The 57,671-nt window shown below is 36.5% G+C and carries 56 protein-coding genes and 1 tRNA gene (1 of these 57 running past the window's edge); 21 read left to right on the top strand and 36 right to left on the bottom strand.

Translation table 11 applies throughout. The features are described 5' to 3' along the window. The 17 genes from K5G00_RS22645 to K5G00_RS22565 form a co-directional block, all read right to left on the bottom strand. Window positions 1–867 carry the 5' portion of a glycosyltransferase family 4 protein gene (locus K5G00_RS22645; RefSeq protein WP_238768750.1) on the bottom strand. It extends 393 nt beyond the left edge of the window, so the window shows 867 of its 1,260 coding nt (coding positions 1–867); it begins with the start codon at window positions 865–867; its stop codon lies beyond the left edge, outside the window. Between the two features lie 125 nt (window positions 868–992). After that, window positions 993–1,958, bottom strand: a complete 966-nt coding sequence (locus tag K5G00_RS22640; protein ID WP_238768749.1) for a hypothetical protein — start codon at window positions 1,956–1,958, stop codon at window positions 993–995. A gap of 64 nt (window positions 1,959–2,022) precedes the next feature. Continuing rightward, window positions 2,023–3,120, bottom strand: a complete 1,098-nt coding sequence (locus K5G00_RS22635; protein WP_238768748.1) for a polysaccharide pyruvyl transferase family protein — start codon at window positions 3,118–3,120, stop codon at window positions 2,023–2,025. A 6-nt stretch (window positions 3,121–3,126) separates the two neighbouring features. After that, window positions 3,127–4,686 (bottom strand): MATE family efflux transporter, encoded by a 1,560-nt coding sequence (locus K5G00_RS22630; protein WP_238768747.1) that lies wholly within the window; start codon window positions 4,684–4,686, stop codon window positions 3,127–3,129. Window positions 4,687–4,708: 22 nt separating this feature from the next. Further along, on the bottom strand, window positions 4,709–5,650 hold the full coding sequence (locus K5G00_RS22625; RefSeq protein ID WP_238768746.1) for a glycosyltransferase family A protein: 942 nt from the start codon (window positions 5,648–5,650) through the stop codon (window positions 4,709–4,711). Window positions 5,651–5,829: 179 nt separating this feature from the next. After that, entirely contained in the window at window positions 5,830–7,326 is a 1,497-nt protein-coding gene (locus K5G00_RS22620; protein WP_238768745.1) for a T9SS type A sorting domain-containing protein, read from the bottom strand. A 195-nt stretch (window positions 7,327–7,521) separates the two neighbouring features. Then, window positions 7,522–8,688 (bottom strand): class I SAM-dependent methyltransferase, encoded by a 1,167-nt coding sequence (locus K5G00_RS22615; RefSeq protein WP_238768744.1) that lies wholly within the window; start codon window positions 8,686–8,688, stop codon window positions 7,522–7,524. 65 nt (window positions 8,689–8,753) lie between these two features. Continuing rightward, complete coding sequence (locus tag K5G00_RS22610; protein ID WP_238768743.1) at window positions 8,754–9,395, bottom strand: PIG-L deacetylase family protein; 642 nt, start codon at window positions 9,393–9,395, stop codon at window positions 8,754–8,756. Beyond that, window positions 9,382–10,221 (bottom strand): sugar phosphate nucleotidyltransferase, encoded by an 840-nt coding sequence (locus tag K5G00_RS22605; RefSeq protein ID WP_238768742.1) that lies wholly within the window; start codon window positions 10,219–10,221, stop codon window positions 9,382–9,384. Before K5G00_RS22605 ends, K5G00_RS22610 begins: the two co-directional genes overlap by 14 nt. A gap of 68 nt (window positions 10,222–10,289) precedes the next feature. After that, the gene (locus tag K5G00_RS22600) at window positions 10,290–11,591 is read right to left on the bottom strand and encodes a class I SAM-dependent methyltransferase (protein ID WP_238768741.1); all 1,302 of its coding nucleotides are present in this window, start codon (window positions 11,589–11,591) and stop codon (window positions 10,290–10,292) included. A 102-nt stretch (window positions 11,592–11,693) separates the two neighbouring features. Continuing rightward, entirely contained in the window at window positions 11,694–12,938 is a 1,245-nt protein-coding gene (gene lhgO, locus K5G00_RS22595; RefSeq protein WP_238768740.1) for an L-2-hydroxyglutarate oxidase, read from the bottom strand. Window positions 12,939–12,993: 55 nt separating this feature from the next. Beyond that, a complete protein-coding gene (locus K5G00_RS22590; RefSeq protein WP_238768739.1) occupies window positions 12,994–14,070 on the bottom strand; it encodes an NAD-dependent epimerase/dehydratase family protein in 1,077 nt (358 codons plus the stop codon). Window positions 14,071–14,174: 104 nt separating this feature from the next. Further along, window positions 14,175–14,957, bottom strand: coding sequence for a glucose-1-phosphate cytidylyltransferase (gene rfbF / locus K5G00_RS22585; RefSeq protein WP_238768737.1), 783 nt, complete (start codon window positions 14,955–14,957; stop codon window positions 14,175–14,177). A 132-nt stretch (window positions 14,958–15,089) separates the two neighbouring features. Next, window positions 15,090–15,695, bottom strand: coding sequence for a UpxY family transcription antiterminator (locus tag K5G00_RS22580; RefSeq protein WP_238768735.1), 606 nt, complete (start codon window positions 15,693–15,695; stop codon window positions 15,090–15,092). An 80-nt stretch (window positions 15,696–15,775) separates the two neighbouring features. Then, entirely contained in the window at window positions 15,776–16,042 is a 267-nt protein-coding gene (locus K5G00_RS22575; protein ID WP_158865557.1) for a transposase, read from the bottom strand. A gap of 970 nt (window positions 16,043–17,012) precedes the next feature. Then, entirely contained in the window at window positions 17,013–18,674 is a 1,662-nt protein-coding gene (hcp, locus tag K5G00_RS22570; protein WP_238768734.1) for a hydroxylamine reductase, read from the bottom strand. A gap of 60 nt (window positions 18,675–18,734) precedes the next feature. After that, window positions 18,735–19,616, bottom strand: a complete 882-nt coding sequence (locus K5G00_RS22565) for an ATP-binding protein (protein WP_238768732.1) — start codon at window positions 19,614–19,616, stop codon at window positions 18,735–18,737. A gap of 66 nt (window positions 19,617–19,682) precedes the next feature. Here K5G00_RS22565 and K5G00_RS22560 point away from each other — a divergent pair, with 66 nt between their 5' ends. The 11 genes from K5G00_RS22560 to efp all read left to right on the top strand — a co-directional run bounded on the left by K5G00_RS22560 (window position 19,683) and on the right by efp (window position 31,870). Beyond that, window positions 19,683–20,369: a Crp/Fnr family transcriptional regulator gene (locus K5G00_RS22560; RefSeq protein WP_158865563.1), complete on the top strand. Its 687-nt coding sequence runs from the start codon at window positions 19,683–19,685 to the stop codon at window positions 20,367–20,369. Beyond that, window positions 20,362–21,108, top strand: coding sequence for a peptidoglycan editing factor PgeF (gene pgeF, locus K5G00_RS22555; protein WP_238768730.1), 747 nt, complete (start codon window positions 20,362–20,364; stop codon window positions 21,106–21,108). Before K5G00_RS22560 ends, pgeF begins: the two co-directional genes overlap by 8 nt. Window positions 21,109–21,158: 50 nt before the next feature. Then, window positions 21,159–22,139: a type IX secretion system membrane protein PorP/SprF gene (locus K5G00_RS22550; protein ID WP_238768729.1), complete on the top strand. Its 981-nt coding sequence runs from the start codon at window positions 21,159–21,161 to the stop codon at window positions 22,137–22,139. 103 nt (window positions 22,140–22,242) lie between these two features. Beyond that, on the top strand, window positions 22,243–25,329 hold the full coding sequence (locus K5G00_RS22545; protein WP_238768727.1) for a DUF2723 domain-containing protein: 3,087 nt from the start codon (window positions 22,243–22,245) through the stop codon (window positions 25,327–25,329). Window positions 25,330–25,430: 101 nt separating this feature from the next. After that, window positions 25,431–25,640, top strand: coding sequence for a PLDc N-terminal domain-containing protein (locus tag K5G00_RS22540; protein ID WP_158865573.1), 210 nt, complete (start codon window positions 25,431–25,433; stop codon window positions 25,638–25,640). A 137-nt stretch (window positions 25,641–25,777) separates the two neighbouring features. After that, window positions 25,778–27,046, top strand: a complete 1,269-nt coding sequence (purD, locus tag K5G00_RS22535; RefSeq protein WP_238768725.1) for a phosphoribosylamine--glycine ligase — start codon at window positions 25,778–25,780, stop codon at window positions 27,044–27,046. A gap of 3 nt (window positions 27,047–27,049) precedes the next feature. Continuing rightward, entirely contained in the window at window positions 27,050–28,039 is a 990-nt protein-coding gene (locus K5G00_RS22530) for a DUF6427 family protein (RefSeq protein ID WP_238768724.1), read from the top strand. A gap of 1 nt (window position 28,040) precedes the next feature. Continuing rightward, entirely contained in the window at window positions 28,041–29,690 is a 1,650-nt protein-coding gene (locus K5G00_RS22525; RefSeq protein WP_238768723.1) for a carbamoyltransferase C-terminal domain-containing protein, read from the top strand. Window positions 29,691–29,764: 74 nt separating this feature from the next. Next, window positions 29,765–30,478: a tRNA (adenosine(37)-N6)-threonylcarbamoyltransferase complex dimerization subunit type 1 TsaB gene (gene tsaB, locus K5G00_RS22520; protein WP_238768721.1), complete on the top strand. Its 714-nt coding sequence runs from the start codon at window positions 29,765–29,767 to the stop codon at window positions 30,476–30,478. Next, on the top strand, window positions 30,475–31,209 hold the full coding sequence (locus tag K5G00_RS22515) for a DUF3108 domain-containing protein (RefSeq protein WP_238768719.1): 735 nt from the start codon (window positions 30,475–30,477) through the stop codon (window positions 31,207–31,209). The genes tsaB and K5G00_RS22515 overlap by 4 nt, the downstream gene beginning before the upstream one ends. Before the next feature lie 91 nt (window positions 31,210–31,300). Next, window positions 31,301–31,870, top strand: coding sequence for an elongation factor P (efp, locus tag K5G00_RS22510; protein WP_158865585.1), 570 nt, complete (start codon window positions 31,301–31,303; stop codon window positions 31,868–31,870). Window positions 31,871–31,902: 32 nt separating this feature from the next. Here the strand turns inward: efp and K5G00_RS22505 are convergent, their stop codons facing one another. From K5G00_RS22505 to K5G00_RS22485, 5 genes are all read right to left on the bottom strand, one after another. After that, window positions 31,903–33,360: an O-antigen ligase family protein gene (locus tag K5G00_RS22505; protein WP_238768717.1), complete on the bottom strand. Its 1,458-nt coding sequence runs from the start codon at window positions 33,358–33,360 to the stop codon at window positions 31,903–31,905. 2 nt (window positions 33,361–33,362) lie between these two features. Continuing rightward, window positions 33,363–34,313: a Wzz/FepE/Etk N-terminal domain-containing protein gene (locus tag K5G00_RS22500; RefSeq protein WP_238768716.1), complete on the bottom strand. Its 951-nt coding sequence runs from the start codon at window positions 34,311–34,313 to the stop codon at window positions 33,363–33,365. Window positions 34,314–34,391: 78 nt separating this feature from the next. Next, a complete protein-coding gene (tyrS, locus tag K5G00_RS22495) occupies window positions 34,392–35,684 on the bottom strand; it encodes a tyrosine--tRNA ligase (RefSeq protein WP_238768714.1) in 1,293 nt (430 codons plus the stop codon). A 91-nt stretch (window positions 35,685–35,775) separates the two neighbouring features. After that, complete coding sequence (locus tag K5G00_RS22490) at window positions 35,776–36,819, bottom strand: DUF3667 domain-containing protein (protein ID WP_238768712.1); 1,044 nt, start codon at window positions 36,817–36,819, stop codon at window positions 35,776–35,778. Further along, window positions 36,797–37,330: a CvpA family protein gene (locus tag K5G00_RS22485; protein ID WP_238768711.1), complete on the bottom strand. Its 534-nt coding sequence runs from the start codon at window positions 37,328–37,330 to the stop codon at window positions 36,797–36,799. The genes K5G00_RS22490 and K5G00_RS22485 overlap by 23 nt, the downstream gene beginning before the upstream one ends. Before the next feature lie 222 nt (window positions 37,331–37,552). Here K5G00_RS22485 and K5G00_RS22480 point away from each other — a divergent pair, with 222 nt between their 5' ends. Beyond that, window positions 37,553–39,067 carry a GH3 auxin-responsive promoter family protein gene (locus K5G00_RS22480; protein WP_238768709.1) on the top strand — a complete coding sequence of 505 codons (1,515 nt, stop codon included), beginning with the start codon at window positions 37,553–37,555 and terminating at the stop codon, window positions 39,065–39,067. Window positions 39,068–39,108: 41 nt separating this feature from the next. Next, on the top strand, window positions 39,109–39,723 hold the full coding sequence (locus tag K5G00_RS22475) for a deoxynucleoside kinase (protein ID WP_238768707.1): 615 nt from the start codon (window positions 39,109–39,111) through the stop codon (window positions 39,721–39,723). On the opposite strand, the gene K5G00_RS22470 is transcribed toward K5G00_RS22475, so the two are convergent. Further along, window positions 39,720–40,715 (bottom strand): adenosine kinase, encoded by a 996-nt coding sequence (locus K5G00_RS22470; protein ID WP_238768705.1) that lies wholly within the window; start codon window positions 40,713–40,715, stop codon window positions 39,720–39,722. The two genes, K5G00_RS22475 and K5G00_RS22470, sit on opposite strands and share 4 nt — an antisense overlap. Window positions 40,716–40,826: 111 nt before the next feature. Here K5G00_RS22470 and K5G00_RS22465 point away from each other — a divergent pair. Both K5G00_RS22465 and K5G00_RS22460 read left to right on the top strand, forming a co-directional pair. Then, window positions 40,827–40,903 (top strand) — tRNA-Asn (locus K5G00_RS22465). Window positions 40,904–41,165: 262 nt separating this feature from the next. Then, entirely contained in the window at window positions 41,166–42,392 is a 1,227-nt protein-coding gene (locus K5G00_RS22460) for a site-specific integrase (RefSeq protein ID WP_238768703.1), read from the top strand. A gap of 291 nt (window positions 42,393–42,683) precedes the next feature. Here the strand turns inward: K5G00_RS22460 and K5G00_RS22455 are convergent, their stop codons facing one another. The 7 genes from K5G00_RS22455 to K5G00_RS22425 are packed head-to-tail and all read right to left on the bottom strand — an operon-like array spanning window position 42,684 to window position 48,307. Next, a complete protein-coding gene (locus tag K5G00_RS22455) occupies window positions 42,684–43,247 on the bottom strand; it encodes an AAA family ATPase (RefSeq protein ID WP_238768701.1) in 564 nt (187 codons plus the stop codon). Next, window positions 43,237–43,710: an ASCH domain-containing protein gene (locus K5G00_RS22450; protein WP_238768699.1), complete on the bottom strand. Its 474-nt coding sequence runs from the start codon at window positions 43,708–43,710 to the stop codon at window positions 43,237–43,239. Before K5G00_RS22450 ends, K5G00_RS22455 begins: the two co-directional genes overlap by 11 nt. Then, the gene (locus tag K5G00_RS22445) at window positions 43,685–44,950 is read right to left on the bottom strand and encodes a hypothetical protein (RefSeq protein WP_238768698.1); all 1,266 of its coding nucleotides are present in this window, start codon (window positions 44,948–44,950) and stop codon (window positions 43,685–43,687) included. The genes K5G00_RS22450 and K5G00_RS22445 overlap by 26 nt, the downstream gene beginning before the upstream one ends. Next, window positions 44,950–45,939: a hypothetical protein gene (locus K5G00_RS22440; RefSeq protein WP_238768696.1), complete on the bottom strand. Its 990-nt coding sequence runs from the start codon at window positions 45,937–45,939 to the stop codon at window positions 44,950–44,952. Before K5G00_RS22440 ends, K5G00_RS22445 begins: the two co-directional genes overlap by 1 nt. Before the next feature lie 10 nt (window positions 45,940–45,949). After that, window positions 45,950–46,534 (bottom strand): DUF4186 family protein, encoded by a 585-nt coding sequence (locus K5G00_RS22435; RefSeq protein ID WP_238768694.1) that lies wholly within the window; start codon window positions 46,532–46,534, stop codon window positions 45,950–45,952. Window positions 46,535–46,538: 4 nt separating this feature from the next. Continuing rightward, entirely contained in the window at window positions 46,539–48,053 is a 1,515-nt protein-coding gene (locus K5G00_RS22430) for an XRE family transcriptional regulator (protein WP_238768693.1), read from the bottom strand. A gap of 5 nt (window positions 48,054–48,058) precedes the next feature. Continuing rightward, on the bottom strand, window positions 48,059–48,307 hold the full coding sequence (locus tag K5G00_RS22425) for a DUF4160 domain-containing protein (protein ID WP_238768691.1): 249 nt from the start codon (window positions 48,305–48,307) through the stop codon (window positions 48,059–48,061). A 285-nt stretch (window positions 48,308–48,592) separates the two neighbouring features. On the opposite strand from K5G00_RS22425, the gene K5G00_RS22420 reads away from it, so the two are divergent. Beyond that, the gene (locus tag K5G00_RS22420; protein WP_238768690.1) at window positions 48,593–49,522 is read left to right on the top strand and encodes a tyrosine-type recombinase/integrase; all 930 of its coding nucleotides are present in this window, start codon (window positions 48,593–48,595) and stop codon (window positions 49,520–49,522) included. 41 nt (window positions 49,523–49,563) lie between these two features. Further along, on the top strand, window positions 49,564–50,958 hold the full coding sequence (locus K5G00_RS22415; protein WP_238768688.1) for an SIR2 family protein: 1,395 nt from the start codon (window positions 49,564–49,566) through the stop codon (window positions 50,956–50,958). Here the strand turns inward: K5G00_RS22415 and K5G00_RS22410 are convergent. Continuing rightward, window positions 50,949–51,710 carry a toll/interleukin-1 receptor domain-containing protein gene (locus K5G00_RS22410; protein WP_238768686.1) on the bottom strand — a complete coding sequence of 254 codons (762 nt, stop codon included), beginning with the start codon at window positions 51,708–51,710 and terminating at the stop codon, window positions 50,949–50,951. The genes K5G00_RS22415 and K5G00_RS22410 overlap by 10 nt on opposite strands. A 646-nt stretch (window positions 51,711–52,356) precedes the next feature. On the opposite strand from K5G00_RS22410, the gene K5G00_RS22405 reads away from it, so the two are divergent. Genes K5G00_RS22405 through K5G00_RS22390 form a run of 4 tightly spaced genes read left to right on the top strand, consistent with a single transcriptional unit; the run spans window position 52,357 to window position 53,546 of the window. Next, a complete protein-coding gene (locus K5G00_RS22405; RefSeq protein WP_238768684.1) occupies window positions 52,357–52,569 on the top strand; it encodes a hypothetical protein in 213 nt (70 codons plus the stop codon). A 7-nt stretch (window positions 52,570–52,576) separates the two neighbouring features. Then, on the top strand, window positions 52,577–52,921 hold the full coding sequence (locus tag K5G00_RS22400; protein ID WP_238768682.1) for a hypothetical protein: 345 nt from the start codon (window positions 52,577–52,579) through the stop codon (window positions 52,919–52,921). A gap of 15 nt (window positions 52,922–52,936) precedes the next feature. Beyond that, window positions 52,937–53,311: a hypothetical protein gene (locus K5G00_RS22395; protein WP_238768681.1), complete on the top strand. Its 375-nt coding sequence runs from the start codon at window positions 52,937–52,939 to the stop codon at window positions 53,309–53,311. Between the two features lie 10 nt (window positions 53,312–53,321). After that, entirely contained in the window at window positions 53,322–53,546 is a 225-nt protein-coding gene (locus tag K5G00_RS22390; RefSeq protein ID WP_238768680.1) for a hypothetical protein, read from the top strand. Between the two features lie 127 nt (window positions 53,547–53,673). Here the strand turns inward: K5G00_RS22390 and traN are convergent, their stop codons facing one another. From traN to traJ, 5 genes are all read right to left on the bottom strand, one after another. Beyond that, window positions 53,674–54,555: a conjugative transposon protein TraN gene (gene traN / locus K5G00_RS22385; protein WP_238768679.1), complete on the bottom strand. Its 882-nt coding sequence runs from the start codon at window positions 54,553–54,555 to the stop codon at window positions 53,674–53,676. A gap of 33 nt (window positions 54,556–54,588) precedes the next feature. Then, window positions 54,589–55,884 (bottom strand): conjugative transposon protein TraM, encoded by a 1,296-nt coding sequence (gene traM / locus K5G00_RS22380; RefSeq protein ID WP_238768678.1) that lies wholly within the window; start codon window positions 55,882–55,884, stop codon window positions 54,589–54,591. Then, window positions 55,868–56,134, bottom strand: a complete 267-nt coding sequence (locus tag K5G00_RS22375; protein ID WP_238768677.1) for a TraL conjugative transposon family protein — start codon at window positions 56,132–56,134, stop codon at window positions 55,868–55,870. The genes traM and K5G00_RS22375 overlap by 17 nt, the downstream gene beginning before the upstream one ends. A 2-nt stretch (window positions 56,135–56,136) precedes the next feature. Next, the gene (gene traK, locus K5G00_RS22370) at window positions 56,137–56,760 is read right to left on the bottom strand and encodes a conjugative transposon protein TraK (RefSeq protein WP_238768676.1); all 624 of its coding nucleotides are present in this window, start codon (window positions 56,758–56,760) and stop codon (window positions 56,137–56,139) included. A gap of 62 nt (window positions 56,761–56,822) precedes the next feature. Further along, a partial coding sequence (gene traJ, locus K5G00_RS22365; RefSeq protein WP_238768675.1) for a conjugative transposon protein TraJ occupies window positions 56,823–57,671 on the bottom strand: 849 nt, incomplete at its 5' end.

The raw sequence follows: 57,671 nt of genomic DNA, 5'->3' as shown, positions 1-57,671 counted from the left end.
GATAAGAGACAGGATATATTTCCCGTAACCACTTATTTTCCATTTTTTTACACCTGAGAAAAAGTTATTCCCTGCAACATAAACTTTCAAATCTGGATATTTCCTCAAAATCAAAGGAATAGCTTTAATCATCTGGTGAAGTCCTTTAATTGGGTAATGCCCCTGACTTAAAAAAATACTATGCTTCTCAATTTTATCAACAGACCACTCATAATTGTAGAATACCGCCCGAAGCGTATCGTTATTATGATGGTATTTTGCTTTTGGATTGATAGCCCAAATGTGCGACCTGTCCCAACCAGTGCGACCGATAATATGATTTACCTTTTTTAACAATTCCTTTTCGTACTCTGCGCGTATTTGCATATTTTTTTGTTGCTGAAAAAGGGAATCTTTTCTAATCCTGTCTCGCAATGAAACATTTTCGCGTAGAATTTTTTCGGGAATAGAACCAAAGTAATATCTTTCATAAACACTCACCATCCCCTGCACAAATACCACAACATTATCTCCGCCGCAAGCATTTACATATGATAATCCATGCGGATATTCTGTTCCGTAAATGTGTACAACATCGGGTGCAAACTCACTTGTTACTTGTTTCCAGTAAATCTCCATTTCAGTATCATACAAATGAGCTTTCTGAGGTCCGGGAATCAAAAAATAGCTAATTCCGCTCGCTTTAAAAGTTTTATATTCATCTCCTGCATATGGAGTTGCAATCCCAAGCTGCAGTTCGTTTTTGTAATACTTTTGAATGGCATTAGCAGCAGAATGCATCCAGCCACCAACCACCGGAGCAGGAATATCTAATTCTTCACATGCAGCAGGAAAAAGAGTATTTGTTATCCAAAGAACTTTCATCATAAAATATTAAATTTTAAAAAGTTAGTTGTCATTCTTTTAATTTTTTAACAGAGATAATAGATGTTTTCGTTCAAAGGATAAAGTATATTAGTTACAAAGGCTTAACAAAATCAAACAACAGTATATTACCAATAACAAGCATTTTCTACAAGTTCGGCATTAGCAGGTTTCTCATCTTCTCCGGGTCTCACCCAATATTCATTAACCAAGCTTTCATATTTATAAACATGATGATAATTTTCTTCCCAGCGTTTCCCCCTTATTCCGAACAATAATTGCAAACTTCCTCCAATATGAAAACCTTTTTTCCCCGACCGTTTAACATGCGCTGCCAAAGGGAAACCATAAGCTCCGGCTCCAATCAGGCAAATATCGCAGTCAATCCGGTCTATTTGATCTTTCATAAAATCCAGTGCTTCAAACCAGTCACGAAAAGGTGTCTCATTACCAGCAATACTTTGAACTGCTTTTATCGTTTTCAGCTCAAAATCAGGCAGTAAATTGTTGTCAAATAAATTTTTTCTTTTTGAATATTGATTTTCAATCGTTTTTGCAAAGGGGTGAACAACGAGAACTTTTTTCCCTTCCAAAGCTCGTGTCCATGGTTTTGCAGCCCAATACGGATCGAGTGTTAAGAGATTTAGTTTCAGAACATGTTTCAATTCTTCGTCAAACTTTTTTTCACTTGGAAGCCAAGAACCTAGCGCATCGATGTATGAAATGTCGTCCATCATAAGTTTACAAAACTTTTCAATTTTATCCACTTCCGGAGGAAAAAATCCGGCTCCGGTATGCATCAACTGAATAATATTCTCATTCCACCACCACTCGATTGATTTTCCACGAATATACCTGAGCATATTTCTGTCGTTTTCAACAACTCCTCTGTAGTTTACCAAACAAGAAAGTTCATTCGCTCCAAACCGGGCAATCATCCGGGGTTTATCATCAGTCAAAAAATCATAAATAATATTGGCTGCCTTATCGTGGTCATTAAGCATATATTTGTCTACATCAATAATAGGCGTACCAAATACTTTTGCATGAACCCCTCGTAAAGTTTTTAAAATTGCCTGCACCGATTTACTCATAACTAATTTAAAATATCTGAATCAACGAATCAGCAAAAATCAATTAACTTTTAAACAGCAAACATTAATTAATGTTTGTTGAGAGAAACTGATAAGCTTCTTCTCTTCTTTTGTTTAAGGTTTTATTTATGGTGTCCCAATTGATTGGTTTTTCTATGATTTCCAGATAATTTTTGTCTCCAGCTAAAATCATTCTGTCAAGCAAAGAAAAATCGCTTAACAATGAATTAAATCTGGCAAGTCCGCGTTTTTCATTACCAATTATTAAAAACGGTTTATTAAAAATTATCGAAAATAAACAGCCGTGAAAAGAGTCGGTGACAACAAATCTGGCGTCGCGAAAACCTTTCAACCAGCTTTTTACTGAAGGCTTAAATCGGAAACCCAATTTTACAATATCTTTGTTTACTGCATAAGTTTTATAGTTCAACTTACTTGAAATTTCATTAACAATTGCCTGTTTTTGCTCAGTAAAATCAAGTAAGTAAACCAAACAATCGCCATTTGCATCTTTCTCCTCATCATATAAAAGATCGAAATATTTTTCTTTCGGGAGCAACATTACCGGATCAATGACATGAGTTGCTTTTATTCCAAGGTGATTTTCACACAATTGAACACCTGATTTTTCACGAACCGAAACAGCTTTAAAAGCTAGTATTTGTTTTTTTATTTGTTCGGTTTCTTCTTTATCGAATTGCCAGGAATCAAGTCCAAAGGAGGCTGCATAAGAAACTTTATTCGTACTTTTCCCCGCAAAATCAAGAAAAAAATTCATTTTCAATGCGCCATAAGCAATCTCTTTTCTCCAAACCTGATCGCTCCCTACAATAATGGTCGAAAAATTATATCTTTTCAAATCCTTAAAGTCAGAAATAGTGCGTATTCTCCTGGTCTTTGGATTTACATATTTATCGAAGAACTGGAAAGGATAATGAGCTTTTGCCTTCCTTACTAATGTTTTTCCAGTTAAAAACTTTGCCAGGTCCTTAACTATCTGGACCAGTTTATTTTTTTCGGGAAAATCTCGGTAAATATGAATCGCATTATAATCCTTTTCTTTTAAGTAGGTCTGTAAAGCATAGGTTTGAAGTATACCTCCATAGTTACTGTTAAATGGCAAAGTCAGAATCCCAACGTTAATTTTCTTTTTCTTATCCATCTGATCTTACGACTTAATTTGACTTAACTTTAATTTTTTAAAATACTTGTCAGATATTTTCCGAATAATCGACTTAATTAAATCTTTTTCAATGGAATTAAGCGAAATAAACCAAAGTGAAAATAGAAAAGCACTACTTGAAAGAACGAGTACAAGCATAAGTCTTAAAAATCCGCTTTCCATAAAAAATAAAGGTAAAGCACCTAATGCAGATGTTATTACAAATAAATACCCTGAGGGCAGAACCACCTGCTTGTTGTAATCTCTTATGGACAATCCGAAATTTCGTTTTGCATAAAATAGTACAATAAAAACTCCTCCCACGCTCCAACACGCAATCCACAAAATATACATGGTAGGAGGGGAAAAACCTAAAGAAAAAAACAGAATGGCCAGGGGAAGCGGTAAAACGTAGGAAATGCTTCGAACAATAGAAAAATTCTTAATTCTTCCTTCAGCTCCTATTCCTGTCTGAACCACAACAATGAGCTGCAATATCAGATTTCGAATCAACTCCAAACGACAAAAAATAATTGCCCATTCCGGCACGTCCTTTAACCAAACCTCCAAGATATAGGGAGTTTCCAGTAAAAAAGGAACCGCAAAGAAAGAAAGCAGAATAAATGAAAACTTTGATCCTGTCATTGTAATATTAATCATCTGTTTTCGATTTTTACTCCCTTCGCTTTTCACCAAAGCCGGATTCAAAGCCTTCAACATTGTTGTTGAAAAAGCCATTAACTGTCCCGATATCTGATTTGCAATACCCTGAGCAGCATTTGCAATGGTTCCAAAAAAAGAATTTAAGGCAATTGACATTCCCTGCATTGTAACTAAGCTTGTTGCACTATTGAGAAAGCTCCATCCGGCAAACGATGTCATTTCTTTAAAAAGACTTTTATTATAATACTTTCTAATTTTGATGCTGACTTCGCTATATTTCCTATGGCAATAGACTCTCGTAATCAGTAGTAAAAAGATGGCCAATGAGGCCATAAGAAAGCCATATGAAGCAAGTTTGTCATTATCTGCATAAGTCACATAAAAAGCTATTCCCAATTTTGAGAGGGATTCTATGATTCCTAAAATTGCAACGAATAACATATTTTCATGGGCATTCACTACTGCGTTATACGGAACCGTTATAACATTAACAAAAGTACTTACAATCAAAAACTGATAAATAAGCTTTGCGACATCCATCCGGGCAGAGTCAATATTAAGGACTCCGTTAAACAATATCTTCCCAGCAATTTCAAGTATTATTACGATTAAAAAGCCAATAATTATATGTAATACAACACTTACATTAAAAATGCTTCTTTGCTTATCTTCATCTCCTTCTCCCTGTGCGTATGACATAAAACGCTGGGTGGCGGAAGTCATCGCAGAGTTAAAAAAAGTGAGCATTGAAATAGCTCCTCCAATGACATTAAAAATCCCATAGTCATCAGCACCCAGTGCTGCCAAAATGAGTCGTGTTGAATAAAGCGAAATAAATACAGTTATCATCATTTTTCCGTAAAGGATTCCTGTATTTAATGCCACTCTATTTGCTGCCTGCATAACTATCTTTCTTAATGGAGATTTAAGCTATCAACCCTAATTTCAACAACGACTTAAAAGCCAGATTGAAAGGCTTTTGAGGAGCGGCAAAAATTGTCTTTACCAAATGGTCATCGTCTAACTTTTCTTTGAGATAGATATGATATTTTGTCCCTCCTTTTATCAATTCTTCTATTTCTTTCTTTGACGCAAGTGATTTTAAGTGCATTAGTTCCCAGAAGGCATTCTTTTGTGCTCGTTTCTGTAATTTCTTATTAGCGGCTTTTCCAAGCAAAATCTTGTCGTAAATATAGGGCAATGTAAACCTGTAAATCATCGAATTTACTTTGGTATCCTGCATATCATGATCACGAAAATAGTAAAGCCGCCGTGAATCTCCATAAAAAGAATATTTATCGGCCACAGAATAGATCCACTCCCAGTCATAACTTCCAATATTTCCTGCAATTTCTTCGTATTTAAAAGCTTTCGTATTTCGTATTGAACTTGCGACATAAGGAAATCCCAACTTATATTTTATACCGTATTCAATAACTTTTTCACCGCTCTTCATGTATCCGAAAGGAAGCGTATGTTTGTGCGGTAATTCGCCTTTGGGTGTATCCCTGACAAAATCAGAATAAAAAATATCAATATCAGGGTGTTTGGTAACTGCGTCAACAAAAGCTTCAACATAATTTGGCGCCAGCCTGTCATCATCCTGAAGATTGAGTGTATATTCTGTTTGAGAAAGTTGGTAGCCTTTCGAAAAATTACCAGCCATTCCTATATTCTTTTCATTTCGATAGTATGTTACACCTTTTTGCTTACATACTTTTTCAAAGAAATCGTGAGATGAACAGTTGTCCATCACAATTACCTTACACCTAACTGTTTGATTTAATGCACTATCCAACGCCTTTTCAAAAAACTCCTTTCTTTCGTATACGGGCATTGCTATGGTTAACAAATCGGTAAAACTCATAATTTAATTTTTGCATTTTTGTTATAAGGCGATTCATATTTCCGAATAAACCTTAACTAATTTGGAGGAAAACAGGAAGTAAGAACGTCAACTTTTATATTGACATTCCTACTTATCCTGTCAGTTAACTTAATCTAATAAGTAAAAGTGATAGCATGCAATTATGCATCAAATCTTACTTATTTAATCTGTACCTTCATACTTTCTCTGCTCATTCCGTTTTGCAATGTTATTACATAAAGACCTTCTTTTAATTGGCCGCTGCTAAATGTGAAACTCACAGGTACACCTTTTACAACACTTTGATTAAATAATGTAAGTGTTTTTTGTCCCAATGAATTAAACACATCAACTGTTGCATTTCCGTCAAAAACAGGGTTAAAAGACAATGTTGCGTGTCCTCTTATAGGATTTGGATATACCGATAATTCATTAATTTCCAATGAATTATCCAAAACAGCTGATTTTTCTGACTCAGAATCATCACCGCAGTGTACTGGCCCAAGCTCTCCATTGTTGTAATCATCAAGCAATTCTCCTAAGGTTATAAACTGATCTCTTAGCGCGTCTCCTCCCTCAAGTGCAACAATATCCGCAGGGGAATATGTGTTAAACAAACTCGAGGCATCAACAATTGCAGTTACAATCTGAGAAGAAGCATACGAACCGTTTAAAACGTTCAACTCGGCAGCCATATACTGATGAGCAAGGATATAATACGCATTCCCTCTAGGCTGTGTATCAAATACTTCAAGCCATGTTTGCCCCGACAAGAAAAATACAGTAGCAGGACCGGAAGGTAGTAGCTCCCATGTGCTATCATATTTCTTTTTTGAAGGATCGGCATGTGTTTTCCAATACCCTTGTGTTAGGTTACATCCTTGGTCATACGAAGTTGCCAAAACGACAGCACTGGTAAGAAAAGAATCTCCTTCTTTTGAGTCGCCGAGGTTCCTATTAGGAGAATAAATAGAAACAGAAACTTCAGTAACATCACCTGGCACATCAGCAACTGTTACGGTTTCAATGTGCAGTCTTTCACCCATATTATTATCATCAAATTCAGCGTGTGCTGACACCGCCCCGGCAGTAACGTCGATTATCGAATAACGCCCGTCGGCATTTACATCAGAAAATGGTACTGACACAACAACATTACGGGAGCTGTACGAATATGGAATGGTAAAATTGTAAACCACTGGATCTCCAGAACCATTTTGATACAAAAATGCGCGATCGCCTTTTGCTTCACTGTAGGTACCAGCACCGCCAGTACGATAAACATAGGCGGTAAAAGATACAATGTATGCTTCCTGCCCAACATTGTTTAAAGTTATACCTCCAGCGTCAACTGTGTTAAAAGTAGCGGTATAATGCCCCCATTTTTGTTCAGGAATAGGAACTGTTTTTTGCACAACAGCTTCAATGAATACTGATGGTGCGGGAGTTTCATCGCTATCATAAAATTGTACATCAGTTGGCTCAGGTTCTCCCCTATATGTCCTGAAAACACCTGCAGCTTCAACCACAACATGATCGACTGACCCGGGATCGGGTATGTACAAAATGGGGGAACTTACATCTTTAACTCCAATACCAATAAGCTCAACAACCTGTGCGTGAGAAAATTGAACCAAGCCAAAGGACAAAAATAATAGAGATAAAAATTTCTTCATTGTAGTAATTTTTAATTTAACAGAAATTAGTCTTAGCAAGATAGATCTAGTAACGAACCAACTCATTACTATTGAGAACTTTAAGTCAAAGCTGTCCACTTTGCTTTTTACATTTTGAAATCACGATGATTTCGTTTTTTTATTAATAGATGTGTGGATTTCATTAAATTCCAACAATTTGGTTGTGCTGAAAAACTACAAACAAATTAATTGCGGTGATAACCCCATTTCTGAAAGAGACTTTGAAATTTCATTTTCATAAATTCCGTTCATTATGATTACCGTGTCGGGAACATACTCTTTCAGAAACTCAGGATTTTTATATTGTATACCTATTCCCGGAATAAAATTGTCTTGTATATGGGGGTTTATATCAACTACATGCTCAATTACATTAAGTTTATTAAAATGTGTCAGGAAACCAACTGCTTTGGATCCTCCACCCCATATGACGACTTTCTTTCCCTCATTCTTTTGCATAAGAAGTCTTTTTTCCCACTCTTCAAGTTGATTATTGATGTTGACAACAAACTGATCAACATATTGTTTCAATTCGTGCACAGCCTCTTCTTTCGAATGCATATTACCGACAATCTTTTCATTTGACGGTTTTGCTTCAATAAAAAGATACTGGTCATCGTATTCGACATAAATATCAATTATTTCGAATCCGTTGAGTCTAAAAAGTCTGCCCAGTGATCCAGCACTGAAATATGAGCAGTGTTCGTAAAAAATATCCCAAAAGGCATTTATTTTTAATATTCGAACAATACTTGGCACTTCAAAAAGGACAGTAACTTCTTTATTATTCTTAATAGAACTTCTTATTGTACTTAGAAAATTACCCGTATCATGAATGTGCTCAAGAGTATGCCTGCAAACAATAACATCGGCGGGCAGGTCTCCGTGCTTTTCAGAATAGAACTCTTTAATAAATCTGATATTCGGATTAGGCTCCGACCTACCGGGGACATATGCAGGATCAATTCCTATCCCTCTGTTGTTCCCGAGTTTACAAATTAAGTTTAAAAAGTCTCCTTTCCCGCAGCCTACTTCTATAACATCTTTATCATAGATATCATATTTATCTATAAACCTTTGTGTAAAATCATTGATAAACTTCGTAAAGGTTGGTGAAAACCCCTGCTGATCCTCATATCCTTTTGTATAATGATCGATGGTAGTGTCGAATGTACTGTTAAATACAAAACCACAATTTTTACAAAACGCAAGAGTAATATCCTTTTTAGGAATTGCTACAGCTTCTTCTAAAGATTTTATTGTAACAATACTCTGAACGGGGGCATCTTTAATCAAATAAAAATTTTCTGCCTCATTGCTATGGCAGTTTAAACATTTCATAGGCATTTAAGAATAATGATTAAAATTTCTACTATAAGTAAATCTTAATGTTTTTGTTTTGATCCTTAAAAAACAATTTTCCGAGCATAGAAAGCCTCAGCGAATTGAGTTGCTGATTCCATTCCCCGAAGACGAGGTAATGCAGAAAAAACATCTTCATTAAACCAATGTTTTGAGTGCTGAGAAACAAAGCTCTTCATTAAAATCCCATTCCTTTTGTCTAATAAGTCCTTATCAACTTCAACAAAAAAGTTAGGATTTCCGACATCGCCGTCATATTTTGGTATTTCATATTCAAGAACCATATTGTTTCTCCATGTATTCCATGTCAAATCACTAATTAATCGATGATCCTGATGTCTGTCATTTCGATAATGAGTAAAAATAATATCGGGATTAATCTCTTTTCTTAATCTTTCAAAATATTCTTTTATCTCCGCTGCATAAAAAGGTAAAAAACCATCGCGATAAGATTCTATCGAAATTTTCTTTTCTGAGATATGTTTTAAAAACTGATTGGCACTATTTGTTGCCTCCTTCTTTCTGATTTCATTGGATGTAAAAACAACCCAATTTACATTCTCAATTTTATAGTCTCTAAAAATTTTTAACAGCGAACAACCAGCGCCAATCTCAATATCGTCACAATGTGCTCCCAAACTAAGAATACTTAGAGAAGTGTCTTTTTTAAAACTAATTGGGACCATGTTCCAAAGGTGTTACTTCATTTATCTGGCGGCCAAATCTCTCTTCTGTTTTTCGCCAAACCTCCCAGGGAGCTGGCCCGCTGGCATAAATATCATCAAGTAGTTTTTTATCTTTGAATGTATCCATACTTGCCCAAAAACCTTTATGCTCCCAGGAAACCAGTTGCTTCTTTTGGATCATTCTTTTAAATGGCTCTTCCACGAGATCTTCTCCGTAATTTATATTGTCAAAAATTTCTTTTCTGAATATAAAATAACCGGTATTCAAATGAAGACCTGAGTTCCCAATCGGACTTATTTCATCCACTGTTCCGTCCTTGCGTCTTTTAACCACATGAAAACTTTGGCTTGGCTGATAAACCATAAAAGCAGCTGTTTTCCCCTTTTTCTTTGAAAACCAGTTAATCATATCGAGAAGATTAAGATCGGTCAGACCATCGCTGTAGTTTGCAAGAAACATTTCCTCATCCTTCAAATATTCACGAACCTTCATCAGCCGCATACCGATATTTGCGCTTTGGCCTGTATCTACAAATGTTATTTTCCAATTACTTATATCTGAATTTATCAACTCTATACTCTTTCCTCCGTTGGCATAAACAAAGTCATTCGATACAGTTTCGTCATAATTGATAAAATAATTTTTAATAACATCTGCTTTATATCCCAGACACAATATAAACTCGTTGTGTCCGAAAGATGAGTAATATTTCATTACTTCCCACAAAATTGGACGATATCCAATGTTGACCATTGGCTTAGGAATTGTTTCGGAATATTCCCTCAACCGAATTCCCTGGCCTCCACAGAATAATACGACTTTCATAACATACTGTATTTTAAGGAATTAAACATCTAAATGTGATTTATGAATTTTAAAACCAGCAAATGCAATTAGTCCAATACTTTCAACTCCGGAATTGGTACTACGAACTTGCCTCCCCAACTCTTTACATAGCTGTGTTGCGCCATTATTTCTTCCTTCAAATTCCAGGGAAGAATAAGAATATAGTCGGGTTGGGTCTCTTTAATTTTTTCAGGATGTAAAATCGGGATATGAGTTCCGGGTAAAAAGTTATCCTGTTTGTGGGGGCTCATATCCACAGTGAAATCAATAAAGTCTGTTCGAACACCACAATAATTTAATAACGTATTTCCCTTCCCGGGCGCACCGTAGCCGGCTACCGTTTTACCTTCACGTTTTACCTCAATTAAAAAATCGAGTAATTTCCGTTTGGTTTCTTTCACTCTTTCTTCAAATAGCGAATAATATTCAAGAGTTTCAAAACCAAGGTCTTTTTCGCGTTGCAACAATTCTGTTACCCTGGTAGTAACTTCTTTACTGTCATCATCGGAGTGTTTGCCAAAGATACGGATTGAACCGCCATGAGTAGATAATTCCTCAACATCAAACAGGGTTATTCCATGATGTGCAAAAATTCTGTTTACTGCAACAAATGAGAGATAGGAAAAATGTTCGTGATAAATGGTATCGAACTGATTCCCTTCTATAAGTCGCTGTAAATGTGGAAATTCCATTGTAATTACACCTTTGGCAGCGAGCATTACTTTCATTCCTTTTACAAAATCATTAATATCGGGAACATGCGCAAGTACATTATTCCCAAGCAGTAAATCTGCCTTTGCATATTTTCCCGATAACTTTGTCGCTGTTTCAGTGCCAAAGAATTCCACTTCTGTGCGAACACCTTTTTCTCTGGCGGCTTCAGCGACATTACCAGCAGGATCAATACCCAAAACAGGGATGCCGGCTTTATTAAACCACTGTAACAAATAACCATCGTTGCTTGCTATCTCTACCACCAGGCTGTTGGAACTAAATCCAAAGCGCTCGATCATCATTTCGGAATACTTCCTGGCGTGTCCAAGCCAACTGCTTGAGTAAGAGGAAAAATACGCGTACTCATCAGCAAAAATTTCAGTGGGAGTAGCAAATTCTTCAAGTTGCATCAACCAACAATTATGACAGATATATGCATGCAACGGATAAAACTTCTCCATATCATTGGCATTTTCCGGCTTAACATGTTTTTGGCAAAGTGGCGACATTCCCAAATCAACCACACTGTATTCCAACTCGTTGTTGCAGAACCTGCATTTACTTCCCGATTTTTGTCTTTTCAGAGGAGCAACCATTACCCCCTCTGTTTTTATAAATGAACTGTTATTTCCCATTTGTGTATTTTTTAGACTTTTTAGTAATCATTTTTTGCTTTCAACTTTTTACGGCTAAAGCATTTTTATAATTTTTGTTTTTAAATCATGATTCGACCAACTTTAAACGCGAAGTTTTTCCTGGAAGTAACCCAAAGAAGTCTTGTTTTGAATTTTCGTTGATACCCTCTTTGCAATCGTTTCACCAATTGCCAACGATGCTGTTGCAGCAGGCGAGGGAGCGTTTAATACATTTAATACATATTGATCCTCATCAATCAAAAAGTCGTCAACCAAGCCACCGTTACGATTACATGCCTGTGCCCTGACTCCAGCTCCTCCGGTTTTTAAATCATCAGATTGAACTTCCGGGACCAGACGTTGCAAAGCTCTAACCAGTGCGGCTTTGCTATAAGAGCGATAAAATTCACCCATTCCCATTTTCCAGTATTGTTTCATTACTTTTCTGAAACCTGGCCAAACCAATGATTCCATAAATTCATCGTACTTAAAAGAACTTTTATGGTACCCCTCACGTTTAAAGGCCCAAACAGCGTTAGGACCGGCTTCAATTCCTCCATGAATCATTCGGGTGAAATGCACACCCAAAAATGGAAATTTTGGATCCGGAACCGGATAAATTAGATTCTTTACCAGATAACTCTTTTCTTCTGTTAACTCGGTATATTCGCCCCTAAACGGAATAATCCTTATATCAAGGTTCTTTTGAGTCATCGCGGCAACTTTATCACTATACAAACCGGCTGTGTTCACCAAAAGTTTTGAAGAGAAATGCTTTTCCGGTGTAAATACGTTTACCTCACCTTTATCGATTTTAATATTGGTTACCTTGCTGTTTAACGCAATCTCCCCACCAAATCGTTGGGTGAAAATCTCGGCATACTTACTGCTCACTTCTTTATAATCGATTATTCCGGTATAAGGAACGTGAATTGCCGCAATTCCTGTCGCATGAGGCTCATACTCTCTGATTTGCTCTCCGCTTATCTTTTTGATTTTGTCCAGGCCATTTTCCTTGCCCCTTTGAAAAAGATTCTCCAGACGAAGAAGCTCCTCTTTTCCTGTTGCAACGATCAGCTTTCCACATAAATCATACTTTACATTCTCTCTGTCACAAAAATCAAGAAGCTGTTGATAGCCATTTCTGCAGTTCAATGCTTTTAAACTTCCGGGTTTATAATAAACACCGGCGTGTATAACACCACTGTTATTTCCTGTCTGATGGCGCGCAATTTTATCTTCCTTTTCCAGGATAATAATTTTTAGGTCAGGATATTCTTCCTTCAATTTTAACCCGGTAGCAAGTCCAACAATACCTCCACCAATAATTGTTATATCGTATTTCATAGGATTAATAAGAATGGATTTGGAAATCTCTTTGTGGAACTTTAAATACTAAATTCTAATATTGTTCTGATAGCGTTGGTATATTTTGCCATTTCCAGCTTAAATTGTCGTCAAGAAAGCTTTCAGTTTGAAGTTTGTTCAAAACTTTTAAACGAATAAATGAAGACTCTCTAAAATCAGGATCGTTAAAGCCCATCGTATTTAAATTCTCGTATAAACTACGTATACTTGTTTCCAGATCAAAAATGGGCTGGTGATTTGGTGCAAGTTTTTTAAACAGATCAAAATTTACTTTGTATGAGCGTTTATCCGGCGGAGCATCCTGGTTTATCGTAACCTTACAACCTTCAACTACTTCCGCTACAGCCTCGGCCAATTCTTTTACCTGGTAGTTCCATGAGTTGGTCCCGGCGTTAACAGCTAAAAATTCACCTCCGTTATCAGCGTCTCTTGTAACGGCCCAATCAATTGCTCTTGCCATATCAAGCACATTTATTAGAGGACGCCAGGGTGTTCCGTCACTTAAAATATCAATTCGTTTTGAAGAAACTGCCCCTGCAACAAAATCATTTAGTACTAAATCAAGACGCAGCCGGTTGCTAAAACCACAGGCTGTTGCAAAGCGCAAACAAGTAACCGTAAATCCGTCGTCGGCAATTTTAAGAAGATCTTCCTCTGCCGCAATTTTAGATCGGGCATATGCCGTTAAAGGATTTAAAGTATCTGATTCCACTTTTGCACTTCCTTCGGCAGCTCCGTACACACTGCAACTGGATGCGAAAACAAACGAGCTGACACCTTTTTCTTTTCCAATTTTCGCCATACGGATGGCCGATCGATAATTCACATCCATGGTAACCTCTTCAAATTTGTTTCCCATTGGATCATTTGAAATAGCCGCTAAATAAACGATGGAATCTATATCATTCAGAATTTCGGGATCAAAATATCTTACGTCGCCAAAAATTTGTTTATCCAACTTTCTTTCTGGTAAAAAGGGAGGGTTGGTTAAACAATGAGCAAAAAAAGCGATGTCAAAACCAATTAATTCTGCATGAGGATAAGTTTCGCGCAGCTGACTCACTACGCCTGGGCCTACATAACCCATGTTACCGGTAATTAATATTTTCATAATTCTATTTTTTGGGATTTAAAAAAATTATTTGGGATTATAATATGATTTTAGCTAAAGATAATTGTGAAATTTTCGATTTTCATTCAGCATAAATGCTGTATTCACCAAACCTTCCACGGTGCTTTCCCTGCTTCCCACAAACCTTCCAAAACATTTTTATCTCTTAATGTATCCATTGGCTGCCAAAAGCTATCGTGTTTATAAGCAAACAGGTTGCCACCTTCTGCAAGTTTTTCCAAAGGCCCTTTTTCAAAAACAGTGGAATCGCCATCAATATAGTCCATTACACCCGGTTCAAGAACAAAAAATCCTCCGTTTATCCATGCTGTCCCATCTTCATCTCCTTTGGGTTTTTCTTTAAAATAATTGATTTGCGTTTCTCCACCATGGAGTGTAAAAACGCCAAATCTTCCGTGTTGTCTCACAGATGTGAGAGTCGCCAGTTTCCCGTGATTTTTGTGAAACATGATCAACTCGTCGATGTTAACATCACTTACTCCATCACCATAGGTTAAACAAAACGTTTCATCTCCAATATAATCTTTCACTCTTTTCAAACGTCCCCCTGTCATTGTGTTCTCGCCTGTATCAACGAGTGTCACATTCCATGGCTCGGAATTCATATTGTGAACTTTCATATTGTTGTTTTTCATGTCGAAAGTTACGTCGGAACTATGTAGAAAATAGTTTGAGAAATATTCTTTAATGATGTAGCCTTTGTAACCACAACAAATTATAAAATCGTTGATCCCATAATGTGAATATATCTTCATGATATGCCATAAAATGGGTTTGTCTCCGATCTCTACCATTGGTTTTGGACGGACACCTGTCTCTTCGCTGATTCGGGTACCGAACCCGCCAGCCAATATTACTGCTTTCATAAAATTATTTGATTTTAATAAAATATTCTTTGGGGGAGAGAAGAAAATTTCCTGATTAGGGAAATTACTTCATACAACGAAATTCAAAAACTTTATTTTACAAACCAGTTTTGAATTTGATTATATAACTGATTATTGAACAGATATATTATTAAACTTTCTTTTTGTTGAAACCTGAGAATGATATTGGTATCCGCCTTCTTCTTCATCGGTGCCAGATTCAGGTTCAAGTATTTTAACTTCGTCTTTAGAGATATTCGCATGTAAACCGAGTCCCATCGTTTCGATACGAATCAAGATTCTGTACTGTCCGGAGATTTCCACAATCTCTCCTTTCAAACCTTTAAGAGGCCCGACCAATACTTCTGCCTTATATCCTGGCCTTAATTTTTCTTTTGACACTGTGATGTCAATATTATCTTGCCTTACCAATGTCTTGATATTATTTATTTGGTAATCAGGTATTGATTGGGGTTTTCCTCCAAAACTAATATAACATACCACCCCAGGTAAAGAAAGAACATCAAAAAATTCTTTATAACTAACCCTCACGAATAAATAACATCGAAACAATGGTTCTTCAATCCATTTTTTTCTGTCACTCCACTGTCTAAGAGATTTCCGAAGCGGCAAATAGCTCTCAATTTTTTGTTCCTGCAGGTTTTTGTAGATTTTCTTTTCGCTGTTTACTTTAGTATATATAGCATACCAAGCATATTCAGGTTTTTTAAGAATCATAACTACCTTATTTTTTATTTCTTTCTAACAACACAATTATCAAGGACAAATAACTCAGGATATTGTTTATATAATTAATGTCAATCCCTCTTTTTCAGCTGTGCCTTTAACGATTCATTTTCTAAACTAATTTCAGCAAACATTCGCTTCAAGCGCTCGTTGTCTTCTTTCAGTTTATTTAGTTTCAAAATGTCGTTGGATGAAATACGACCGTACTTTGCCCGCCAGTTATAAAATGTTGCCTGGCTAATCCCATGTTCTTCAATAATATCTTGAACAGAGGCTCCTTCTTCATACTGCTGAAGAATCTTGTGAATTTCAAATTCAGAGAATCTACGTCTAATCATTTTTCAATTTTTTTTATAGTTACAACTGTATAAATAGATAACTGAAACATACTCATTCAGTTTAGTTTATAACAACCGTATGTGTATGGTAGCTTACAATTAATTCTAATATTAACTTACTTGAATGCAGTAAATCATAACAATACTTCGCCCTTTACATAATCATTTGAACATGATCACGCTTTTCTTGAGGATTATCACAACTTAAAATATTGGGATTTTATGGGAGCTTAGGTTGGATCTTAATTGGAATAGGTTGGCTTTTTTTTATCCTTATTAATACAATTCTAAAAAATTTTAGAATCTATAAATTATTATAATAAATCGTGCTTACAATTCTAAAATTTTCTGATTTCACTTTTTTCTCTTTATTTCCTTTAAACATTTTATTTCAAAACAGAGGTATCCCTACAGTCACTCACATTTTTGTAACACTTTCGATTATTTAACTGCCAAATTTTTAGTTCACGAAAAAAAGTTACGAATAAAAAATATACCGGACAAAAAAAAATGTGCACCTATTTAACTATAAAATTCTAATTTATAACTATTTATTCTAAAAAAAACACATTTAAGTATTTATATACAACGAGTTAAAAATATTCTTCTTTTAATTTAGAATAAATAAAAAATATATACTTAGTCTTGTTTTGGGACATTTTTTCCAACAAACGGACAGCGTTATCCCTGTAAATTACAAAAAAAACACTCCTGTTATAGACTTAACACCCATCACTCTTCAAATAGGTAAACATATTGACTTTAATACACAAATCGAAGTGAACCAATATTGTAATAAATTCATAATCAGAAAAGTGGTACCCGTTCAAAAACAGATACCACTTATAAAACCAAATGTCATAAATAAAATTCAAATGAATACAACAGAGCTATCTTTCTGCTTTAGTGTATTTGTAAATTAAACTATTCTCTCCGTCCTAACAAAACATTAACTTACGATAAAATTCTACTATGATACACTGGTTTCTAAAAACATTTCTAAATCCCGTTCAACTTCCGTGATTCCACCAATACCAAAATTTTCAATCAAAACATTTGCTACATTTGGCGAAAGGAATGCGGGCAGTGTTGGTCCAAGGTGAATATTCTTTACACCCAACGACAGCAGAGCCAACAATACGATCACTGCCTTTTGCTCGTACCATGCAATATTATATGCAATTGGGAGATCATTTATATCATTTAATTCAAATACCTCTTTCAATTTCAGAGCAATTACAGCCAATGAATAAGAATCGTTACATTGTCCAGCATCAATTACCCGAGGGATTCCGCCGATATCTCCAAGTGGTAGTTTGTTATAACGATACTTTGCACATCCCGCCGTAAGAATCACGGTGTCAGCAGGTAACTGTTCTGCAAACTGCGTGTAATAATCCCGGCTTTTTATCCGCCCGTCGCAGCCAGCCATCACAAAGAATTTTCTAATCGCTCCTGATTTTACAGCGTCTACAATTTTATCGGCCAATGCAAAAACCTGGGCATGTGCAAAACCTCCTGTAATTTCGCCACTCTCAATTTGTTCAGGTGTTTCACATCTTTTAGCATGTTCAATAATTTTGCTAAAATCCTTCGTTTTCCCGTCTTTCCGATCTGCAATGTGAATAGCGCCTTCGAGCCCTGACGCCCCGGTTGTATAAATCCGCTCAGTATAACCCGCATTACTTTTAGGAGGAACAATACAATTTGTAGTAAATAATATTGGTCCGTTAAAACGTTCAAATTCTTCAGTTTGTTTCCACCAGGCATTTCCATAGTTTCCCACTAAATGGTCATATTTTTTGAAAGCAGGGTAATAATGTGCAGGCAGCATCTCGCTGTGTGTATAAACATCCACTCCTGTTCCTTCTGTTTGCTGAAGAAGATCTTCCATATCTTTCAAATCGTGCCCGGAAATTAAAATAGCAGGATTATTCCGAACACCAATATTTACTTTTGTTGCTTCTGGGTTTCCGTATGTTTCAGTATTTGCAGCGTCCAGCAAGGCCATAACCTCGACACCGTATTTTCCGGTTTCAAGTGTAAGTGTGACCAACTCGTCAACAGCCAAATCTTCGGTTGTTGCAACCAACGCTCGTTGCATAAAAGCAAAGATGTCATCATTACTTTTACCCAGGTTCCAGGCATGTTCTGCATAAGCGGCCAAACCTTTCACTCCATATATAACCAATTCCCGTAACGAACGAATATCTTCATTTTCTGTACTCAAAATTCCAACTTCTTTCGCTTTATATTCAAATTCTTCCACTGTTGAGCCATTCCAGGCGGCAAAATCAGGAAGACTTTTAGGAAGTTGAATATTGGCAGCCAGACAACGCGAATGTAATTCGCTACGCAGTTGCAAAGCTTTTATTATTCTTTTACTGAAACTCTCTTTATCAAAATTCGCATTGGTTATCGTACTAAAAAGACCGTCAAAAACAAACTTGTCGACTTTTGCCAGATTTAATTTTTGCACTCTCAACTTTTCATTGTACCAACTTATTCCCTTTAGAACAAACAATAAAGTATCCTGTAAATTGGCAACATCACTGGTTTTCCCGCAAACTCCCTTAATTGTACAACCAATGCCTTTAGCTGCTTCCTGGCATTGAAAACAAAACATACTCATTTTTATAGTTTTTATTGATTTTTAAAATCTAAGTGTAAAGTTCCTCAACTCTTTTTATATTTAAATCCACTCTTCTGAAAGTACATCTCCCCTGATACTGATAACCACTTCTTTAATTGGCACCTTGCGCGATGCGCTTTGCGCGGCTATCTGAATCATCTGCGATAATCCGCCGCAGCAGGGAACTTCCATAATCACAACCGTTATTGTGTTAACCCGTGCATTATCAATTAGATGTGTAAGCTTTTGAATATAAATATCTTTACCATGATCCAGTTTCGGACAGGCAATTACGAGCTTTTTCCCTTTAATAAAATCGTTATGAAAATTACCATAGGCAAACCCGGCACAATCTGCCGCCACCAACAGATCTGCTCCCTGAAAATAAGATGCAGCCGGATTAATCAGATGCATTTGTACCGGCCATTGGGTTAATGCAGAAGGGATTTCAGTCTCCGGTGTTGCCATCTTCATTCCTGCAACATTAAACGTTTTCGATGCAGAACCGGCACAGCCACAACCGGCACCTTCCTGATGTTCATGCCTTTGTTCCTTATTTCCATGAAGAAGTTCGTGAACCTCGCGAATCTGAAACGGCATCCTTTCACGATTTGCCTTTATATAATTCAAAGCCTGATTCAGATACCCGGTTTCACCATGTTCCTGCAAATGCTTCAGGTGGGCAAAAACAGTCGCCTTTCCGCTTTTTATCATCTGAGCAATTACAACTTCCTCGTCGTATTCATCGGCTTCACGTTTTTCAATTGTAATGGCGCCCTCCGGACAATGTCCGATACAGGCGCCAAGACCATCACACATCAACTCACTAACCAATCTCGCCTTCCCATCTATTATTTGTAGCGCTCCTTCATGACAGTTCGGCACACACAGGCCGCAACCGTTACAAAGTTCTTCGTCTATTTTTACAATCTCACGTAACATAGTTTTCTATTTTATACAACAAAAGTAGAGTGGTGGCGTTTCTGATTTTGTAACAATTGATACAAAATGCAACAATTAGCAGATTTCAGTTTAATTAGTCAATGCCCTGTTTTTCGCGGAATCTCAGAAAACGAAATCATGGAGTTATTAAATAAAATCCACTTTCAGATTAAAAGATTCAACAAAGAAGAAATAGTAGCTTATGCGGGAGACACGGTTCAGAATCTTTACATCTTGCTGTCAGGAAGTGTAAAAGGCGAAATGATCGATTACTCCGGGAAAACAATAAAAATTGAAGATGTAGAGGCATCAAAACCTTTGGCTTCTGCCTTTTTATTTGGGAAGGAAAATAAATTCCCTGTGACAGTAACCGCGCTTGTCGATTTAAAAATACTGGCTATTCCGGTTCCTGAGTTTTTAAAAGTTCTTCAAATGAATACTCAGGTTTTAAAAAACTACCTGAACAGTATTTCAACGCGAACACAGTTTCTCTCGCAAAAATTACATTTCCTGAGCTTTAAAACCATTCGTGAAAAAGTAGCTCATTTTCTTTTAACAAGAGCTGAAGACAAATTTCATTCGATTGAATTAAAAAACACACAACAGCAACTGGCCGACCTTTTTGGTGTAACCCGTCCTTCTCTGGCCCGCATTTTTGGAGAAATGCAAAAGGAAGGACTTATAAAGATTGAACGGAAAACAGTTACTTTGCTCAACAAAGAAAAATTGAATGAATTACTGATAAATGGATAACAGGCTTATTTTTTACCCAATATTTAAACCGCACAAAAACCTGGTGGCCTTTACAACCGTAAAAAAAACGTTTGCCCACCCTGCCCCTAGATTTACAGGAGACACACCGGAAATATTTATCGAAAACCGGGAACAACTTGCTTCAATTCTGGAAATAAACCCCTCTCAATTGGTTTTCCCAAGGCAAACACATACCAGTTGTGTGGCAAAACTTTCAGAAAAACCTAAAAAAGAAATTAAAGAGACCGATGCTTTGCTGACCAATAAGAAAAATATTTGTTTGTGCGTGCAAACAGCAGATTGTGTACCTGTTTTACTTTTCGACCCGGTTGAAAATGTAATATCTGCAATTCATGCAGGTTGGCGGGGCACAGTTAAAAAAATCGTTGATATTGCCATCCAAAAGATGCAGGCAAATTACAAATCAAAACCTGAAAATATTTTGGCGGTCATTGGTCCGTCAATCGGCCCGGAAGTATATGAGGTAGGGAAAGAAGTAGTTGAAGCAGCGCAAAAGAACACCCCCCGGTATGGAGAAACCTTACACAAAAGTTTAAACGGAAAATTCCATTTTAATTTATGGGAAGCCAACCGACTGCTTCTTCTAAGCTGTGGGCTAAAAACCAAAAATATTAGTATAGCAGAAGAATGCACTTTTACAAAAACTGAAAAATATTTTTCTGCCCGAAAAGAAGGTGTCGATACCGGAAGAATAGTTACCGGAATTATGCTAATCTAAATTGCAACTAAACAAAAAAAATATCTTTACTCTACCAACTTATATTCACAATGAAAAGATTTAACCGCAAACATTCTAAGGGAAAATATCTAATCGCCTTTTTGATTTACAACCTGTTATTTTTAACAACTATTTATGCGCAGGAAGGTGTGTACTGGCAAGGAATATCAGTTAAGAATCCTGCAGCAATTGGAACACCCTCTGATTGGATTTTTGGAAACTACCTTTTTACCAACTTGAATAAACTAACTTCCGGCGACGAAAAAGGACCTACCGGATGGGCAATGGGAGCCGACTACCAAATTTCACCTGAGACAGGCTCAGTTGGTATTATGTATACTAACACCCAAATGGGTAAAGAGAAAGCAAATCAATTGGAAATGAGTTATGCATATTCATTCCCGTTTAAAAATGGGATTTTGAATGGTGGCCTCTCCTTCGGCTTGCAAAAATACAAAAGTGAACTTTCACAATATGAACTTTATGGTTCATATGGTCCATATGAAAACGATTACAATTCAAACGAATATGAGGGATACTGGGGATATGGAGTTTATACCGGTAATTTTTATGAAGACTTTATAAATAAACAGCTCAAAACCGGAATCGGATTATTTTACAACTCGCCCAAATTTGATATTGGACTTAGTACGGTGAGGTACTTTGAGTTGGAAGAAACCAATGCAACCGAAGCTTATAATTACAGCGTTGATTACGCATCAAACTTTATTACAGTACTTGGAAATTATCGTTTTAATATTCAAAACAAACTTACAATTGAACCCAATATAATGGTCGATTTTTATGAAGGTTATACAGATTTTTATCCGGGAATATTTTTAAAATTTGATAATTTTGTTTGGGCAGGATACAACAATATAAATATTAATGATTTGCACTCTCTATTCCTGGGATTTGATATTGCACAAATATTCAGAGTTGGTTACGCTTATGATTTCACTAAAATATTTAATGACAAAAGCCTAAACGTCCATGAATTTATTTTAGGATTCCGGCTCGATGCCATCTAAAAAAATCTTAAAATCCTTGTCATATAATCCATTTTAGTTCAAAACAATTATCTTCGCAACAGTTAATTTTCCAGACTTTATTTTTGAAAGAAAAAAGTAGCAAATGAAGAAATATACCTTGTTTAACAACGCATTTGGCTGGATAAGTTTTGTTATCGCAGCCGTTGTTTATTTACTGACAATTGAACCCACAGTAAGCTTTTGGGATTGTGGTGAATTTATTACCACATCGTTTAAAATGGAAGTTGGTCACCCGCCCGGAGCACCATTTTTTATGATTTTGGGACGCTTTTTCACCTTGTTTGGAGGAAGTGCTCAAAATGCAGCAGTTATGGTAAATGTTATGTCGGCTCTTGCGAGTGCATTTACAATCATGTTTTTGTTTTGGACAATTACCCATCTGGCAAAAAAACTTGTTAAGTCGGAAGGAGAATTTTCACTTGGGCAAATAATCGCTATTGTTGCCAGTGGTTTTGTTGGTGCAATGGCCTATACTTTTTCAGATACTTTTTGGTTTTCGGCCGTTGAAGGAGAGGTCTACGGAACTTCTTCATTAATGACAGCTATTGTTTTTTGGGCTATTTTAAAATGGGAAAATGTAGCAGACCAACCGAATGCAAACCGATGGCTTATCCTTATTTCTTATATAATCGGCCTCTCTGTGGGCGTTCACCTTTTAAACCTGCTCGCCATTCCTGCAATTGCTTTTGTCTATTATTTCAAAAAATACGACGTAACCCGAAACGGTGTAATTTATGCTGCTATTGTATCATTCGTTTTACTAGCTGGAATTATGTACGGAATTATTCCGGGAGTAGTAACAGTAGGGTCCTGGTTTGAGTTGTTGTTTGTAAACACCTTCGGACTCCCTTACCATTCAGGGCTTCTGTTTTATATCACCGCTCTTGTGGCTGCCGTGGCATTTGGAATCTATTATTCCTACAAAAAGCAAAAAGTGCTTTTGAATACGATATTAACTGGTGTTGCTGTCATTTTATTAGGCTATTCTTCGTTCGCGCTTATTATTATACGTTCGAATGCCCAACCTCCAATGGATCAAAACAGTCCCAACAATACGTTTTCCTTACTGAGCTACCTCAACAGAGAACAATATGGAGCGCGGCCATTGCTTTACGGTCAATACTTCAACTCTCCCTACGATTCCGGAGAGCGTTTTACCGATGGGAAACCTGTTTACTCACAAATTGATGGGAAATATGCTGTTACTTATCATAAGCCAGTCCCAAATTACGACGATAATTTTGAAACAATCTTCCCACGAATGTGGAGTTCAATGGAAGAAATTCATGCAGAAGATTACCAAAAATGGGCGGATATAAAAGGAACGCGTATGCAATACCGAAATGAACGCGGCGAAATGGAAACGGTAATTAAACCTACATTTGGCGAAAACCTGAAATTCTTTTTCCGCTACCAGGTAAATTACATGTATCTTCGGTATTTTATGTGGAATTTTGCCGGTCGCCAAAACGATATTCAGGGGCACGGAAGTAAAATTTACGGAAACTGGCTAAGTGGAGTTAAGTTTATTGACGAAATGCGTTTAGGTGATCAGGATGATTTGCCAGCTCGTTTTGCGAATAATAAAGCGAGAAATACATACTACTTCCTTCCTTTAATTTTGGGGATTCTCGGCATTATTTATCAATACAAAAAAGGAAAGAAAGGCAAAGAAGGGCTATGGCTTGTTTTTCTGTTGTTTTTTATGACCGGCCTTGCCATTGTAGTATACCTGAACCAATATCCGCATCAACCCCGTGAACGGGATTACGCCTACGCCGGGTCATTTTATGCATTTACCATTTGGATTGGGCTGGGGGTTTTGGCAATTTATGAAGCGTTAAAAAAATACATTCCCGAAAATATTTCTGCTGGAGTGGCAGGAGTTGCGGCATTAATACTGGTCCCCGGAATTATGGCAGCCCAAAACTGGGACGATCACGACCGTTCCGGAAGATATACAGCCCGCGATTTGGGAGCAAACTACCTTAAAACATGCCAACCGGGAGGAATAATTTTTACAAACGGCGACAATGATACTTTCCCTCTCTGGTACAACCAAGACGTTGAAGGTGTCCGCACCGACGTAAGAGTTTGTAACCTGAGTTATCTGCAAACCGACTGGTATATCGATCAAATGCAAAGAAAAGCCTATGATTCTGACCCGGTTCCGTTTTCCATGTCGCTTGACCAATATCGCCAGGGAACAAGAGATTTAATATACATTTTTGACAATCCAAGAATATCAAGAAAAACTGTCGGGCTTAAAGAAGCGATTAATTTTATTGCTGACGATAATCCTGCGACAAAACTTCAGCAGGCCGAAAACGCGGCTTATATTCCTAAAAAAATACTCACTTTTAAAATAGATAAAGAAGCGGTAATCAAAAACAATGTGGTTCGCCCTGAAGATTACGACAAGATCGTTGATACAATAACCATCGATCTATCCAACAGAAGTTATATTTCGAAGGATGAAATGATGATTCTTGATCTTTTGGCCACAAACAACTGGGAACGACCAATTTACTGGGCAATAACAGTGGGAAGCAGCAAGTATCTTAATCTTTACAATTATTTCCAGGTTGAAGGTTTTGCCTATCGATTTGTGCCGATAAAAGGAGAAAGTTCGCCGCAAACCATTCAGTATGGAAGGGTTGCAACAAATCTCATGTACGATAATTTGATGAACAAGTTTGAATACGGAAACATGAACGACCCGGATATATATATCGATGAGAACAATGCCAGGATGATGACCAACATAAGAAACTCCTTTAACCGTCTTGCCCGTGCGTTGGTTGAGGAAGGAAAAAAAGACTCGGCAATTGCGGTTATCGACCGGAGCCTTGAATTGATTCCAAACGAAATTGTTCAATATGAATATTTTGCGATGGAACTTGCCGAAACCTATTTTGCTGCAGGCGCTTCCGAAAAGGGGAAAGAAATGGTTACAACAGCTTTTGATGTTTTCAACAACGAGTTGTCTTACTTTCTTTCGCTTGAACCGCAAATCAGAAATACCCAGGACGTGAATGAAGAAATTCAGAGAAATATTTTCTACCTCCAAAAAATGGAACGGATGGTAAGAATGGATGGTGATACAGAATTTTCAAAAAAGATTTCCGATACCATTCAGCTTTATTTTGAAAGATACAACGCAAGTTAATTTTGTATGATATTTTACCCAAAAATGCCAGATTGGAATCAGTCGGTCTGGCATTTTTATTTTGTTAGCAGAAATAATTAAATTGCTTCAAAAATCAAAAAATGGAAAAAATAACAGGCTCATCTCAAAACATTGTTGTTTTTGTTATCTACCTCGTTCTAATTATTTTAGCCATCGCATTAATATTGAAAAACGAAAAAAAGACACATCGTGTTCTCTGGCTGATGGTTGTAATTCTGTTTCCCTATATCGGGTCGGTAATTTATCTTCTGAAATATCTTCTCACCAAAAGGAATAACTTATATCGCTAATACAAAATATTGGAACAAAAACTTTTCAGCGTCGTCTGATTAAATTGCTAAAAAGTTAACCTCTACACAACGTTGTTTTTTTGAATACGACTAAATAAAAACTTATCTTCACGAATAAATTTCAAAAATATTTTTCGATGAACATTTTGGTGATTGGTTCCGGAGGACGGGAACATGCGTTAGGATGGAAGATTAAACAAAGCGACAAAGTAGAAAACCTGTTTTTTGTTCCAGGGAATGCAGGAACATCTGAAATTGGAACAAATCTGGAAGGTAACGTTAGCGATTTTACAGAAATAAAAAGTCTGATACTCGACAATCAAATCGACTTGGTCGTTGTTGGCCCGGAGGTTCCTCTTGTTGAAGGTATCCACGACTATTTTGCAAGTCAGCCTGAATTAAAAAACTTAAAAGTAGTTGGCCCGAAAAAAATGGGGGCGATGTTGGAAGGCAGCAAAGATTTTGCGAAAGATTTTATGCTGAAATATAACATTCCCACAGCAAAATACTTTACTGTTTCTCCCGGAAATATTAAAGAAGGTATCGCCTTCCTAAAAACAATGAAATCGCCTTATGTTTTGAAGGCTGACGGGCTGGCTGCCGGAAAAGGTGTGCTTATCATCGATTCGTTGGAGGAAGCTGAAAAATCGTTAAATGAAATGCTTGACGGCCAGTTTGGGGAGGCCAGTGCAAAAGTGGTTATTGAAGAATTTTTAAGCGGTGTAGAAGTATCGGTTTTCGTAATTACCGATGGGAAAAATTATAAAATTCTACCCGAAGCAAAAGACTACAAACGTATCGGAGAGGGAGACACCGGTCTTAACACTGGCGGAATGGGTGCAATTACACCGGTTCCGTTTGCAACTCCCGAATTTATGGAGAAAGTTGAAAAAAGTATTATTCAGCCTACTGTTGATGGCCTTCAAAAAGAAAATATTGAATACAACGGCTTTATATTTTTCGGGCTTATTAATGTATATGGAGCCCCTTATGTAATTGAATACAATGTGAGGATGGGTGACCCGGAAACAGAGGCGGTAATGTTGCGTGTAAAATCAGATTTTGTTGACTTACTGGAAGGTGCTGCAACCGGAACGTTAAGCAATAAAAATATTGAGATCGACACAAGAACAGCAGCAACCGTAATGCTCGTTTCAGGTGGCTATCCCGGAAGTTACGAAAAAGGGAAAATTATTTCGGGGACCGATAAAGCAGAAAACAGTATTGTTTTTCATGCAGGTACCAAAACCGATAACGGAAATGTGGTCACTGCAGGAGGCCGGGTTATCTCAATAAGTTCTTACGGCAACTCAATGCAAGAGGCCCTGGAAACTTCGTATAAAAATGCCGAAGTCATTCACTTCGACAAAAAATATTACCGGAAAGATTTAGGTTTCGACCTATAACAAATGATACTAAAAATATTAAAATCAAATCGACCAGTAAATTACCTGCTAACAACTCTGTTTGGCCTCATTCTTTGGAGTGCGAGTCTGATGAAGCCATATGTGTACTCTTTTTACAACGGAGAAAGTGATAATATTCTCTACAAGCCTATCCATGAATTTCTGGAAAACAATTTAATTGCTGAAAGTATTATATCGCTTGTATTGGTGCTTTTGCTGGCTTTTCTTATCCAGTTGTTAAATACTCAGTATGCATTTATTCGGATAAGGACAATGTTACCGGCACCACTTTTTGTTTTGATAATAGGTGGTTTAACCGACATACACACCTTGCATCCGGTATATTTTGCAGCTATTTTTTTACTGTTGGCCATCTACCGTCTATTTAGCGCCTTCGATGTTCAGCGTCCTTACTCAGCAGCTTTCGATTCCGGCTTTTTCCTTGGGGTTGGTGCTTTGTTCTATTTCGACATTATTTTGCTTTTTCCTGCCTTTCTTGCCGGAACAGCTATTTTAAGCAGAGAATCAAACTGGAGAAATTTTACAATCAATATTATCGGATTATTGATGCCATTCTTCTTTGCTCTTAGCTATGGTGTTTTTACCGAACAGGTTATGGAACTTCTCAAAACATTTGAGCAAAACATCATTTCCGTCAATAATCATTTTAAAATGAATTTGTACCTGCAATTTTTTCTTGCTTTTCTTATTTTGTTTACTGTTCTGGGTTCTGCAAAGCTTATTCAGCAATATGATACAAAAAAAGTTAGCTCAAGAAAATATTTTAATGTATTGCTTCTCATCTTTCTGTTTTCGTTAGCAGGATTTATTCTTGTTCCTCCTGTTTCGCAGGAAATGCTTGTAATATTAGCGATACCGATTTGCTTTTTGGTAACCAATTTTTTTGTTTTTCTGAAAAGCAGGTTTTGGGGTGAGCTTTTGATTTACTTACTGATAGGGATTGTCTTTTCCCTGCAAATAACAGCATTTTAAGATGGACAATTCAAAACCAACTTTAGCAATTTACGGAATACAAGATCGTGAAAACCATGAATTTCCGTTTTATGTTCACGACCATAACCTTGCTCTTATGCAAAATGGAAAAGTTCTTCATTTTTTGCAACAGGAAAGAATTTCGCGAAGAAAACGCGACAATACGCTTCATATCCATTTAAAATCAATTCTGAAAGAAAAAAAACTTTTAGGAAAAGATTATGATATCGTCTTTGTTGACAATGTTGTTGGTCGTGCTTTTCTAACTCAAAACGGAGATGCGCGTTTTGAAGCTCCGTTAAAGGAGTTTCTTGCCTACGAACCCGAACCAGGCAGATGCTGGTGGTTTGGTAAAGAAAAAGAAGCCTGCGTTTTAAATCATGAACTGGCACATATGTTTTCATGCCTTCCATTTTTTGGAAATTTTAAAGACAACAGCCTGCTTGTACATTTTGATGGCGGAGCCAGCCTGAGCAATTTTTCGGCTTGTACTTTCAATAAAGGAATTCTAAAATGGGAGGAATACCACTGGGATTTAAAACCTTACAGTACTATTTATAACGCCAATGCGCTCGTTTTTTCGATAATTGGCGCAAAGCTGGCGGAACAAAATTCTGTTCCCGGAAAATTTATGGGTTTTGCCGGTTGGGGAAATTACCTTCCCGAACTTGAAAAATGGCTTATTGAAAATAATCTGTTTCAGGACATTTGGGGCAAAACTTCAATTTTTTTTGAAAAAGTACTCACTGACTGGGGAATCGAGCTAAAATCTTTTGATCAGAATTCAAAATTTATTCGTGACACAGCAGCGACCTTACAGCAAATATTTGTAAAAAAAATTCTCAGGAAACTCCAGAAATTAAAAGAAAGAACCGGCGCTGAAAACCTCTACTACACCGGAGGTTCTGCTTTAAATATTGTTGCTAACACTGCGATTATTAAAAGCAATCTTTTTCGCAATGTATACATTCCTCCGTGCACTGAAGATTCAGGTCTGGCATTGGGTGCAGCCGCTTTTGCTGAATGGATAAAACATGGGAAAGTTTTACCTCATTCTGCTTTTTTAAACAATTGGGGAATTGAAAATTACGATACCTGCATTTCTGACGAAACCATTCAAACAGTTGCAAAGGAAATTTCCAAAGGCAAAATCGTTGGGGTTTGCAACGGATTTGGAGAAGCCGGTCCACGGGCTCTTGGAAACCGTAGTATTCTGGCTTTGCCCGATTCAAAAAAACTCGCAAGAAAAATTAGTGTAGAAAAAAAAGAGCGGGAATGGTACCGGCCTCTTGCACCGGTTGCGCTGGAGAAAAACACAAAATACTTTACAGGCGAAAATATCATTCATCAACTTTCGAAATACATGCTCCTCGATTTTAAAGTGCTTCCCGAAAAACACGATGAAGTTGCAGGTGTAATCCATGCAGATGGGACGGCGCGCTTCCAAACCGTTTTTGAAAAAAATGACAATCCTTTTTTATATCAACTATTAAAATATATGGATGAAATTTATGGCGTGAAAGCGCTTATAAACACATCGTTTAATTCAAAAGGAGAACCCATTGTTCATACCGAAGGAGATGCTATTAACTCTGCACATAAAATGCAACTTGATGGATTGGTGATTAACGGAAAATTTCAAAAACTTTAACACACTCAAAAAGAGACCAAAAAACCTGGTTTAAAAACTATTACTATTTTTGCATTTTTCAAAACTGCACATTAATGGCTGTAATATTAAACATAGAAACTTCAACCGAGGTTTGTTCGGTTGCGCTGGGAGAAAACGGTGAGTTACTTTTTGAAAAGGAGAGCCGTGAAGGATTAAATCACTCGGAATTACTTACAGTTTTTATCGAAGAGCTTTTTACAGAAAACAATTTCAACATGAGGGATATAGATGCTGTTGCGGTCAGTAAAGGACCGGGCTCTTACACAGGTTTACGAATTGGAGTTTCCGTAGCAAAAGGATTGTGTTATGCTCTTGATAAACCTCTTATCTCAGTTGGTTCATTGGATTCAATGGGTATTTTCACAGCTCAAAACATCGAAAGTTTTTTTGAAGGAAATAACGACGAAGATTTATTACTCTGTCCGATGATAGACGCCAGAAGAATGGAGGTTTTCACCGCCCTGTACAAATCCTCGGGTCAAACGGTTCAAACAGTTTCCGCCCAAATTATCGACGAGAACTCATTTTCAGAGGAACTAAAGGAAAACAAAATATTGTTTTTTGGCAACGGAGCTCAAAAATGCAGAGAACACCTCTCCCATCCAAACGCCTTGTTTAACGGGCCTCTGAAGACTTCGGCACGGTTTATGCTTTTTTTAGCAGAAAAAAAGTACAACAAAAAGGAATTTGAAGACGTTGCATATTTCGAACCATTTTATTTAAAAAATTTTGTAGCAACCATTCCGAAGAATAAAATTTTAAAATGAAAAAATTCATCATCATATTACTCTCATTTCTGTTTCTCATGCCACAGGCATTTGGGTCGAAAGAAGAAATAAAATTTAATTTGAAATTCGGCTTTGTAAAAGGAGGAGAAGCTAAATTGATTATTTCAGATACTACTTTTAACGGTGAAAAGGCAGTCCACTATTTTTTGGTAGGTAAAACAACCGGGCTGACGGACAAACTTTTTGGAGTGAACGATGTGTATGAAACTACTGTTGATGCACAAACACGTCTCCCTTTAAAATCAATCCGAAACATAGAAGAAGGAAAATACAAATGGTACAATGAAACGTTTTTTTACCACGATATTGACTCACTTAACAGCCAAAAATCAGGTTGGCGTGAAGCCCCCGAAAACCTGGTCGATATCATATCTGTATTTTTTTATTTTATCAATCAACATTTGTTTGAAGAAATTGAAGTTGGACACACCGTAACACTTCCAACCTTTCATGCCGATAAAATTGACGATGTTACCGTTAAATACCTCGGAGAAGACCGGGTAGATACTGACATGGGAAAAACTGACTGTTTTGTGCTTGCCCCGGTAGTTGACAAAGGGAAACTGCTAAAACGTTCCGATGGTTTGAAATTTTTTATTTCAAAAGAAACCAAAATGCCTGTACTTCTTGAATTCGACATGAAAGTTGGTGCACTTCGGGCAATATTAAAAAGCTATAAAATAGACGGTGTTGAACAGGTTACCAAATAAGCGGAATAAAAAAACATCTTAAAAATTTGCAGAAAGGATTGATTTTTAATCGATTTGTTTATTTTTGCACCGATTTTAAAAGATTATTCAAATGGCTACAACAGCAGATTTTAGAAACGGTTTATGTTTCAAATTCAAAGGTGATATTTATACAATAGTTTCATTCCTTCACGTAAAACCAGGGAAAGGCCCTGCTTTTGTTCGTACAAAACTCAAAAATGTAAAAACCGGAAGGGTTATTGAAAATACATTTTCATCAGGTGTAAAAGTTGAGGACGTGCGTGTTGAACGTCGTCAATATCAATATTTGTATCGCGATGACATGGGACTAAATGTAATGAATACCGAAACTTTTGAGCAAATTTCCATTCCTGAATCAATGGTAGAAAACAATGACCTGATGAAAGAAGGCGAAATTATTGAAATTCAGTTTCAGGCAGACGAAGAAATGCCTTTAACTGCAGAAATGCCTGAAAAAGTGGAATTAAAAATTACACAAACCATTGAAGGAGAAAAAGGGAACACTGCCAGCTCTACTGCTTTAAAACCTGCGACAGTTGAAACCGGCGCTGAAATTATGGTTCCTATGTTTATTAACGAAGGAGATGTAATTAAAGTAAACACAAGCGACCGCGCATACAGTGAAAGAGTAAAACAGTAAAAGTTTACCATATATATTTTAATCCGGTCTGCTTAGGCCGGATTTTTTTGTGGCTGATTTCCCGGGCTTAAAAATAAATCGATCGAAACAATCATTGCCGTAAAACCCCAAAAAGGAACTGAAAGCTTATCTGTGTCGAGAAAATTATTCAGAAAACCGTGGATATAATAAGTTACTAATGCCACAAGAGCAGTTAATACTATTTGTTTCAGGCGAATGTCGGTAAGCCGTGAATATGTTTTAACAGCCGTATAAATTACCGTTCCTATGATAAGTAAAAACGTTAATAGTCCTAAAACTCCCGATTCAGCAAGAGGCCCGAGATACTCGCTGTGTGCATTTCCCCCGTCGGCAGAATTGGTACTGATAATTGTTCTGTCCTTATTTAACTGGTAAGGTGCATATTGAAACATATACGTACCGGGACCAAAACCAAGAACAGGCTTGTCAGCAAACATTCGAATGGCACAACTCCAACGGTTTATCCGTTCAAGGTTTGAAGCATCGGAGGTAATATTGGTCATGGAATTAATATGGGTCATAAAATTGGCCGACGATTGTTCTGTATTTTGTTCCAGCTTCATAAATACCTGATTCTGAAACAAAATAAAAAGTGTAATTAGTGATATAAAAGTTATTAAAATCGTACGAAACCTGATTTTCAGTTTAATGATTCCCCACACCCCCAGCGCAATAACCATACTCAGCCAGGCTGCACGACTGTAAGAAAGAATAAAACCAAGCAATAAAATTCCAAAAAATACAATCGAAATAATCCTCACTTTTTTTGAATAGTTTTTCCTTAACGCAAAAAGAGCCAAAAATGGCAGGTAAATGGCCAAAACAGCTCCGTAAGAAGTATGGTCGTTGTAAAACGGAGAAACCACAAAATGCGCTGCCTGTTTGTCCCACAAACCATAACCCAAATGCCGGAAGGTGGAGTAAAATACTACAATCGACAGGGAAATGATATACAACCAAACATAACGTTCAATATTTTTCCCTTCGCTAAATATTTTTATTGCAATTAAATACAAGCCCACGATAAACCATATTCTCGACAAGAAAAATTTAAATGAAACCAGCGGCATGGTGCTCGTTATACTGGTTAATAAAATCCATAACAGATTTGCAGCTATCGCCAGTGAAACCGGATGGAACAAAATTCTCCGATCAAAACTTCTTTCATGGAGAATTTTTAAAATAAATAAAACCAGAACTCCGAATAATAAGAGTTCTGTAGGTAAATACATGTCAAAACTAAAACCGGGAACAATCTCATGAAGAGGCAATGAAAGCGGAGCAAAAAAGGCAATAAGGAATACGATTTTATCAAAAGAAAAAATGGCCAGCAACAAAATGCAAAAAACAACAGGCAAGGCATTGGCTACCAGCATATCTTTTTTCACCACAAACCATAAATTCAAAAGAACAAACGCAATTGAAATGATGTAAAAAAGCGAAATTCTTATGGCCTGGTTCCGAATCACGATTACTGTTTTTTACGGTAATCAAGTAGTAAGAAAACCAATAAAGAGAAGAAAACTGCTGAGATGGTAGTAAATGCCACAATAAGCCATCGAACCGGATACGATTTTTTATCCGCTGGAACCGGATATTCAACTACATGACAATATGTTATCTCTTTCTCATATTCGTTGTAATACAGCTCGTACTGCGCGGTTAAAGAATCAATAACCATTTCCAAATTCTCCATTCTCGATTCAACCCATCGCGCTTTGGTACCCTCCTTTTCAAAATTAGAATATAACTCTTCAATTTTTTTTGTGTCGCTGGCAGAGCCTCTTCCGGCAGCCAGGGCATTCATATAACCGCGTGTAAGTTCAGGTGTTTGTGTTTTAAAATCAAGGATACCGTAATTATTCTTTAATGTGTCGAGCACCAACATCAAAGAATCCAGCTCGTTATATTTTCTGTCGAGCCACTTTTTTGAAATATCAACCATCTCTTTATTTTTGATGCGCTGCATTTCTTCTACTTTTTTGTTGTAGAAATAAATGATAGAATCACACATATCGGAAGCCCGTTGAGGATCACAATCAAGAACCTGAATTTCAGCTGTTTCATACTCTGTTTTTCCTGCTTTTACATTGGTATTGTAAATATCAAGCATATAAGTAAGGTAATGCGGATCTTCCGGATTAATTTTATATACTTTGTCGAGCTGAAAAACATCAAACATTTTTAGTTTAATGTCTCTTGAGTTTACCACTTCGAGCATTTGCTCGGTTTCCGACTCGTTGCTTAGCACCCAAATATTGGTCGGATAGATGCGGGCTGTTGATTTATATTTTGGTTTTATAAACTTTGGTCCGGAAAAAACGGCTGATAAAGCAACGGCAACCAGCCCTACAATTACAAAATGAAATTTGCGTTTCCAGATTAAGTTAAGGATCCGCCGATTATCAAAAAAATCATTCATGTGAAGTGGTTTAAATTTGATCGCACTATTTCAACGAAACAGAACGATTTTTAGTATTTCCGATTATTTTTTTGATGGTTATTGTACGATGATCAAATAATAATTCTTTTTCCCTTTCTGCGCGAGAATGTATTTCCCACCAATCAGAAAATCCTTGTTTACGGTCAAATCAGGATCAGAAACCTTTTCTTTGTTAACACTCAGTCCGTTTCCTTTAATGGTTCTTCTCAATTCACCTTTCGAAGGAAAAATTTCTGTCTTGTCAGCCAATAGATCGATCACATTTACACCAGTTTCAATTTCTGATTTTGCCACCGTAAATTGCGGAACACCTTCAAAAACCGAGAGGAAAGTACTTTCATTCAATTTACGCAGCTGTTCAGCTGTTCCCTTCCCAAATAATATTTGAGAAGCTTCAACCGCCATTTCGTAATCATCTTTTGAATGCACCATGGTTGTAACTTCCTCTGCCAGTTTTTTCTGAAGAATACGGGCATGGGGTGCTTCGCGGTGCTGTTCAATCAAGGAATTGATTCCATCGGATGGCAGAAGTGTAAACACTTTAATGTAACGTTCTGCGTCTTCATCAGAAGTATTTAACCAAAACTGGAAAAACGAATATGGCGATGTTCGCTCCGGATCGAGCCAAACGTTTCCACCCTCTGTTTTCCCAAATTTACTGCCATCAGCTTTTGTAATAAGAGGGATGGTGAGGGCAAAGGCTTCGCCTCCCGCTTTGCGCCGAATCAGTTCGGTTCCGGTTGTAATGTTCCCCCACTGGTCGGAACCACCCATTTGGAGTTTGCAGTTCAAATTTTCATATAGCCACAAAAAATCGTAGCCTTGCACAAGCTGGTAAGTAAACTCAGTAAACGACATTCCTGTTTTTGATTCGGCACTCAAGCGTTTCTTTACCGAATCTTTCGCCATCATATAATTAACAGTGATATGTTTCCCAACGTCGCGAATAAACTCAAGAAAAGAAAAGGTTTTCATCCAGTCGTAGTTATTTACCATTACAGCTTCATTTTCTGCACCGGAATCAAAATCAAGAAATTTTGAAAGTTGTTTTTTTATCCCCTCCAGATTTTTATTCAGAATCTCTTCATTCAACAGGTTTCTTTCCTGCGATTTTCCTGAAGGATCGCCGATCATTCCTGTCGCACCACCAACCAAGGCTACCGGTTTATGGCCAGCCAACTGGAATCTTTTGAGCAACATGATTTGAGCAAAACTCCCCACATGTAATGAATCCGCAGTTGGATCGAAACCAATGTAGGCAGCGGTCATTTCTTTCTTTAATTGCTCATCTGTTCCCGGCATCATATCGTGTAACATGCCCCGCCATTGGAGATCTTCAACAAAATTCATAAAAATATTTTTTAAAAAATTTGCGCAAAGATATAAAATGCTGGCTGTTATTCTGATGGTTTATACAGAAAAACGGAAGTTCTTCGTAAAATCACACCAGACTTAAAGCATTCATAAAAACAATTCCTACCACAATCCAGAATACGGTATTGTATATCATTGAAATTCCAAAAAATTTAACCAGCACTTTGCCTATATTCTGACCATAAAATCTTTTTAGAGCTACAATAAAATAAATCGGAAAAGCCAAAAAAAGCAGGAAGGTTATTTTTCCGGGAAAATTACTGAACAACATATTCAACAAAATAATTAAAAAGAAGTCGATAAAAAGAAAAGAGTGTAAATGAATAGAAAATATGAGATGCCGGATATAATTTTGACGACGACGAATGTAAAACAACTTTAAAATAAGAGCAAAAACAGGCAACAAAAAGAAAAATGCCCACGACATATATTTCAGGATTTTAGCCCAGGCATCCTCGGGCGATCTGCACATTCGAACATACTCCCTGTAACGCGCCTGTTTTTTCAGGTCGGTTTCTTCACTTAATTTATTTTCAAAATAAACTGCAAGTTTATCCAGCAACTGCCGGCTACTTTCAGAGTGCCCGGAAATTCCGCTATTTATACCCGAAATTATATTATTCGCCTTGGTCGAATCAATTCCCGGTGTGTTATTTAGTTCAGCAATCAAAGAGTCGGCAACAAGCATTGAAACTGAATCCAAGCCAACACCATCTTTGTTATTTATTGATGAATCGAGAATTTTTGTTAACCCGCGATTCGAGTATATCTGAAGAACAAAGAACAGAATAAAACTCACAAAAATAAAAATACGAAAAGGCGGCGCATATCTCACTCGTTTGCCTTCAAAAAAATCAGCGGTAAGTCTTCCCGGAAAAAACAACAGCCTGTAAAAAGTTTTAAAAAAACGCGTATCAAACGAAAAAAAATCACCTACAAAATTAAAAAACACAAACGAAAAAGGTCGGTCAAATTCTTTAACTGCCTGACCACAATTAGAGCAATAGTGTCCGCTAAATTTATTTCCGCAATTTTTACAGGTAACATCTTGATAAACCGCTTCCTGCTCCTTTTTTTTAAACCACTTTTTATAATCTGGCCACTTTATCATTGTCATATTTTTCTGAATTCTCCCGGTCATCCCAAATATTTAGAAAAGGGAATATTGAAGGAGCAAAACTTCGTATTGGCTCATATAGTCGTGATTCTGCTTTTGCTTCCCTGGAAAGGATTTCAATATCGTCGTCTACTTTATCAAAAACAACAAGAATAATGCTTAAAATCAGAGCCGACTTTAAAACCCCAAAAACGAGTCCGGCCAGGCGGTTAACAAATCCAAGCATTACTGTGTCAACCAGTTTATTTACTACATTCCCGACTATGTGAACTAAAACTACAATTACCACAAATGTTACTACAAACGATATAATATTCAAATGTTCGGTTTGCAGATTAAAATTCTCAATCAAAAATTCTGACGTTATATCGGAGAATTCAATGGCTCCCCAAATCCCCAGAATTAATGCTGCAAGCGAAGCCAACTCCGCAATTAAACCTTTTCGGAAACCACCAATTGCAGAAAATAGAAGCAATAATCCCAATATAATATCGATATAGTTCATTTTGGTTATTAATTAATGGTTGTAAAAATATGAATTCGGTGCAATTAAAAAAAAATAAAACTCCGGAGAATATTCCGAGCGACCCAAACACTTCGCTGAAAATCAGAGTATAAATCCCAAAACGCTTCAGAATATGAACGGTTTACTATCCAAAATATTTTTTCCCTGACAGTGAATAATAATATATCTTTACACTTGAATTTGAAAATTGAAAACAGACAAATGCCTTTACTCAATTCTGTAATCTCCTGGTTTAATATCAAAAGGATATACCAGATTCAATTATACAGGGAACATCCCATCGAGATTCAAAATGAATCTCTTTTTAGTCTGCTAAACAGCGCCAAACGCACCGAGTGGGGTAAAAATCATTCATTTTCCGAAATTTCTTCTATTAAGGAATTTCAACAGGCAGTTCCCCTCCAGACCTATAACGACGTAAAACCATATATTAACAGGTTGCGCGAAGGTGAGAAGGATTTACTTTGGCCCGGAGAGGTGAAATGGTTTGCCAAATCATCAGGGACAACCAGCGACAAAAGCAAATTTATTCCCGTAACAAAAGATGCACTGGAAGACTGCCACTTGTTAGGTCCGCGCGATGTTTTTGCACTCTATATCAGAAACTATCCGGAAACAAAAGTTTTATTTGGAAAAACACTTATTTTGGGAGGAAGCCATCGTATAAATAATTTAAGCAACAACTCTTATTACGGCGATCTTTCAGCTATTTTGATCGAAAATGTTCCTTTTTGGACTGACTTTATCCGGATTCCTCCGGCAGAAATCGCATTAATTGAAGAGTTTGAAGAAAAAATTGAAAAGATAATTGAAACTACTCTCGACCAGAATGTCACATCATTCGCCGGAGTTCCGTCGTGGTACCTGGTGTTAATGAAACGTGTTTTGGAAAAAACAGGTAAAAATGATATCCTCGAAGTTTGGCCCAACCTGGAAGTATTTTCTCATGGAGGAGTTAATTTTGATCCCTACCGGGAACAGTATAAAAAATTGATTCCTTCTGAAAACATGCATTATATGGAAACCTACAATGCATCGGAAGGATTTTTTGGAATTCAGGATAACCCACACCGCGACGATATGCTGCTCATGCTCGATTATGGTGTATTTTACGAATTTATTCCGATGAAAGACTGGGGAAAGGAGAATCCACGTGTACTGCCACTGGAAGAAGTTGAGCTAAATGAAAATTATGCCATGGTAATTTCGACCAACGCCGGGCTTTGGAGATACATTATTGGTGATACTGTAAAATTTACCTGTAAATACCCCTTTAAATTTAAAATTACTGGGCGTACCAAACATTTTATTAATGCTTTTGGTGAGGAGGTTATTATAGACAATGCAGAGAATGCATTAAAAATAGCATGTAATCATACCAGTGCCATTGTCAATGAATATACTGCTGGCCCGATATTTATGGATGATAATCAAAAAGGAGCCCACCAATGGATTATTGAATTTGAAAAAGAACCTGATGAACTGGAACATTTTATTAATGTTTTAGACAACTCCTTACAAACCCTAAACTCCGATTACGAAGCCAAGCGCCATAAAAACATGACCCTGGAAAGGCTCCATTTAAATGTTGCCCCACCGGGAACTTTTTATCAGTGGATGAAAAACCGGGGAAAAGTCGGGGGACAAAACAAAATACCCCGGCTCTCAAACGACAGGAAATATCTGGATGAACTTTTAAAATTAATTCAGAAATAAAACCAGAATTTTGTACTTTAGAAATCAAAACTTTTTGTCATATGCATATTGCTGTAGCGGGAAATATCGGAGCCGGAAAAACAACATTGAGTGGATTGCTGGCCAAACATTATAAATGGACACCTCATTACGAAGATGTGGACGAAAATCCATATCTGAATGATTTTTATAACGACATGCAACGCTGGTCGTTCAACCTTCAGATTTATTTTCTGAATTCACGTTTCAAACAAATTATTGATATACGGAAATCAGGAAAAACCATTATCCAGGACAGAACGATTTATGAAGATGCGGAAATTTTCGCGCCCAACCTGCACAGCATGGGTCTAATGAGTACCCGCGACTTTACGAATTACAAAACATTATTTGATTTGATGGTGAGTCTGATTCAGCCACCCGATTTACTCATTTATCTTCGGGCATCAATCCCGACACTCGTTAACCAAATTCAAAAACGCGGACGCGAATACGAAAATTCAATCCGCCTCGACTATCTGAAACAGCTAAACGAGCGTTATGAAACCTGGATAAAAAGCTACACTATGGCGAAGCTTTTGGTAGTGAACGTCGATGATCTCGATTTTACTGCAAATCCGGAAGATTTAAGTTTTATAATCGACAAAATCGACGCTCAAATCCACGGGCTTTTTTAATTCATTTCCCGAATTTTTTTGTTGATTTCATCCCAGGTTGCGTCAGGAAGGTTTGGTCCCCAAACCTCAACAACTTTACCGGCAACCATCGAAGCAATATTTCCGCATTTCTCCAGTGCGAATCCCCGGGTTAATCCGTATAAAAATCCGGCGGCATAACTGTCTCCGGCACCGGTTGTATCGATTGCTTTTGCCTGAATACCATGGATTCTAATCTTTTCATTCCCCCTTTTTATAAATGAACCTTCCTTGCCTACTTTTACAACTGCCAGGTCGCACATTTCTGCAATTTCTTCCAATGCTTCCTCGGGTGATTTTTCGGTTAAGGCAAGTGCTTCTTCTTCGTTTGCAAAAACAATATCAACCTTGTCAGTTATAAGTTCTTTTAAAAAATCCAGATTGGCTTCAACAACATTATAACTCGCTAAATCAATTGCAGTAGTCAAACCTTCCGCTTTAGCCATTTCAAATCCCGTTTTTATCAAATTATGATTTTGTACAAGATAACCTTCCATATAAAAATAGCGATACCCTTTTAACAGTGAAGAATCCAAATCAGACGGCAACAATTCAGCAGCAGCTCCCAAATATGTAGCCATAGTTCTTTCAGAATCTTTACTGATAAGTCCCATCACTCTTCCTGTATCTTTTTCACTCAAAGCCATGTGGGTTTTTATTCCTTTTTTGGTAAACTCATCTTTAAAGATTTTTCCCAACTCATCATCACCTGTTTTCCCAATGTATCCTCCATTTCCGCCCAATGACGCAAGACAGCGCATTGTGTTGGCGGCAGACCCACCGTTTGTAACTTCTTTTTTATTATTTATTGTAGCGTTAAAAATATTCTGGGAGAGTTCGGCATCTACCAAAGTCATACTACCTCGGGGTAATCCAAAAGTCTGTAGTATTGAGTCGTTCTCAATTTGTGTAATAATATCCATTAATGCATTCCCAATACCAAGCACTGCCGGAGTGTTGTTTGATTTAATCATAAATTTCGTTTTTCAGAATTTTTTGTAAAAATATTTTTTCTTTTCGGAAAAGCTATTATTTTTGCATCGCTTTAAGAAAAACAAACGAGTTTTTTAAAGGTTGAAATAAATTCCCTAGTAGCTCAGTTGGTTAGAGCGGCGGACTGTTAATCCGTAGGTCGTAGGTTCAAGTCCTACCTGGGGAGCCAGTACAAAAAGACATAAATTGTCAAATGATGAAAAACCGTGTAAGTCAGATACTTGCACGGTTTTTTGTTTTTCGGTGAATGCCATAAAAAGACCCCAAAATGCCACTTTTAGGCCCGTTTTGGTTACAATTTGGTTACAGAAGAAATCTTAAAGTTTCCTGTAACCATTTTTCGAAAGTCTTCATAAGTCTCTGGATTGTCGCATTTTGACTTCGCTCAAGTAGCTCATTAAAATTAGTTTAAACACCTAAAATTTAGCGTTATGAGTTACAGATTTAAGATTTTCTTCTATGCACGCAAAAACTACGTTGACATAAACGGTGAAATAAGCGTAATGATCAGGTTGATGCTGGATGGCCAGAAGGCCCAGTTTACCTCACATTTAAAGGTAGATCCGGCCCTTTGGGATTCAAAATTAAACATGGTAAAAGGTAATTCAAAAGCAGCCGTTTTAGTCAACGAAAAACTCCGTGAAATTAGGATGGAGTTGAACCTACACTACAAAGAATTGAAGCAACAGGGTATCTATTTTACAGTTGACAAAATAAAGGATGCCTTTCTCGGAGTGAAATCAAAAGTACAAATGTTGCTGGTTGTTTTCCGGGAGCATAACGAAGAATTAAAACTTCGGATCGGGAAAGATATTACCGCAGCAGGGGTCAAAAAATACGAGCGTACCTGTACACGTCTGGGTGAGTTTCTGAAGCACCGGTATAATATTGACGATATTCCCTTAAAAGAAATCGACTACAATTTTATTTACAGCTTCGAAACGTACCTGACGACGGTTTGGAATTCGAGCGTTAATACGGTAGCCAAATATTTACAGCGATTGAAACATATCGTTGTTCTGGCAAAGCATAATGGCTGGATTCCTTCCAATCCGTTTGTGAACTTTAAGATCAAGTTTAAGAAGGTTGATCGGGGATACCTGACTGAAGACGAGCTCGTCACCATCATGGAGAAAAAGTTTGCCATCAAAAGACTGGAACAGGTTCGGGATATTTTTGTGTTTTCCTGCTTCACAGGTCTGGCTTACATCGATGTAAGGAATTTGAACGCAAAGGATATTCAAAAGTCTTTTGACGGTCGGCTCTGGATTATAAAGAAACGTCAGAAAACAGATGTGCAGTCTAATATTCTTTTGCTTGATATTCCGAAAAGAATTCTGGATAAATACAGAGGGATGCCGAATGAAAACCGGTTGTTACCCATTATCAGTAATCAGAGACTGAATTCCTATTTGAAAGAAATTGCCGATTTATGCGGAATTGAAAAGAACCTGACATTTCACGTAGCCAGGCACACGTTTGCCACGACAGTTACTTTAGCGAAAGGGGTACCAATGGAAACCGTAAGCAAAATGCTTGGGCACACAAGTATTAAAACGACTCAAATTTATGCACGGATTACTAATGACAAGATAAGTCACGATATGCAGGAGTTGTCAAAAAAACTTCAAAATATGGCTCCGGCTTTTTCTTTATAATTCAGAATCAATGAAACCCATTTTATAACTTGAGGTGCAAAATTGACATCTCAAGTTGGGTGATTTTTGTTATTCATTTTTGCTTTGTTTCTACTCTGCATCATAAATAGTGCATTTCAGAAATAAAACAAATGGTTTTGTTTTAAAAACTCAAATGAACTAATTCTTACTTTGATATGCTAAATGGGCACACATGAAAATTATAAGCTTATCACAACTTGTGATAAGCTTATATTATATAGTCTGCTAAATATAGTCCTGCATTATAGAAATCCTGATTAATAGCAATAGTCAAGCATTGAGCCCTATTTTACTTATAAAATCAATAATTATTTTTTCATTGCTAATTATTTCTTTTTCTGAATCAATAATTAAATCAGCCAAATCTTTTAAAGTACTTATTTCCTGTTCTACATTATGATTATCCTTAACAATAAATTGGTCCTTAGTTAATTTTTCTGTTCCTCTTTGAATAAATCTTCGAAATCTCTCATCCAAACAGGCTTCAATATAGATTATTATTAATGTATCACTTACCTCACTGATCAACTCGACTATTTTTTTATGCCTAATGCCCTCAAAAATAACGCTTTGCGATTGTGCTGGTACGGAAAAATCAATTGCGCCATAAAGGAAATTTTTAGCCGAATGATTAATTAGAGATTCACCTTGAATTTGAAGGTTTGTTCTATTTACTTCTATCCCATTGCTTATACAAATGTGCTTTACATATTTCCCGAATGATACAATAGGTATGTTAAGCACAGAGCTTATATGATTTGCAAAAGTTGATTTCCCTGAACAAATTCTCCCGGAAATTAAAAAAGACCTGTGAAATCTTTTCTTATTTTTCATTACTAAATGCGATACTGTCAGTTTGCTTTAGAACAATCCAGGAAGTGCGATCTTTTTTCTCAATGTACTGTGGACTAATTCTCTTCATTTTTTTTATTTTCACGAAAGTAGCGTAATTTGATTTATTCCTTGAATCCCAGAATTCAGGATCATATGAAGAACAAATATCTACTGCATATCTGCTTTTTAATTCACAAAGTTTTTCTTTGTTAAGGTTTGAATAGCTTTTTATTTCTCCAGCTTCAAAATAACCAATCACTGGTCCACCTGTTTTTTTTACAAATACTATATCGCCTTCCAAAATTCTACCATGAGGACTAATCTTGTTTATTGAAAAACGTGATTCGATCTTTTTTTCTCCATCTAACAAAAGGGATAAATACGGTTCACAGAAAACCGCTAAATGAAGCCCCCTGTTTTCAAAATCTTTTGCAAAATCAATAAGTTTTTCTTTCCATTTCATAATAGATCCAGTCCAAATAATTCGAAAATTCTTTGCGCTCTAAATCTACAAGAAATTTAATAAATTTAAGGGAATCATTAATAGTTTCTGCTTCATAATTTTTTAAGAGAATATTGTTGATATCAGTATAAAGTTTTAAAGAATTGGATACTTGAAAAATTCTGTTTCCACTAGTCCACATATTTGCTTCTTTTCTTATTGGATGTCTCGAACTAACAGTTGGCAAAATATCTCCTTCGACAAGATGTTGTATTTTGGTTTGAGAAGACGGCTCTTGTTTTTTCGCAAATTTAAATCTCAATCTAACGCCATCAATATCTATTTCTTTCCATATATCAACTTTTGTCTTGACAGTTTCCGGCCTTTTGATAATTGTGGAGTGTAGTTTACGGAATATGGCTAGATCTCCTTTACGCCAAAAAGGATACAAATTTGAAACTCCGGCTGCTCTCATGGCATTGTATTCGAAAAAAGGCATAGCATATTCCAATTTTTGAGCATACAACTCTTCTAAACACAGTCCAAGTTCAGAGCAAAAGTTTAATAATTTCATTCTTTCTTTATCAAGTTCGGGCCTTGTATTTAACGGAGGCAAGCTAATAAAAATTAATCCTCCAAGATCAACTACTTGTGTAGCAAACCAGATGAAATTTATAAAGTGATCATAGTACCATGGCGGATCCATAAATACACTGTAATATCTTTTAAAATGATTTGGGTCGATCTCGAAGATATTCTTCTCAAATAAATTAAACTTATAGTTATGATATTTTTTCAAAGATTCTACTATCGGTGTATTACTTTCAATTAGGCTAACCATTTGAGGAATATCCATTTGACACGCAGAAGCAAAGAGAGTTGGCATACCAAGTAGCAAAACAGAATCATTTATTTCATTGTATTTGGATATTAGTCCAACAAGATATTTTAATGTTGAAGTGGTGTTTCTCCATTCATAATCTAGAGGATGAGGAGTCTGCAAAAAATCAAAATGCCCCATATATTTCTTTAAGTATAAATCGGGATTTTGCTTATACAAGTCTAATGAACTATCATCGTTTTCCTTCAGGCTATAATAATTAGATTCATCCTTTATGAGGATTTTCTTCGAAATTAATTTATCAAGAATAATTTTTGTTTGAACGAGATCATGGCCCATTAAATTCTGAGATATAAATTCAAAAGTTCTAGGAATTTTGCATAACCTTTTAATATGTTCATGAATAAATGATTCTTGCATTATATAGGTATTTTGTCAATTGACATATTAATTAAAGAATTAGAATATCTTTTTGTCAATTCCGATTTCCATACTTTAATCGCTTTATATTGCCCTTCAATTAATTCGTTTCGTTTGCCGTTAATATACTTTTTAACTGGACCAAAAATCATTATTTCCAATGGTATCATTCTGAGAAGCATATTTTCGCTTAATGTCTGTATTCGATCCATGAATTTGGGCAGCTCGTATTCAATATTTGTACTTAAAGGAGATGTTAGAGTAATATATGCATATAAGTCGATGTCGAGTTCAAGTATCTTTTCAAAATTTTGAAATTGATCTTCAAAATAATCTTGAGATAATCCTGTTGTCAAAGAGAATGTGTCCTTATTAAATCCTTTAAAACAACATACTTTAGAATAATTTTTATATGTAGTCAGTAGTAATATTTGTTCACTATTTAGATACTTAAATAAGAAATCAGTACTCAAATTATCATCAGACCACAGATATACTTTATTTTCTAACCCATGGTCAATCAAAGCTTCCATCATCCAAACAGTCCATTCCGGGATTAGGTCAGGTTGTCCTCCAGAAAGATCAATAACCTTTGGAGGATCTTCCTGGTTTAAATACATATCGACCAATTCTCCACATTGGAAAAATTTGGAATTTTTACTGAATCCATTTAGATTTTCCGTATCTACAAAACAATACCAACATCTGTAATTACAACCGGAGACTTGAAATACTTGAGCACGAATTTTATCCTTTGCTTCTAATTTTAATTTATTGCATGCAGGAACGATTGGTAGAGGATCATATATCCAGTCAGAATTGTTACCAAGTTTAAAATGATGTATTCTTCCATATCCATTGCAATTGGCAGGAACAGATAAATCTTTTTCCTGCATTGTATTTTTAAAAGAGGATATCAGAACTTTTTTTTCTTGGATATTTATTAATCGATTCCTTAAAACTAAGGATCTTTCTTCTAATGATATCATATTTGATTCGTCATTGGCCTACGTCAGTTATACCTTTTACACGATCCTTTATATAAAGCATAATCAATTCTATGAAAAAATTTATTTGTTCTTCCGTGTAATTCGAATCTGCAGGGATTTTATACCAATACTCAATACATTTTCTGCAGCAAGTGGCAGTTGCATGTTGAGCATAATTGATTATATTTCCCTCTTTTGGTGTCTGTCTACCATCGAATATTCCCAAATTTCTAGCTATTTTTTGTCTAATAGTTTTTTCAGCTTGTTCCCTAAGTAGAATCTTCCCCATTTTATAAGCTTCCTGCACAGCACTTTTTTTTATTCCCGTGTGCCAATAGACATGGCGAATCAGCTCTTTTTTTAACATAGTGAACGTGTAGTTAACATCTTGTAAATCTGTTCTTTTGATTCTACTCCAATCAACCAGGTCTATCCCGCAATCGCGACAGACACCATCTTTCCCATATTTCTCCTTCAACTTTTTATTTAGCTTAAAGCAATGAAGTTCATCATCGCATTTAGTACTTGTACAGGAGATGTCCAGCGGTGTAAGTTCACTTACATTTTTTTCAGGAGATATTCTTTTGAATGGCATAACATTATATTTTTAAAGCACGTTCTAATAGTTCATTTTCAAATGACAATAGCTTTTCTCTTTTTATTTTGCCGACTACTACTTTTGAAGAAATATCAACTGGCCTAGGGCTTGTAATTTGTAAATTTTGAGCAGTTCCCCACCAATTTTCTCCTTGGAATTCTAGTCTTCTAGCAAGGTAATTTGCCAGAAAATCTATTCCAATGTTTTCCTCTTTAGCTATTTTAACAACAGATCTTTTGAGATTCTCAATTTTCCAATCTGCATCCTTTATACATTTTTGAACTAGATCTTCTTCTTTTCCGCTAAAAATTATTTGGTTTGCAAAAGCATTTGCCTCACGCTCTTCTATATTTTCATTGTTGAGTATCAAGTTTATTTCATCAAACTCAACATAAGAAGTATTTTCCTTTTCTAGATGTGTAAATACATGATACAATTCATGTAATAAATCAAAAACCCAACGAGCATTAGAATTATCCTTTTGTTTTAATACAATTACATGCCTCCCTTTTAAATTCCATGCTGCACCATGAAAAACTCCACTATCAGATAATGGGAAAACATATATGCCTAAATCCCATGTGAATTTAAGAATATTATTGAAATTCAATATACTAAACTTATTATAAAACATTGATTTGAACTCTTCTATATCTTGTGGATAATCATATTTTTTTTCAATATCACATCCCTTTAAAATCGTCTTTGCTATAAAATATGCGTAATGAGTATAAGCTTTGACCTGATTGATGTTTGATTTCAACTGTGTTTTATAGTATACATTTTTTATCGGTTCTGGTTGAAATCTCAATTCTTTTGAACTCCATATCTCACTGGCTTGCCATCCAAATACTTGTGATAGATAAACAGATATCTCATTAAGCAAGAGTTCCGGTACATCTTTAGAGAATTCCTCCAAAGTATTTACAATTCTTTTAGGTAATATTTTAGAATAAAGTAAATTTCGATCTATTCCAATGTTGCTAAGTTTATGTAAGAGTACTGATAGACTTTTTTCAGAATTTTCAGTGATCGATTCTTGATTAGCAAGGTCACCTAATGAGTATCCCATTGATGCTAAGATCTTTCTTAAAGTTTTAAAATTAACGTCTGTGTGTCCTTTTTCAATTCTTGAAATCGTTTGGGGAGTCAGACCTGTTCTTTTAGCAAGCTCATTACTTTTGATCTGTTTACGCTCTCGTAGCACCTTTATTTTTTTTCCTATTTGCAAAGCCTGTTCTTCTGCTTTTTCTGCAACGAATCTGGCAAATTCTATATCAGAGATAATTCTTATCTTATCCCATGGGATTATTATATCATCATCTTTAGTTTTTAATATTATTTCAAATTGATTATTGGAAATACTAACAATTTCCGAAGAATCAATATTATCGGCTATAAAGGATTGAAATCTAATATTTTCTATATCTCCATTCTCGAATTCTACTACTAAATAATCATCTTTTATTTTGGCGTTACTTATTCTTTGGTATTTATGGCTTTTCCAATTTTTCATTGCTATTATCTTTTGTATTTGTAAGTATTGTATTTGTCCCAAGCATCGATGAGAGCGTCGAGTTCTTCATAAAGAAGTGATTTCAATTTTTTTGTTATCCGTTTCCCGTATAATAAATCTAATGTAGGTAGTGCTATTATGCTTTCAACTTCGTCACTCCATCTCACATGGCAATGTGGTGGATAGTGGTCATCAACATATATGTAAATTTTGAAATTATCTCTTTCAATTATTTTCATAAAACAAATATACACTTTAATATTAATATTTAAAAAATAAATTAACATTTATGTTAATTTATTTTTTGTGTTTTCATCTGATGAGATATGAAAAATAGATAGAGACAATCTACGACTCACGTTAAAATAGGTTATTTCTAATGAACGAATAACTGGAGGGTTTATAAGAGAAAAGCATTGTAGGGTGAGCTTTACCCTATCAAGGATTTTCAAATAATAAATAATTATCTATACTAATTAGCACATTTCTGAATGATATAAGTACTTTATTTGACCTCCTAAATCAAAAAACAAACAAATATGGAGGTCATTAATAAATTTCTATTTCATTGCGAATTTGAAAAACGTCTCAGTAGTAAAACATTAAAAGCCTATTCAATCGATTTAAAGCAGTACAAAGCATTTCTAGTTAATCGGAATGTGGTTAATACTTTACTCATGACTAAAGAGAATCTAAAAGATTATTTACAATTTATCTCGACATTCAAGCCCAAAACCATTAAACGAAAAGTTGCATCAGTCAAAGCCCTCTTTAATTTTCTTGAATTTGAAGAATTAATTGAGATCAATCCATTCCGAAAAGTAAGAATCAGAATTAAAGAGCCAATGGTTCTTCCACGCGTAATGAATGTAGAAGAGGCGACAAAAATTTTCACTATAGCTTATGGGGAGTTTAATGAAATGAACAATAATAAAGAAAGTTATTCCTTCAAAGAAAAAAATCGGGATATTGCTGCTCTTGAGTTATTGTTTGGAACAGGTGTTAGGGTGTCCGAATTATGTACATTAAAATATAGTGATATTGGTATTGGATTTTCTTCTATCCGGGTCAATGGAAAAGGGAATAAAGAAAGAAATATCCAGATAATCAATAAAGACATTAAAAAGGCACTCCAAAATTATTATCAACTATTTTCGTCTGACATTGAGAATCAGAAGTATTTTTTTATTAATCGATTGGGGAATCGGTTGTCAGAACAGTCCGTACGATTAATGATTAGAAAATACAGGAAAAAATGTCAAATCACTAAGAATATTACTCCACATGTATTCAGGCATACTTTTGCAACCTTACTGTTAGAGCAAGATGTGGATATCAAATACATCCAAAATCTACTAGGACACAGTTCTATTATGACGACTCAAATTTATACCCATGTAAGTACAGAGAAACAAACGGAGATATTGCAAAATAAACATCCCAGGAATGATCTGATGATAGTCCGTTAGTTTTCCGATCGAATAACGGATAACTAAACATTATCAGCCAAATGCAAGAATATATAAAAGCGAAAAAGGTATTTATTGACAATTTCACCAATCAATTAAAATTATCCAATTTGTCTTTCTTTTTAGGGGCAGGCGTTAGTGTTGGTGCAGGATTCCCTTCTTGGGAGGGACTACTCGAAGATATAGCGAATGATATTGGAATTGACCTTAAGAAAGAAAATGATTACTACAAGATTTTTCAGTACTGTGTTAATGAATTAGGTCTATCAACAGTAAAGCAACGAGTATACGAGAAATTGAGCACTCTATCATACAAAAGCGAGGGAATCGAAAGTGCCCTAAAACTGCCTATCGATAGCTTTTGGACAACCAACTTTGATCAAGTTTTAGAAAGAAACATAGAATTTAAACATGCTGTTAGACCTATAATAATCTATAAGGATACTGATCTCACAAATGTTCAAGCTAATCTTAGTAGAGCTAACTTTAAGGTCTTTAAGTTGAATGGTCATCTTGAAGATAGAAAAAGTTGGGTGCTCACACAAAGCGACCTGGAAAAATATAGAGATGACCATAGTGGAATGCTTACCTTCCTCAGAAGAGAACTTGTTCAAAATACATTTTTCTTTTTAGGCAATAGCTTTACTGACACAGTAATTCTGTCTGCACTGAGTGAAGTGAAAAAATACTTTGGAGAGCTAAATCAATACCATTATACAATATTAAAGAGAGATAAAAAAAGACAAGACTTTGATTTTTTCATTAAAGATTTAGAAAGGAGATATGGAATTAAAACACTAGTGGTAGATTCTTACAGCGAGATACCAATTGTCCTAGATGAAATAAGTGATCGACTACGAAAAAGACAAATCTTCTTTTCTGGATCATTCAGAAGTATTTTAAAAGAAGAGCAAGACTTTGTTACAATTTTATCGGAGAAATTAACAACTTTGTTGTTGGAAAATAGCTTCAAAATATGTTCCGGAATGGGAAGACGGTTAGGTGATTTGATTGCAGGAAATTCTCTTCGATGGCTGGTAGAAAATAATCATATTGTTAGTAAAAGTCTAGTTCTTCGTCCAGATAAGTACTATCAGCACGGAAGCGATGGTAAGCCGAATGATATTACACGACGAATGAGAGAGTATGCTCAGCATGATTCTGGTATCGCAGTCTTTTTGTGTGGTCAAGAAAGAGATGATGCAAACGGTTCAGAAGGTACGTATCAAGAATTTAAAATCGCATTAGAGAATAATCTAAAGGTTATTCCGATTGGAGCAACTGGTTATGAGGCAAGAAAAATTTGGCAAGAAGTTAAAAACAATATAACGCGTTATGGATATTTAGAAAAATACATTGATAGATTAGATGACAAAACAAACCCGGATGAACTTGCCAGAGTAGTAGTACAAATTATAAAAGATATTCAGCAGTAAAGTTTATTTAATAATATCATTGTTTGGATTTCCAATATAAGTGTTTCACGTAAATCTGCGGCCAAATTTAGTTTAGTGTAAGAAAATATGCGCTCAAATCCCTTCCAATAATACTGTGGAAACATATTGATATTCCTTGTGGTAGTTGAAAGATAGATACACATACTATATAGTATTGATATGCGAGCATTGTGATTTTCACCACTTATTTCTAAATAGGATGAAAGCATATTGATAATGAATTTATCCTTACTATGAGATTCCAGATAGTAGAGCAATTCATTTAATGTTGGATACGTACATTTTTTAAGCTCATCAGACAGGATTTTAGTAATTATATGATTGCAGGTCAACAAAGTGCCCGAATGGCCGTTGAGCTCTTTATAAACAAGTTCGGTTAGCCATTGATATTTTTCAGGAAGTTCTTCTGGTGAAATATTGTAGAATATTGGGAAGATAGTGATTATGTTTTTGTCATATTGTTTCTTCAAGTGTTCCATCTCTTCAGCAACACAGCTCGATTGAATCGAGTTTTTACTCATAACAATAATTGCATACTCCGTTTGTAATATTCCTTCAATAAAATTCTTATAGTTCCGTTTATCTCCCATTAACATCTTATGTCTATCATACCAAATGGCAAAACCAAAGTTTGACATATGGTACACTATTGATTCTACCACAGCTTGCCTATCTTTACTTGATAAACAAAAAAAAATCCTTTTCCCTGTTTTTAACCGAGATTCATCCATTAGACTATTTAAAAGCGTGATAATGTTTAGTTATCCGTTATTGGTATAAAAATACAAAATGAATTGAATTTAAATTGCTACATATCAATTATGTTCCATTATAGATTAATATTTTGGGGAATTATCTCTGTTGCTTCTCTAATTGACAAAAGTCCAAATTCAAACAAAATACTGATTGACGTTCCCGTACCTCCAGCCCCTTCATTCCGGTCATTCATCCCTCACATCCTGCATTCAGAAGCTTCCTGTACCCCGCGTAAGAGTAACTCCTGCATTTCGCTAAGTCACCCTGAGCCGGATTGAACCGCTCATTTCGTCGTTACACTTGCCTTGCCTACACCTTTAAAAATTTCAAATAAAGTTCCAGTGCCTCCGGTAACTTCATTCCAGGCATTTCTCCGAACCTGTTCGGAACATTTCTTTCACTCAGTAACCTTTGGCACCGCGCACAAGAGTAAATGCTTCATTTCATTTCGCTCGCCCTGTCTCCGAACAGACCTCGCTGTTTTACATTCAGCTTCTACACTTGTTTTTTCCGACACATAAAATTGTTGTGAATGTTTAATGGCTTTTCGAAAAAAGCAATACTAACTTTTCAAATCACATTTTTACAGATTCTTCTTTCTCTAGTTACGATTTTAAAATCATGCTTTTCCGTTCGGCCATTGTTGTTCCGATGGCAAAGGTAAATCCGTGTTTTGTGGGTATGCAAGTTCAAGCCTCCGGTTTTGCAGAAAATCTCCATCCTCCTTCATCAGATAGTATTTCCCGCAAAAAACCTGCATTCCCAAACACTACCTTTTTTAGCCACCAAAACAACAACGACCGACCCGATGGAAAGACGCATAACATTAAATGATAATACTATGAAAAAGAAAAATGGAAATAACGGAATTGAAAATGTGAGTAACGAAAAACAAAACTCACTCTCCTCCGGAATCCGCATAAGCTTTGGTGGAAAATTCCCAATTATCAAGCAAAAATTTGTAAAAATTAAAGAGGCAGAATATTCAACGGATTTCGATTTTTTCATCCAAAATCAGGTACACGTAGTTATAAGCAGCAATAGAGGTTGTACGATTTGCAGTTCAGTTGAAAAACGGATATTCTGGCAAGGTTCTACACTTTCTGATGATGCGGTGTATAACGTGATTGAGACCATTCATGAGGACATTGTATCCTTCCGCTATGGCGGGGAATTAGTTTACTAATCAAAAAGCAAAGTGATGAAATTAGCTGATTTGAATAGAGACTGGAAGCAGGATATCACCTTCAAATACAAACAGGGGGTAATTGAGTACCAATGCAAAGTGAAATATCTGCCATTTAGTAATAAAAACAAGGATGAATATGAAACCCACGACTTGTCAGAAATCGATACCCCTGTTTTTCATTTCGAGTTTGAAACCCTGAATACAAAGAAAATGACATATCAATCTCACTGGATTATGCCCTACTCTTTGGTGTGGTTTTTGGATACTTATCCCGATTCTTCGTTAGAAACAATGGTTCGATTTGCTGCAAAGGAGAATAGATATGTTGAAAGAATCTTAGTGGTAAATCAAAAGTTGAAAAGAGGTACACAATTATCAATCTTCTAACCGACCCATTATGAAAAGAATATTTAATAATCTCCCGGTTCGATGGATTCTCAGGCTTGCTATTATTGCTCTTGCTTCGTATATCACCGGATTAAGTTTTTGGTGGTGCTTGTTGGCTTATATTGGTATCATGTTTCTTATTGAATTTGCAAAGAATATAATTGTTATAATCATTGGGATTGTTTTGGTTATTGGTATATCCTTAGCAATGTTTTTTGGGTTGTTAGCCCTCTAAATTTTGAAAAATAAAAGAAAAGGCAACTCAACAGTTGCCTTTCATGTTAACCCCCAAACACACGATAGGTCGGGATGACCTACCAATAATAAAGGTACTGAAATTATGATTATTAAACAATAATATATTACAGTTTCTTAACTGAACAAGCTTTTGCCAAATCCCCGTTTTTGATAACAAATCGCTGATGCCTTCCTCCATTCTTTTCGAACAGCTCAACAACCAGTTGTTTTTTATCAGGAATGGTAAATTTCTTAAATGCAAAAACGGTGCTTTCTCCTTCTTTCCCATTAACCGAGGTCAGATAATTGTAAGCCCGCACAGGTTCTATGATGGTTTCCTGAATAGCAGTCCGTTTGACTACTTTTTTATCGACGATTTTGAAAACAAGGAAGTCAATATCAAATGGAATGTCAGAGGTGTTCTTGATTTCAGTATGCAGGAACAATAGCCCGTTATGGCTGAAAATTCCCCTGAGTTGGAACTCAATTCCAAATTGATTGCTTTTTACATGTTTAACTTTTTTCCGGTTGGCTTTATAGATTTTCTCCATTGCCATCTGTACCGCTTGCGGCGATTCATTCCCCAAATCAGAAAGTTGAACCTCCATGGAATTTTCAGGACGATTGGTTAACTTGTTGTTATGAAGAAAATCTTTCATTTCAATGCTTAATTTTTCTGGTTCTTTCGAATAATTCACGATGAATGAGTAAAAGCTGCCTTCATCGGTAATCACTGAAAAGTTGGTTTCTTCTGTAAAACCTTTTATAGCAGCTTTTACCCGAACTACATTCTCCGCACCCTCTGCTTTTCCCGCTATAATATTGGATGAGCCCAAATCAATATAGGAAATCCCCGAAGGGAAAATGAGGTGAACCGTTTTGTCATAAGTAACCTCCAGATAATAGGAAGGAATTACGTTGTTTTTAGGGATAACTTTTGTATAATCGTTTTGAGCAAAAAGGGATAAAGTTGATAGATATAAAAGGACAAAAATTATTGGTTTCATTTTAATGAATTTTTAAGATTAAACAAGTTGACTTTAGTTGGATGGCATCAACAACAAGCGATGCCCGGCTTTCAGAGTTATTTTGGTAGTCCGTAGTTTTTTTGAAACATATTGGGAAGTCCCCTGAATAAAACTTCGTCCCACATCAGCCGCCAGTTGCTGTCCTGCAGTTGTGCCCTGTGTAATACTAATGCTTGTCCCAGCATCACGCCCCATAGAAGCAGTGATTTCTTTTAAAGCCGTTGTTTCCACAGAGCCAGGAATAAACAGGCCTTGCTGTCCGTCTGTGTCGTAGGCATTTAATTGAACCGGGATAATATTCCCATTGTGTTCCAGGGATTGAATAAATATCTGCAAACGTTCTCCCTGAATTTGAGCGATGCCGGTTATTAGCGAATTTTTCGGAAGTTTAAAACCACCGGTTTCCACCGGTTCAAGCAGGCGAAGTTTTACGTTTTGCCCGTTAACCACTGTCTGGGTGCTGTTTACACATGCCCAAATCGTATTCCGGTCTTTCTGAGTTTTCTCATTTCCAGCCGTTATAAAAGAATAATTACGAGGTGTTGAGACCTGCCCGATAAAAGCCGAATCACTAATATTCTGCCCCAGTGCAGAAACGGTATTATCCGAAATGGTCCTAACAGGTTTTGAAGGAACCGGTTGCTTTTCCGTTTCTGTTGGTTGAGATTTTGTTGCTGAAACTTCAGTTGCAGCAGCCTGCCCGGAAGATTCCGGCATATATTTGGAAGCCAGTTGATAGGATTTTTCCATTAGCCTTAACTGTTCATCCACACTGCCTCCTTGTTCTTTCTGCGCGAGTTGATTTTTTAACTCCTCAATTTCCTTTTTCAACTTTTCATTTTCAGAATCCTCTTTTGGCTTTTCATAGAAACTGTTAAGTGTTTTATTAATCCCCTTATAAGCCGAAGCAGAATGTTGTATTGCTTTCTGAGGTTGTTTTGAACCAGAGAATTTCCCGTTTGATGTTGACTGTTCAGCCTTGCTGTCTGGCACAGACAAATCTAATTTTTCTAGTTCATCCTGTCCAACCATTGCTGAAAACTGTTCCAGCGAACGAACTGGCTTTTCCTCAAAAAGCTTCTCCTGTTCAAAGGCGCTGAGTTTGTCTTTTATCAGGTTGCTTTCCGCAGGCATTGGCAGTTCTGTGTTCAATCCCGTTGCTCCTTTGGTTGTCGTGCTTTTTTCTGATGGTTTAAAAATAAGCCAGAGGCTTGCACCAAAAACAGCAAACATCAATGCAAAAACCGCATACTTTTTTAGCTGTTGCTTTTGCTTTGGTTTCAGTAACGTTTTATTGTTTTTGTTCATGAATTACATCTTTAAGTTTATGGATTAAACTGTCCTGTGGTAAGTCAAGAGGTTTGATATGCTCAATGTCAAGTATCTTCTGCACCTCCTGATTATTGAAAGAATCCCAAAGCATGAAAGAGAAAACTGAGGCAAAAAGTAAGCACAATCCAAGCACAACAACTTTGCGTTTCTCTTGTGGAATCCGTTCACATGCTTTTCGGATGGTATCATCCAGCAACCGGCTGGTCTTTCTGATTTTTTGCTTCATGGCTATCGGTTTATGGTTTGAATATCCCTGTTTTCTTTTACCGTAAAATTCTCAATCGTAAAACCATGCGGATTGTTATCACTTCGCACCGAGTTAATCAGGTCGCAGGTGGTAACCAGGCTCCGCTGCGTGATATTACTCTCCCGGATAATAACCTGCCGGGCATAGGTAAAAGCCGAATAAGGGTAATTCCTGAAGTCAACCACCACACTGTCCACCTGTAGTGTCTGGTTGATATTCCCGGAGATAATCCGGTTGAAATACCCTTTCTCAACCAAATCTTTGTAATAGGTGTAAACGCTTTTGTCTGCCAGAAACATGGCCCGGTTAATGTTGGATTCAATGGCGTTTTTATCCGGCGAGAGCGTAAAGAACAGTTCGTGAAATCGCCGGATATGTTCCCGCGCTTCCACCGGACGGTTCTGGGACAAGTCCTGCGAAAGGGCAAGGATTAACGATTTCCCTTTGTCCAGAACGTAGATTTTCTGTCGTTGTTTCTCGGCAAACTGAAAAGCGCTGAAAACCGAATAACCGGTAATACCTGCGCACAGGATGACAAATACAATCCCGAAAAAACGAACCTGCCTGAAACTCGTTTCAATATTTTTTAATGATTTAAATTCCATAACTTTCTTTTTTAAAATTCTTATTCTTTCTCCTCTCCTTTGGAGAGGTCGGGAGAGGCTCTTTATTTTTTTAATAGTTTCCCTGATATATTCCCTGCTGACGCCCCGACTGCACCTGCTGCCACAGAACCGGCTTTGCTTGCCGATGAACTTACATTCTTCCCGTAATTGCCCATACCTCCGGCCATGATAATCCAGTTTGCCACTGTTGGAATCGTGAAATAGCCGATGATACCGATAACCATAAATACGATATACACCCCATTGGAAGCCTCGACTGAATAGGTTGGGTCTGCCTGAAGCTTGTCAATATCTGCCTGCAACATCAGTACCTGAATCCGTGCAAGGATGGAACTGAACAGGTCTGAAACCGGGAGCCAGAGATAAACCGAAATGTAACGGGAGAACCATTGTGTTATGGTGGATTGAAACCCATCATAAATGCTGATGGCAAAAGCAATGGGGCCGAGAATGGAAAGTACAATCAAAAAGAAAGTACGGATGGTGTCAATAACCAAAGCTGCCGCCTGAAACAGGATTTCCAGAATCTCGCGGAAGAAATCGCGGATATTTTTTTTCATGTTATACAGGCTCCGTTCAATATACATTCCCGACATGGTTGCCAAATCCGAAGGGCTCCATCCCAGCTCATCCAGTTGCTTATCAAACTCCTCATCGCTGACCAGAAAAGCAGTTTCCGGGTTCCGTTTCATGGCCTCGATTTCCAGTTCTTCTTTTAAATCCCGGTATTTTTCCATATCAAAAGTCTGGGATTCCAACATCTGGTGGGTGCCTTTTACAACAGGGCTCAAGACTACATTGATTGTTCCCAGAACAAAAGAGGGGAAGAACATAATACACAAGCCAATGGCAAAGGGGCGCAAAAGCGGGTAAACATCAATGGGTTCAGT

Source organism: Maribellus maritimus (assembly GCF_022267315.1).
Classification (GTDB): Bacteria; Bacteroidota; Bacteroidia; order Bacteroidales; family Prolixibacteraceae; genus Draconibacterium; species Draconibacterium maritimum.
The sequence above is the reverse complement of the archived record's forward strand: the minus strand, read 5'-3'. Positions and strand labels throughout refer to the sequence as shown.

Bases quoted from the DNA above. Each gene is read 5' to 3' on its own strand.
- K5G00_RS22640 (WP_238768749.1), bottom strand. From the start codon at position 1,958: ATGAGTAAATCGGTGCAGGCAATTTTAAAAACTTTACGAGGGGTTCAT.
- K5G00_RS22635 (WP_238768748.1), bottom strand. From the start codon at position 3,120: ATGGATAAGAAAAAGAAAATTAACGTTGGGATTCTGACTTTGCCATTT.
- K5G00_RS22630 (WP_238768747.1), bottom strand. From the start codon at position 4,686: ATGCAGGCAGCAAATAGAGTGGCATTAAATACAGGAATCCTTTACGGA.
- K5G00_RS22625 (WP_238768746.1), bottom strand. From the start codon at position 5,650: ATGAGTTTTACCGATTTGTTAACCATAGCAATGCCCGTATACGAAAGA.
- K5G00_RS22620 (WP_238768745.1), bottom strand. From the start codon at position 7,326: ATGAAGAAATTTTTATCTCTATTATTTTTGTCCTTTGGCTTGGTTCAA.
- K5G00_RS22615 (WP_238768744.1), bottom strand. From the start codon at position 8,688: ATGAAATGTTTAAACTGCCATAGCAATGAGGCAGAAAATTTTTATTTG.
- K5G00_RS22610 (WP_238768743.1), bottom strand. From the start codon at position 9,395: ATGGTCCCAATTAGTTTTAAAAAAGACACTTCTCTAAGTATTCTTAGT.
- K5G00_RS22605 (WP_238768742.1), bottom strand. From the start codon at position 10,221: ATGAAAGTCGTATTATTCTGTGGAGGCCAGGGAATTCGGTTGAGGGAA.
- K5G00_RS22600 (WP_238768741.1), bottom strand. From the start codon at position 11,591: ATGGGAAATAACAGTTCATTTATAAAAACAGAGGGGGTAATGGTTGCT.
- lhgO (WP_238768740.1), bottom strand. From the start codon at position 12,938: ATGAAATACGATATAACAATTATTGGTGGAGGTATTGTTGGACTTGCT.
- K5G00_RS22590 (WP_238768739.1), bottom strand. From the start codon at position 14,070: ATGAAAATATTAATTACCGGTAACATGGGTTATGTAGGCCCAGGCGTA.
- rfbF (WP_238768737.1), bottom strand. From the start codon at position 14,957: ATGAAAGCAGTAATATTGGCTGGCGGGTTCGGTACCCGAATCAGCGAA.
- K5G00_RS22580 (WP_238768735.1), bottom strand. From the start codon at position 15,695: ATGATTCTTAAAAAACCTGAATATGCTTGGTATGCTATATATACTAAA.
- K5G00_RS22575 (WP_158865557.1), bottom strand. From the start codon at position 16,042: ATGATTAGACGTAGATTCTCTGAATTTGAAATTCACAAGATTCTTCAG.
- hcp (WP_238768734.1), bottom strand. From the start codon at position 18,674: ATGAGTATGTTTTGTTTTCAATGCCAGGAAGCAGCTAAAGGCATTGGT.
- K5G00_RS22565 (WP_238768732.1), bottom strand. From the start codon at position 19,616: ATGTTACGTGAGATTGTAAAAATAGACGAAGAACTTTGTAACGGTTGC.
- K5G00_RS22560 (WP_158865563.1), top strand. From the start codon at position 19,683: ATGCAACAATTAGCAGATTTCAGTTTAATTAGTCAATGCCCTGTTTTT.
- pgeF (WP_238768730.1), top strand. From the start codon at position 20,362: ATGGATAACAGGCTTATTTTTTACCCAATATTTAAACCGCACAAAAAC.
- K5G00_RS22550 (WP_238768729.1), top strand. From the start codon at position 21,159: ATGAAAAGATTTAACCGCAAACATTCTAAGGGAAAATATCTAATCGCC.
- K5G00_RS22545 (WP_238768727.1), top strand. From the start codon at position 22,243: ATGAAGAAATATACCTTGTTTAACAACGCATTTGGCTGGATAAGTTTT.
- K5G00_RS22540 (WP_158865573.1), top strand. From the start codon at position 25,431: ATGGAAAAAATAACAGGCTCATCTCAAAACATTGTTGTTTTTGTTATC.
- purD (WP_238768725.1), top strand. From the start codon at position 25,778: ATGAACATTTTGGTGATTGGTTCCGGAGGACGGGAACATGCGTTAGGA.
- K5G00_RS22530 (WP_238768724.1), top strand. From the start codon at position 27,050: ATGATACTAAAAATATTAAAATCAAATCGACCAGTAAATTACCTGCTA.
- K5G00_RS22525 (WP_238768723.1), top strand. From the start codon at position 28,041: ATGGACAATTCAAAACCAACTTTAGCAATTTACGGAATACAAGATCGT.
- tsaB (WP_238768721.1), top strand. From the start codon at position 29,765: ATGGCTGTAATATTAAACATAGAAACTTCAACCGAGGTTTGTTCGGTT.
- K5G00_RS22515 (WP_238768719.1), top strand. From the start codon at position 30,475: ATGAAAAAATTCATCATCATATTACTCTCATTTCTGTTTCTCATGCCA.
- efp (WP_158865585.1), top strand. From the start codon at position 31,301: ATGGCTACAACAGCAGATTTTAGAAACGGTTTATGTTTCAAATTCAAA.
- K5G00_RS22500 (WP_238768716.1), bottom strand. From the start codon at position 34,313: ATGAATGATTTTTTTGATAATCGGCGGATCCTTAACTTAATCTGGAAA.
- tyrS (WP_238768714.1), bottom strand. From the start codon at position 35,684: ATGAATTTTGTTGAAGATCTCCAATGGCGGGGCATGTTACACGATATG.
- K5G00_RS22490 (WP_238768712.1), bottom strand. From the start codon at position 36,819: ATGATAAAGTGGCCAGATTATAAAAAGTGGTTTAAAAAAAAGGAGCAG.
- K5G00_RS22485 (WP_238768711.1), bottom strand. From the start codon at position 37,330: ATGAACTATATCGATATTATATTGGGATTATTGCTTCTATTTTCTGCA.
- K5G00_RS22480 (WP_238768709.1), top strand. From the start codon at position 37,553: ATGCCTTTACTCAATTCTGTAATCTCCTGGTTTAATATCAAAAGGATA.
- K5G00_RS22475 (WP_238768707.1), top strand. From the start codon at position 39,109: ATGCATATTGCTGTAGCGGGAAATATCGGAGCCGGAAAAACAACATTG.
- K5G00_RS22470 (WP_238768705.1), bottom strand. From the start codon at position 40,715: ATGATTAAATCAAACAACACTCCGGCAGTGCTTGGTATTGGGAATGCA.
- K5G00_RS22460 (WP_238768703.1), top strand. From the start codon at position 41,166: ATGAGTTACAGATTTAAGATTTTCTTCTATGCACGCAAAAACTACGTT.
- K5G00_RS22455 (WP_238768701.1), bottom strand. From the start codon at position 43,247: ATGAAAAATAAGAAAAGATTTCACAGGTCTTTTTTAATTTCCGGGAGA.
- K5G00_RS22450 (WP_238768699.1), bottom strand. From the start codon at position 43,710: ATGAAATGGAAAGAAAAACTTATTGATTTTGCAAAAGATTTTGAAAAC.
- K5G00_RS22445 (WP_238768698.1), bottom strand. From the start codon at position 44,950: ATGCAAGAATCATTTATTCATGAACATATTAAAAGGTTATGCAAAATT.
- K5G00_RS22440 (WP_238768696.1), bottom strand. From the start codon at position 45,939: ATGATATCATTAGAAGAAAGATCCTTAGTTTTAAGGAATCGATTAATA.
- K5G00_RS22435 (WP_238768694.1), bottom strand. From the start codon at position 46,534: ATGCCATTCAAAAGAATATCTCCTGAAAAAAATGTAAGTGAACTTACA.
- K5G00_RS22430 (WP_238768693.1), bottom strand. From the start codon at position 48,053: ATGAAAAATTGGAAAAGCCATAAATACCAAAGAATAAGTAACGCCAAA.
- K5G00_RS22420 (WP_238768690.1), top strand. From the start codon at position 48,593: ATGGAGGTCATTAATAAATTTCTATTTCATTGCGAATTTGAAAAACGT.
- K5G00_RS22415 (WP_238768688.1), top strand. From the start codon at position 49,564: ATGCAAGAATATATAAAAGCGAAAAAGGTATTTATTGACAATTTCACC.
- K5G00_RS22410 (WP_238768686.1), bottom strand. From the start codon at position 51,710: ATGGATGAATCTCGGTTAAAAACAGGGAAAAGGATTTTTTTTTGTTTA.
- K5G00_RS22405 (WP_238768684.1), top strand. From the start codon at position 52,357: ATGCTTTTCCGTTCGGCCATTGTTGTTCCGATGGCAAAGGTAAATCCG.
- K5G00_RS22400 (WP_238768682.1), top strand. From the start codon at position 52,577: ATGAAAAAGAAAAATGGAAATAACGGAATTGAAAATGTGAGTAACGAA.
- K5G00_RS22395 (WP_238768681.1), top strand. From the start codon at position 52,937: ATGAAATTAGCTGATTTGAATAGAGACTGGAAGCAGGATATCACCTTC.
- K5G00_RS22390 (WP_238768680.1), top strand. From the start codon at position 53,322: ATGAAAAGAATATTTAATAATCTCCCGGTTCGATGGATTCTCAGGCTT.
- traN (WP_238768679.1), bottom strand. From the start codon at position 54,555: ATGAAACCAATAATTTTTGTCCTTTTATATCTATCAACTTTATCCCTT.
- traM (WP_238768678.1), bottom strand. From the start codon at position 55,884: ATGAACAAAAACAATAAAACGTTACTGAAACCAAAGCAAAAGCAACAG.
- K5G00_RS22375 (WP_238768677.1), bottom strand. From the start codon at position 56,134: ATGAAGCAAAAAATCAGAAAGACCAGCCGGTTGCTGGATGATACCATC.
- traK (WP_238768676.1), bottom strand. From the start codon at position 56,760: ATGGAATTTAAATCATTAAAAAATATTGAAACGAGTTTCAGGCAGGTT.